The following is a 57,538-nucleotide window of genomic DNA, read 5'->3' as shown; positions in this document are numbered from 1 at the left end:
GCGGCCGCTCCGGCCCAGGCAAGGCGCAAGCTTTCGTTCAAGGAAAAGCACGCGCTCGAATCCCTGCCCAAGTCGATGGATGCGCTCCGCGCAAAGATGTCGACACTGCAGGCCAAGCTGGACGATCCAGGGTTGTATATGCGCGATCCTGACGGATTTTCGGCGGCGACACGGGAATACACTGCCGCGCAGGAGGCCCTTGCGCGCGCCGAGGACGAATGGCTCGAACTCGAGATGCTGCGCGAGGAAATCGAGGGATAACCGGTCACATCTTTGCGAGCCGCCTCAAGGTTACCCAATTTCAATCATTTAGAACAAACTATCCATATCGGGCGGCGGAATCTCCCATTCCGCGGCCATTCGCAAATCGTGGTCTTGATCAACGCTGCCGCTGCGAGCGGCAAGGGGCGTTGCCGGCGGGCAACATCCTCGCGGGGGCGAGCGATCCAGACAGGAACCATCCTTTGCGTCGTGATTTTGGAATGGGTGCGGGAAGCCGCGCCGCATTTTGTTTTGCTGCGTTTTCGAGGCTGCGTGCCATGCGTCCGGAAACGCTCCTTTTATGGCGTACCGAGGTTTGAATAAGCCGAATGTCTACAAGAACGAAAACTTCAATCGACCGCAGAACGTTTATCTCAGGCCTCGCAGGGTTTTCTGCTTTGGCACTGGCGGGCTGCACGTCGACCACGCGTACCGCTCCCCAGCCGGTGACACCGCAATACGATCCCTTCTATGTGAGCATGTACGGGCCCTTGCCCAACGAGAAATTCCCCGTTCCGGCGGTCGACCTGCGTTACCTCGATCCGCAGTACTATCGTCGGGTCGTGGACGATCCGACGGGCGAACGGCCCGGGACGCTCGTGGTGGATACCGCCTCGCGTTACCTCTACCTCGTGCGCGAGGGGAGACAGGCCATTCGCTATGGCGTCGGGATCGGGCGAGACGGATTTTCGTGGTCGGGCCGCGGCTATATCTCGTACAAGCGCGAATGGCCCACATGGACGCCGCCGGCGGCGATGATCGCGCGGGAGCCCCATCTTGAGGAATGGCGCCACGGCCAGCCCGGCGGGCTAGACAATCCCCTGGGCGCGCGAGCGCTTTATATCTTCCAGAACGGGCGGGATACGCTCTATCGCGTACATGGCTCGGGTGAGCCGTGGTCGATAGGGAGTGCAGTGTCCTCGGGCTGCGTACGGCTGCTCCATCACGACGTGATCGATCTTTACAACCGCGTTTCCTCGGGTGCCCCCATTCTCGTAGCCTAGAAGGACGTCGCTGACCCTTTGTGGTTGCCCTGCGCCCCGGCAAGTCACTGCCGGGGCGCAATGCTTTGGGCAGCCTAGCGGCCGGAAACTGGTGGGTCTAGAACCAGCACAGCGTCCGGGTCCATGCTTGTGAAATCGAGCGGCTGGGTCAGCAGGCCGAAGGACAGGACAGCGGTAAGCGTGATGGCGCACCACCCGATCACAAACCCGCGACGGTTGTAGCCCCTGATAGGGTCCGACACGGCGCTGCCACCAAGTTTAAGAGATCTGGACATCGGCGATTATCCGGTTGTTGAGCCGGAAGGACATATGGCGAGCAAATGTGCTGCCGTTGGGGCTCAATCATGCCGAAATCACGTCCTTTCCAGGGCAAGTCCCAAACACCCTAACCTCACCAAATGCGCCCGCATGCAACGCGGTTCCGCGCATGCGGGTTGCGCAAATCGGAAGCCTGTCGGCGGGAACCTTGCATGGAAGTCAGCGTTGGATTTGCACGGCGACCGGCGGACTTCCGCTGGCCGCGCGCTCAACAAGCGATTTCAGGAGAAAATTATGTATCGCAAGCTTCTTGCCACAACCGCGCTTTCGCTCGTCCTAGCGGGCGGAGCCTATGCACAGGATGCTGTGCAGCCCGCGCCCATGGAGCCGATGACCGAAGCTCCTGCTGTCGAAACGCCTGCCAATGCGCTCGTGACGCCCGCCGAACGCGGCATCAGCGCCAATGGTTGGCTCGCCAGCGAAATCATGGGCGAGAACATCTACAATTCGTCCGCCGATGACGCCGATGTGATCGGCGAAGTCAATGATTTCGTGCTCGATCAGAACGGTTCGATCGGGGCCGTGATCGTCGGCGTCGGCGGTTTCCTGGGTATCGGCCAGAAAAATGTTGCCGTGAACTGGGAAGATCTCCAGTTGGTCATCGGCCCCAATGGCGAGCAGCGCCTGGTTGCAGCCATGACCCGTGAGCAGCTTGAAGCCGCTGCCGAGTTCGAACGCTCCGAATGGCTCGCCAGCGAACGCGGTGAAGGACTTTGGGACGATCGTGCTCCTGGGGCCGAAGCGCCGATGGACCCCGCCGCTCCGGCTGCTCCCGGAGCAACAGTGGAGCCCGTGGATCCGAACGTCCCGGGTAATGAGATGAACCCCGATGCTCCTGCCGATCCTGCGGCGCCTGGCGCGGTTGTTGTTACCGATCCCGCAGCGCCGGCTGACCCTGCTGCACCGGCCGACCCGAACGCTCAACCGATGGCTGGCGATGCCGCGATCACCGATTGGAATACGTTCCAGCCTGTTGCGGTCGGGGAAATCTCGGTTGAAGAACTGACCGGCACCACGGTTTATGGTGCGGGCGACGAGAACATCGGCTCGATCGGTGACGTAATCCTCTCGGATAGCGGCGAAGTCGAAGCCGTGATCATCGACTTTGGTGGGTTCCTGGGGATCGGCACCAAGCCTGTTGCCGTGGGCTTCGACAACCTGAGCTTCATGCGCAACGAAAACGGCGATCTGGTGCTCCGTACCAATCTGTCGCGCGAGCAGCTCGACGCCGCCCCGGAATATAACGCCGATGCCTATCTGGCAGCCCCCGGCGACAATCGCCTGGTTGTCAACTAACCATCGGCAAAGCAAGTCATAAGGGCCGGTCTCTGACCGGCCCTTTTTCGTTTGCGGGAACCCGCGCCGCGCATCTCACGTTTGTCAGAGGTAACAGCGAGGATTCCGCCATGGCCGACAACAAGAATATCTCTACCTATTTCGATAGCGGTGCGGTCACGCGCAAGCCGAGCGATATCGCTGCGGATCCGATGCTCTCCAACGCGCGCAAGATCGAACTGCTGAAAAGCTACAAGGATCACCACGCCGCTCCCGAGCACAAGGGCGTGTTGCGGGATGCCGACCTCGAGCTGGAAAAACTGCTCAAGCTCAATTCCCTCGCCAACGAGAGGTGAGGCGCGAGCCTAGGCAGAGGCCGCGATCTCGAATTAGGCAATCGGGAGAATAATTCCCGGCCTTGCTCCAGCGCCTGTCCCCCCATAGAGGAAAACCGAAGTCCGCCGCGCAAGTCCCGATCAAACGGACCTTGAGCGCGGACTTCGGTATCCTTGGGAAACGATAGAGAGACGGATCAGTCGTCGTCGCGATTTTTGTGCCGGGTAAGATACCAGGCACCAAACAGGGTCGCTGCCGCTGGCCAGAACATTGGCCCTTTCATCCGGGAAACGATACGCAGCCCGACGTCGGCGAGGGTGAGGCTCGACGCGATCAGGGCGGTGTTGGCCGTGCTGACGCGGCGTTCCTGCTTGATCCGGTCCTTGCGAGCCGCGACGATGGCCCAAAGAATGGCCGCCGCGGCGAGAAACACGGCGGCCATGATCAATGAAGCGATAAGGGGATTGGTCGTGGCGGCCAGCCAGATAAAGGCTGCCGCCACGAGAAAGCCTGCACCGGTTAGTCCCAGGACGACAAGGGCCGCATAAACGGCGGCCGTTCGCCCAGCGGACCGCACGACGCGGCCTGCCTGATAGGTCAGCGTCGAAATCGGGGCGGGAAGCGCCATGAGCTAGACCCGCAGGATTTTCGAGAGCACGTAACCGACACCTGCCGCGACCAGCACCGAAGCGATCGGCTTTTCGCGGATCATCGTCTTGATCTCGTCCTCGGCGTATTCGAAATTTTGTTGGGCCGTCTCGACCGCTTCTTCGCCCTTGGCGATTACCTTGCGTCCGGCGCGTTGCATTTCGGATTTGGCTTCGCTGGTGCGGTAGCGGGCGATATCGCCGAGCGTGGCGGTGATGGCGGAGATGTCTTCCCGCAGGGCGGCAATCTCGGCATCGAGATCCTTGGCGGGGTCTTTTACGTTGCCGTTCGACGAACGGGGCGTGCTTGACGAGCTTGCGGCACGGGCCATTCCTGGTTCTCCCTGAACTTTAGGTTGTGATCTGGGGTAGAACGGCCAGAAAACGGTGAGGTTCCGGCGTGGCGTCAGAACCTCACCTTTTTTAAAGATTTCAGGCGGCACTGGGAGAATTGAGGTTCATCACGCCAACCGCGACGGCGTCGGGACCGTACTCCCCATCGCCTTCCAGCTTGAGCACCACGGCAAGCTGCGCGCGTGCGCGGGAGACGCGACTTTTGATCGTCCCGATGGCGCAGCCGCAGATTTCGGCAGCTTCCTCGTAAGAAAAGCCCGAGGCGCCCACGAGGATCAGTGCTTCGCGCTGGTCATCGGGAAGCGTGTCGATGGCGGCCTTGAAATCTTCCATGTCGAGCTTGCCCACCTGCTCGGGATGGGTGGAAAGCCGAGCCGCCATAAGCCCTTCCGGATCAGCAACTTCGCGCTTGCGCTTGCGCATCTGGCTGTAAAACTCGTTGCGAAGGATGGTGAAAAGCCAACCCTTGAGATTGGTGCCCGGTGTAAACGAATCCCGTTTGTCCCAGGCGCGAACCAGCGTTTCCTGCACGAGGTCGTCGGCCCGATCGGCCGAGCCGACGAGCGACATGGCGAAAGCGCGCAAATTGGGGATGACTGCGAGGAGTTCGGAGCGAAAGTCGTAAGACATAGTCACCCCCTCAACCGGCTTTGTCGTCTTTGGCCCCGAGCTTGTTCAGTAGCTCAAGGAGACGATCCGGCACTGGCTCCGAGACGACATTGTCGTAGAGCTCGCGAAGCTTAAGTCCAATAAAAGCTTGCGATTCGTCGCTCATGCGCGGCTCCGGCTTTGTGGGATCGCCCACTGAATCGGCCGGCGGCTTCCTGCTACTAGTCATTTGTGTCACTTATTCCCCCGTGAAGGCAGGTCATAGTCTGACGAAGCAACGCGAGCCAGAAAAAAAAGTTCCATCGGTTTTCGGAACTTTCCGATATCAAAAACGTTAATGGCTGTTCGCGCTCAGCCATGCATTGGGCGGATGGTATAAGTACGAGGGAGCATTTTCATGAATCTTGCCGAGTTGATCGCGCCGCATATTCCCTATCTGCGGCGGTTTGCGCGTTCTTTGACCGGCAGCCAATCGAGTGGCGACGCTTATGTTTCGGCCGCCCTTGAGGCCCTGATTTCGGACAGGTCCATCTTCCCCACAGAAGTTGAGGCGAAAGTTGGGCTCTATCGCGTATTCTGCCAGCTCTGGAAATCCGTCGACATCAACCTTCACGAACTGCCGCCCACCGACGACCGGTGGGAAACGCAGGCAAGGCGGAGCCTGACGGCCATCGCGCCGCTACCCCGGCAGGCTTTCCTGCTTTTGGCTGTAGAGCGCTTTTCCAGCCCCGATGCCGCATATATTCTGGGTGTATCGGATGACGAATACTCCCGGCTACTCGACGAGGCTGCACTGGAGATGGCGCGTCAGGTCGCCACGAGCGTGCTCATCATCGAGGACGAGCCGCTGATCGCGATGGACATTGAGAGCATGGTCGAGTCGCTCGGCCATACCGTGACCGGGATCGCGCGCACGCATAGCGAAGCCATCAAACTCTTCAACGAAAGACGTCCGGGACTCGTCCTCGCCGATATCCAGCTGGCAGACGGCAGCTCGGGGATCGATGCGGTCAATGACATTCTGCGTTCGGTCAGCGTGCCGGTGATCTTCATTACCGCTTTCCCCGAACGCCTGTTGACCGGAGAGCGGCCGGAACCGGCCTTCCTCGTTACCAAGCCGTTCCAGCCAGACATGGTCAAGGCTCTGGTAAGCCAGGTGCTGTTCTTTTCGGAACAAATGGAACAAGCGGCCTAGCCGGTTTGCTTCAGTTGCACCGCGCGGCGGAACTGTCGCGCGGTGTTGAACGTTTTCATGGCGAATTCCTCAAGCAATACAGGAGTACACGTCATGCTTGGATGGGCTCTGACTTTTCTGGTCATCGCGATTATTGCAGGTGTTCTGGGGTTCACCGGAATTGCAGGCGCCGCGACCTCGATCGCACAGGTTCTTTTCTTCATCTTCCTCATCGCCATGGTCATCGGGCTGATCTTCGGTCTGGGGCGGCGTGCGTAACGAAGGGAGCAGTCGGAACGGTACCACCCGGGCGCTGCGACCGATGCTGAATGCGTGTGAACACCGAAACTGATAATTTTGGCCCCAACGGCAAAAATAATCCCGGCGGGAGCGGACCGGACCGCTCGCGCCGGTTCGACTTTTTGCTCAAAGCCCTAGACCGAACCCCGATCTCAGTCTTCTACCAGACGCAGGATTTGATTTTCCGGTGGGCTGAGAACCTCCCCGACGGTATCGCGGAAGAGCAGGTGCTGGGCCGTCTGGACGGCGACTTCCTGCCTCCGCTCGCCGCCCAGCGGTTGGTCGATGCCAAGCTATCGGCCATCGAGACGGGCGTACCGCAGCGGTTCGAGGTGCCGATAACCCTCGAGGAGGAGGTGCGCTGGTTCGATACCTGGATCGATCCCGATATCAACGAAAGCAACGGTGTTCAGGGTGTGTTTACCACCATGCTCGAGGTGACCGAGCAGAAGCGCCACGAGGTGCAACTGCGCAATCTCTTGCGCGAGGTCAGTCATCGGTCCAAGAATCTCCTGGCGATCATTTTGAGCCTCGCCACGCAAACGGCGCGGAATTCGACGTCGATCGGCGGTTTCATCGGGGATTTTTCGGGTCGCCTGCAAGCCATAGCGCGAGCGCAGGACCTCGTGACCGACCGGGATTGGCAAGGTGCTTCGCTCAACGATCTGGTCATCAAGCAGGTCGCGCTGTTTCGCAGCGAGGTACCGGTCGCCGTCCGTATCTCGGGACGGGATCGCGTGATTTCGCCCTCAGCGGCCATCTATGTAGGGTTGGCCATTCATGAACTGGCCGCCCATGCGTCACGCACCGGCGCGTGGCGGAGCGGACCTATCGCGATCTCGATCGGAGAAGCCGCCAACGACGACTCCAGCGAGACTGTGATCCTCGAATGGAAGGCGAAGGCTGCCGCCCAAAACGCATCCTTCAATGGGCTTTCGAAACGCTTTCTCGAAAGCGTCGTACCGATCGCGGTAGATGGGACCGGTTCGATATATGATGGCGGCAACGATATTTCCTATCGGCTGTCGATAGGGTCTGCCCATATCGGGTGATCTCCCGGCAATAATCTCGTCGGCGCAGTGTGCGGCGTAAAAAGAAAGACCGGTTGCGTGAGCATACCGGCCTTTCTGGGTGCAAGGCGTTGGGGGAAACACCTCGCATATCCGATTTAATGCGCAGCCGGGGGATTGGTTCCGGCGGTTCGAAAAAATTTGGAGGATTGCCGGGCAGCAATCCTCCAGAGGTTAGGGCTTGGGCGTAATGAAGGTAGGGGGACCTCCATCACTGGACCCATAACGCGCAGGGCTCGCATTGGGTTCCCATTGTTCCGGACATGTAAATGCCGCTGGAATCTGCTTCGTCGCCGTGCAAGACTGGCCGCGAGTGAGGGGAGGAGAAAGACATGAAAACAAGGGTGCGCCATGCCGCAAAAGCCGATTGTCTTCGATGCCCCGATCCCCAGCCCCCGCGCCAGCGACGCTGAAAGTCTCCGCAACGAGATCCTCGAGAAACTGACCTATTCGGTCGGCAAGGATCCAATCGTCGCGCGCCGCAATGATTGGCTGACCGCCACCATTCTCGCCATCCGCGACCGCGTTATCGACCAGTGGATGGAATCCACCCGCGACACCTGGCGGACATCGAAGAAACGCGTCTATTACCTCAGCCTCGAATTCCTCATCGGGCGCCTCATGCGCGATGCGATGTCCAATCTCGGGCTGGCGGATGCGGTGCGCGAGGCGCTCGAGGGGTTCAACGTTTCGATCGACGAACTGATAGAGCGCGAGCCCGATGCGGCCTTGGGGAATGGCGGGCTGGGGCGCCTGGCGGCGTGCTTTCTGGAATCGATGTCGACGATCAAGGTTCCGGCCTATGGCTACGGCATCCGTTACGTGAATGGCATGTTCCGGCAGGAAATGAGCGAGGGCTGGCAGGTGGAGCTGCCCGAAACATGGCTTGCGCACGGCAACCCCTGGGAGTTCGAGCGGCGCGAGAGCGCGTATGAGATCGGATTCGGGGGTTATGTCGAGCCGGTGCAGCAGCCCGACGGTACGGTGCGGCAGGTCTGGCATCCGGCCGAACACCTCCTTGCGGTCGGGTTCGATACCCCGGTCGTGGGCTGGCGCGGCGCACGGATCAATACGTTGAGGCTCTGGAGCGCGCAGCCGATCGATCCCATCCTGCTCGACCGCTTCAACTCGGGGGACCATATCGGGGCCCTTGAAGAGAGCGCCAAGGCCGAAGCGATCACCCGCGTCCTTTATCCCGCGGACTCCAATCCGGCGGGGCAGGAGCTGCGCCTGCGCCAGGAGTTCTTCTTTTCATCGGCCTCGTTGCAGGACATCGTGCGGCGGCACCTCCAGCAATATGGCGATCTCGGTTCGTTGCCCGACAAGGTGGCGATCCAGCTCAACGATACCCACCCGGCGATTTCGATTGCCGAAATGATGCGCATTCTCATGGACGTGCAGGGGCTGGCATGGGACGAGGCCTGGAAGCTGACCAAGGGGACCTTCGCCTATACCAACCATACGCTTTTGCCCGAGGCGCTGGAAACCTGGCCGGTTGCGCTGCTCGAGCGCTTGTTGCCGCGTCAGATGCAGATCGCCTACGCGATCAACGCGATGGTGCTGGCCGAAGCCCGCGAGAAAGGGCTTGGCGATGGGCAGATCGCTGCGATCTCGCTGATCGATGAAAATGGAGGGCGCCGGCTGCGCATGGGGCAACTTGCCTTTGTCGGCTCGCATTCGGTCAACGGCGTCTCCGCGCTCCATACCGAATTGATGAAGCAGACGGTCTTTGCCGATCTCCACAAGCTCTATCCCGAGCGCATCAACAACAAGACCAACGGTGTCACGCCGCGGCGCTGGCTGATGCAGTGCAATCCTGGACTGACACGGCTCATCGCCGAACGGATCGGACCGGAGTTCAAGGACGATATCGAACAGCTCATCAAGCTCGACGCCCACGCCGAGGACAAGGGGTTCCAGGATCAGTTTTCCAGCGTCAAGCGCAAGAACAAGGAGGCTTTGGCGGCGCTGATCAGGGAACGGCTAGGCGTGCCGGTTTCTCCCGATGCGCTGTTCGACGTCCATATCAAGCGCATCCACGAATACAAGCGGCAGCTGCTCAACGTCATGGAGGCGGTGGCGCAGTACAACATGATCCGCGCCCATCCCGAAACCGATTGGGTGCCGCGGGTAAAGGTGTTCGCCGGAAAGGCGGCGCCCAGTTACTGGAACGCCAAGCTCGTCATCAAGCTGATCAACGACGTCGCCAAGGTGATCAACAACGATCCGGCAGTGCGCGGGCTTTTGAAAATCGTGTTCTTGCCCAATTACAACGTGTCGCTTGCTGAAACCATCATTCCGGCCGCCGACCTGTCCGAGCAGATTTCAACTGCGGGGATGGAGGCATCAGGCACGGGCAACATGAAATTTGCGCTCAACGGCGCGGTGACCATCGGCACGATGGATGGGGCCAATGTGGAAATCCGGGAGCGGGTCGGGGCGGAAAACATCGTCATTTTCGGACTCACCGCCGATGAAGTTCAGGATGTCCGCAGTCAGGGGGGGGCGCCGCGGCAGGTCATAGAGCAATCCCAGCTGCTCCGGGAGGCAATCGAGGGGATATCCAGCGGGGTGTTCTCGCCCGACGACAGAGGGCGCTACCGCCATCTGATGGATGGGCTTTACGATCACGACTGGTTCATGGTCGCCCGGGATTTCGACGATTATTACGAAGCGCAGCGGCGAGTGGATCATATCTGGGCCAATCGGAGTTATTGGAACGCGATGGCAATTCGCAACACGGCTCGCGTGGCCTGGTTTTCCTCGGATCGCACCATCCGTGAATATGCACAGGAGATCTGGAACGTCATGTAGCGTTCGCGGGCAGAGATCAGAGCCGATCGGGAGGCAGTATGCGTAAGGGGGGATTTGACGTTGGCTAAGGCGCAAACAGGCTGGGAGGCCGAAGGCGGGGACGTTGCCCGGATCGTGTCCGGGCAGCATCCGGATCCGTTTTCTGTTCTTGGCTTGCACAAGGCAGGAACCGTCTGGGCGGCGCGCGCTTTCGTTCCCCACGCCGAAACGCTGGCCGCCTATGCCCTCGATGGCACGGCATTGGGCGAAATGACGTCCCGCGGCTCCGGGTTCTTTGAAGGAAAAGTCAAGATCAAGGACCGCCAGCCGATCCGCTACCGGGCGGGCAATGCAGGCGGCGAGTGGGACGTGCACGATCCCTATTCGTTCGGTCCCGTGCTCGGGCCGCTCGATGACTATTATATCGGGGAAGGTTCGCACCTGAGGCTGTTCGACAAGCTGGGTGCGCATTTCATGGAATTCGAGGGGATCGAAGGCACCCATTTTGCGGTGTGGGCCCCCAATGCCCAGCGCGTGAGTGTCATCGGCTCGTTCAATGAATGGGACGGGCGGCGTCACCCCATGCGCAAGCGCACCGATACGGGAATCTGGGAGATTTTCCTGCCGGGCGTCCGCCCGGGGGCGCAATATAAGTACGAGATCATCGGCAAGAGCGGTAACCGCCTGCCGCTCAAAGCCGATCCATTTGCCCGCCAGTCAGAAATGCGGCCCAAGACGGCATCGGTGGTTGCCGACCCGGCGCCGTTCGAGTGGACCGATGGGGCTTACAGGGAAAGCCAGCGTGGCAAGGACATGCGCCGCGCACCAATGTCCGTTTACGAGGTGCATCTGGGCTCATGGCGCCGGCGGCCCGACGGCTCCTTTCTCTCCTATGACCAGCTGGCCGAACAGCTCGTACCTTATGCGGCGGATATGGGGTTCACCCATATCGAGCTGTTGCCTGTGACCGAGCATCCCTACGATCCGAGCTGGGGGTATCAGCCGACCGGGCTCTATGCGCCTACGGCGCGGTTCGGCGACCCGGCGGGGTTTGCGCGGTTCGTCAACGCGGCTCACGAGGCGGGGCTGGGGGTCATCATGGATTGGGTGCCCGCGCATTTCCCGACCGACGAGCACGGGTTGGCGCGGTTCGACGGCACCGCGCTTTACGAGCACGAGGATCCGCGGCAGGGCTATCACCCGGACTGGAACACCGCGATCTACAATTTCGGGCGCAAGGAGGTATCGAGCTACCTCACCAACAATGCGCTCTTCTGGCTCGAGAAGTTCCATATCGATGGGCTGCGCGTCGATGCGGTGGCCTCGATGCTCTATCTCGATTATTCCCGCCAGCCCGGCGAATGGGTGCCAAACCAGTTCGGCGGCAATCACAATATCGAGGCCGTCGCTTTCCTCCAGCGCGTCAATGCCGAGACCTACGGCCAGCATCCCGGTACGTTCACGGCTGCCGAGGAATCGACGAGCTGGAGCGGGGTGACCGCGCCGACCGATGCCAATGGGCTCGGCTTCGGGTTCAAGTGGAACATGGGGTTCATGAACGACACGCTGCGCTACATGCAGCGCGACCCCATCCACCGGCGCTATCACCACAACGACCTGACCTTTGGGCTTCTCTACGCCTTTTCGGAGAACTTCATCCTGCCCCTTAGCCACGACGAGGTGGTACATGGGAAGGGCTCGCTGCTCAGCAAGATGGCGGGCGACGACTGGCAGAAGTTCGCGAACCTTCGCGCCTACTACGCGTTCATGTGGGGGTATCCGGGGAAAAAGCTGTTGTTCATGGGACAGGAATTTGCCCAGCGCGAGGAGTGGAACGAGAGCGAGGCGCTCGACTGGTGGTTGCTCGATGCGCCGGCGCATGAAGGGGTGCGGCGGCTCGTTTCGGACCTCAACACCGTCTATCGCGAATTGCCCGCTCTCCATGCGCGCGATTGCGAGCCAGAAGGCTTCGAGTGGATCATCGCCAACGACGCCGCCAATTCGATCCTCGCCTGGGTGCGGCGCGCGCCGGACCATCCGCCGGTGGTGGTGATCACCAATTTCACGCCGATTCCGCGCGAAGGCTTCCGGCTGCCGGTGCCGGCCGCAGGGCGGTGGATCGAGCGGATCAATACCGATGCGGGCTGGTACCACGGCTCGAACATGGGGAACCAAGGCGTCGTCATTGCCACGCCGGGCAATGAATTCGGTTATCCGGCGACAGCGGAACTCATCCTGCCGCCCTTGGCGACATTGATCTTGCAGTTCGAGCCGGATTAGCGCTCGGGGCAGGGGGGATTTCGAAAAAACTGAACCACCGCGCGTATTTAGAGAAGTCGGCTGAAACACAACAAATAGGGCCCGATCACAGGGCGCAAAAAGAGGGAGAGGAACATGGTCCAACCGAAACATCCGGCGCCGCTGGCGCGCGATGCCATGGCCTATGTGCTTGCCGGGGGGCGTGGGACGCGGTTGATGGAACTGACCGACCGCCGGGCCAAGCCCGCCGTATATTTCGGCGGCAAATCGCGGATCATCGATTTCGCGCTGTCCAATGCCATCAATTCGGGCATCCGGCGCATTTCGGTGGCGACGCAATACCAGGCGCACAGCCTTATCCGGCATCTGCAGCGGGGCTGGAACTTCCTGCGGACCGAGCGAAACGAAAGCTTCGATATCCTCCCCGCCAGCCAGCGGGTGGCCGAGGACATGTGGTATGCGGGGACAGCGGACGCCGTTTACCAGAACATCGACATCATCGAGGATTATGGCGCCAAGTATATCGTCGTGCTGGCGGGCGACCATATCTACAAGATGGACTATGAGATCATGCTGCGCCAGCATGTCGACACCGGGGCCGACGTGACCGTGGGGTGCCTCGAGGTGCCGCGCATGGAGGCCACCGCTTTCGGGGTCATGCATGTCGACGGGCGCGACCGGATCATCGATTTCGTGGAAAAGCCCAAGGACCCTCCCGGCATTCCCGACAAGCCGGACCTCGCGCTTGCCTCCATGGGCATCTATGTGTTCGAGACCAAGTTCCTGATGGATCAGCTTCGCCGCGATGCGGCGACCGAGGGGTCCGCTCGCGATTTCGGCAAGGACATCATTCCCTATATCGTCAAGAACGGCTCGGCCTGGGCGCACCGGTTCGCGCGGTCCTGTGTGCGTTCTTCCAACGAAGACGTGGCCTACTGGCGCGACGTGGGTACGGTCGATGCCTATTGGGAAGCCAATGTCGATCTGACCGACATTACGCCCGAACTCGATCTTTACGACCGCGACTGGCCCATCTGGACCTATGCCGAGATTACGCCGCCCGCCAAATTCGTCCACGATATCGAGGGGCGGCGCGGGCATGCAATCTCCTCGCTCGTTTCCGGGGACTGCATCGTTTCGGGCGCACAGTTGAAGCGCACGCTGCTGTTCACCGGGGTGCGCGTCAATTCCTATTCGGAACTCAACGAGGCTGTGGTTCTGCCACGGTGCAACATCGCCCGCGGCGTCCGGCTTTCGAAGGTCGTGGTCGATGCCCGGGTGGATATTCCCGAGGGACTTGTCGTCGGCGAGGATCCCGAATTTGACGCCAAATGGTTCCGGCGAACCGAGAACGGGGTTGTGCTCATCACCCAGCCGATGATCAACAATTATCTCGCCAGTCAATGATCGACGTTCTTTCCGTCACCTCCGAGATTTACCCGCTGGTCAAGACCGGGGGACTGGCTGACGTGGCCGGGGCGCTGCCTGGCGCCCTGGCGGCGCACGATTTCGCCATGCGGTCATTGGTTCCGGGCTATCCTCAGGTGATGGCTGCGCTCAAGAAGGGGCGGGTGGTCGCAGGGTTCGACGATCTGTTCGGCGGCCCCGCACAACTGATCGCGGCGCGGGTCCAGGGGCTCGATCTGATCGTTATCGACGCCCCCCACCTCTATGACCGGGCGGGGGGGATCTATGTCGATGACACCGCGAAGGACTGGGCCGACAACTGGGCGCGATACGCGGCGTTGAGTTGGGTGGCGGCGGAACTGGCCAAGGGGCTGGTCGATGGGTACCGCCCGCGCATTATCCACGCGCACGACTGGCAGGCGGCCATGGCCGCTGCCTATGTGGCTTTTGGGGGCGATACCGAAACGAGGGTGGTCGTTACCATCCACAACATCGCGTTCCAAGGGCAATACAAGGCGGACATATTTCCGATGTTGCGGTTGCCGCCTGCCGCATTTCACATGACCGGCGTGGAATATTATGGCGGGGTCGGCTTCCTCAAGGGTGGCTTGCGATGTGCCCATGCGATTACGACGGTTAGCCCGACCTACGCTCTCGAAATCCAGACGCCGCAGTTCGGGATGGGGCTTGAGGGACTGCTCGTCGAGCGCGCGAGCGATCTGCACGGCATTCTCAATGGCATCGATGCTGAGGAATGGAACCCCCAGACCGATACTGCACTCGCGGCCAATTACGGCGCGGCCAATACGGGAAAGCGCGGGCTCAACAAGTTGGCTCTGGCTGAGCGGTTCGGGCTGGAAATTAATGGCGGACCGCTGTTCGGGCTGGTCAGCCGCCTTACCTGGCAGAAGGGCATCGATATCGTTGCCGCAAATGTGGACTGGCTGGTTTCGCTCGGCGGGCGACTTGCGGTGCTCGGCTCGGGGGATCCCATGCTCGAAGCGGCGATGGCCGAGGCGGCCGGGCGCTATCCGGGGCGGGTGGGCTTCATCCGGGCCTATGACGAAAAACTTTCCCATCTCATGCAGGGCGGCTCGGACGTCATGCTCGTGCCGTCGCGGTTCGAGCCGTGCGGGCTGACCCAGCTCTACGGGTTGCGCTACGGCGCGGTTCCGCTGGTGAGCCGGGTCGGCGGGCTGGCCGATACGGTGATCGATGCCAATGAAGCGGCGGTAGACGCCGGTGTCGCGACGGGTATCCAGTTCATACCCGTCGATGGGCCGGCCCTCGGCGAAGCGATCCGCCGGACGATCACGCTCTACGACCGACCGGACGTGTGGGCGCGCATGCAGCGCAAGGGCATGAAGACGGATGTTTCATGGGAGAAGAGTGCAGGAAGATATGCTGCGCTCTATAACACGCTGTTGGGGATCGAATGAGCGTAAAGATTATCGCCACCACGCCTTATGAAGACCAGAAGCCGGGAACGTCGGGCCTGCGCAAGCGGGTCGTGCACTTCCAGCAGCCCAACTATGTCGAGAATTTCATCCAGTCGCTGTTTGACAGCCTGCCCGAGAAACAAGGCAAGACGCTGGTGATCGGCGGGGATGGGCGGTATTTCAACGACACGGTGATCCAGATCGCCATTCGCATGGCAGCCGCCAACGGATTCGGGCGCGTCCTGGTAGGACAGGGCGGCATTCTCTCGACACCCGGCGCTTCGCACGTCATCCGCCATTATGGCGCTTTCGGGGGGATCGTGCTTTCGGCCAGCCACAATCCGGGCGGGCCGGACGGAGATTTCGGGATCAAGTACAACGCTTCGAATGGCGGGCCGGCGCCCGAGCGGATCACCGATGCGGTTTATGCGCGGTCCAGGGTCATCACCGAATACAAAAGCGCCGATACGCCCGATGTCGATCTTTCGCGCAAGGGAATCCAGCATGTCGAGGGGATGATCGTCGAGGTCATTGATCCGGTGGCCGACTATGCGGCGCTGATGGAGACGCTGTTCGACTTCGATGCCATTGCTGCGATGTTCAAGACCGGGTTCCGTATGCGGTTCGATGCCATGCACGCGGTGACCGGTCCCTACGCCAAGGCGATCATCGAGGGTCATCTCGGGGCGCCGGATGGGACGGTTATCAATGCGGTGCCGCTGCCCGATTTCGGTGGCGGGCATCCCGATCCAAACCTCGTTTATGCCAAGGACCTCTACGATCTGATGATGGGCCCGGATGCGCCCGATTTCGGCGCGGCTTCGGACGGCGACGGCGACCGCAACCTCGTTATCGGCAGGGGCCGGTTCGTGACGCCCTCGGATTCGCTGGCGATCCTTGCCGCCAATGCGCATCTGGCGCCCGGCTATGCCAAGGGCATCGCCGGGATCGCGCGTTCGATGCCAACGAGCGCGGCAGCGGACCGCGTGGCGGAAAAGCTCGGCATCGAAATGCACGAGACGCCCACGGGCTGGAAGTTCTTCGGCAATCTGCTCGATGCCGGGCGGGTGACGATCTGCGGGGAAGAGAGCGCAGGCACCGGTTCCGATCACGTGCGGGAAAAAGACGGGCTATGGGCGGTTCTGCTTTGGCTCAATATCATCGCCCGGCGCGGGGCGGGCGTGGATGAGATTGTCCGCGAGCATTGGGCGACCTACGGGCGGAACTATTATTCGCGGCACGACTATGAAGAGGTCGACAGTGAAACCGCCAACCGACTGATGGCCGATTTGCGCGCGAAGCTGCCCGCACTGCTTGCGGATGGATTTGGCGGGCGGGAGATCGTGCTGGCGGACGACTTTACCTATCACGATCCCGTCGATGGTTCGACCAGTGCTTCGCAAGGGGTGCGCATCGGGTTTGCCGATGGTTCGCGGATCGTCTTCCGCCTTTCCGGCACTGGAACGGTGGGCGCAACCTTGCGCATCTACCTTGAGCGCTACGAAGCGCCGGGCGGCGACCATGAACGGGAAACGCAGGAAGCGCTGGCCGATCTCGTTGCACTGGCCGAATCCGTTGCCGAGATCGGAGCACGGACAGGACGGGCTGCGCCGTCGGTGATCACATAGGATTTTCATGCCCGGAACAAGCAGGAACGTAAAGGGATCGCCGACCCCTCTGGGCGCGACGGTCACGGATTCGGGCGTGGGATTTTCCGTCTACAGCGAGACGGCGGAAAAGATCTGGCTCTGCCTCTTCGATGAAGCCGATGCGGAAACCGATCGGGTGGAGCTCTTACGTGGGGACGACAATCTCTGGCACGTCCACATAGACGGCCTGGGTGCGGCTGCACGCTACGGTTTGCGCGCCGATGGCCGCTACGATCCCGCCCAAGGCTATTATTTCGATCCCAACAAGCTTCTGGTCGACCCCTATGCCAAGCGCATCGACCGGGCTTTCGTCCGCAGTCCCAAGCTCCGGGCATCGCGGGAGGAAAGCGTCGATACCGCGCCGCTCGTGCCCAAGGCGATCGTGCGGGCGGGCGCCGGCGTGCCGAGCGAGGTGCACGATACGTCCCGGCCACACCTCATCTACGAGGTCAACGTCCGCGCCCACACCATGCGCCATCCGAATGTACAGGGTCCATTGCGGGGCACCGTTGCGGGACTGACGACGCGGCATGTGCTCGACCACATCCTCCATATCGGCGCAGATGTCGTGGAACTGATGCCGGTCACGGCGTGGCTTGACGACGCACATCTGCCCAAGCTCGGATTGACCAATGTCTGGGGTTACAACCCGATTGCCTTCATGGCGCCCGAACCGCGCATAACGCCGCGTGGGCCGCGGGAATTGAAGGCCGTGACGGAGATGTATCGCGAGGCCGGCGTTCGGGTGGTCCTCGACGTGGTGTTCAACCATACGGGCGAGGGTGCGGCGGACGGCCCGGTGCTCTCGATGCGCGGGCTCGATGCACGCACCTATTATCGCTATGTCGAGGAGAATGGCCAGTTGCGGCTCGTCAACGACGCCGGCACCGGCAATACCCTGCGCTGCGACCATCCGGCGGTTCAGGATCTCATTCTGGCGTCGCTCCGGTATTGGGTCACCGAGATCGGAATATCGGGCTTCCGCTTCGACCTCGCGACCATCCTCGGGCGGACGATGGAAGGGTTTTCGCCGGACGCTGTAATGATCGAGCGCATCCGCAACGATGACATCCTCAAGGACTGCCTCCTGATTGCCGAGCCCTGGGACCCGGGGCCGGGAGGGTATCATGTGGGGCGGTTCGGCGAACCGTTCCTTGAATGGAACGACCGCTATCGCGACAAGATCCGAAGGTTCTGGAAGGGCGATGACCATACGCTCAGCGGGCTGGCGACACGATTGGCGGGGTCGGCTGACCAGTTCAACCACGATGGGCGCAAGCCATCGGCGAGCGTAAACTTTCTTGCGGCGCATGATGGGTTCACGCTGGCCGATGTCGTAGCGTATGCGCACAAGCACAACGGAGCCAATGGCGAGGACAACCGTGACGGGCACGATGCCAATCATTCCTGGAACTACGGAATTGAAGGGCCGACCGAAGATCCCGCCGTTCTCAAGGCCCGCGATCGCGACATCCGAGCGATGCTGGCGACGCTGTTTGTGTCCCACGGAACGCCGATGCTGACGGCCGGGGATGAATTCGGGCGGACGCAGCGGGGCAACAATAACGCCTATGCGCAGGACAACGAGACGACATGGCTCGATTGGGAAGGCGCCGACCAGGGGCTGATCGATTTCACTGCGGAAATGAGCCGCTTCCGTCGCGATCACCCCGCGTTACGGACCGATGCATTCCTGACCGGGGAATTCTCGAACGGCTTCAAGGACGTCACCTGGCTCCACCCCGAAGGGCGGGAGATGACCGATGGCGACTGGATGCATCCGGGTTCCTCAGTGGTGGGCATGTTCCTGCATGAAGCGGGGGAGGTGATGCTCGTGTGGTTCAATCGCCTCTATCATAGCGTCGATGCCGTACTGCCAGAGGAGAAAGGGCTGGCTTTCAAGACGAGCCTCGTTTCCTGCCCGGACGCCGATGTCTCGGTGGAAGGCAACCGCATCACCCTTCCAGCGCGGAGCGTCGTGGTTCTCGCGGGAAGCTCCAACGCATTATAAGAAATGAAGTAAAAAGCCGGTAACCACGCCTTAATCGTGAATGAAACCATTACGGCTTCTCCTAATTTCAAATCGACGGTGGGGGCGCAGATCTCCGCCGATTTGGAGATATAGGAGCTTACTATGCGTAATGTTTATCGAGGGGCTGCAGGCGTCCTGCTGGCAGCAAGCCTTTTTGTCACACCGGTATCCGCAGGATCGCTTCTTGGTGGCGTCCTTGGAGGCGACGGTTCGCTGGTTACACTCAACAGCGGCAAGGCCGGCGATAGTGGTCTTGTCAACCTCGGAATTGGCGGCGGCGGTGGCAACGTTCTCGACGTGAACCTTTCGGGATCCGGTGGATCGCTGGCGTCGGCCAATGTTGGCACCGGCGGGGATAGTCTCGTAGGTGTAGGCGTTGGCCTGAACAACAACAACGTGCGGGCCGGTGTCGGCGTGGGAGGCAGCAACCTCGCAACTGTCGACCTTGGGATCGGCGGCGGCACGGGTGGACCCGGGGGACCCGGCGGTCCCGGTGGCCCGGGCGTTCCCGGTGCGCCTGGCGTCAACGGCGTCAGCACCAGCCTCGCCTCAGCCTGCGCCGGGCAGGATGCCAGCGCTGTAGCTCAGGTCATTGCACGGGCCGATTATTCGCAACAGAACCTCATCCGCTGGCAGAATGCCCGCGGCATCACTGTAGTCCCCGTCCGTTACTGCAGCGATATCATGGATCAGCTTCGCCATCTGGCCCGTGCCAGCAATCTGGGCTTTGCGCAGAACCTGGTGTCGAGCGACATCCTTTTGAGCACCGCTCTGAGCCGCAATGGCAAGCGGGTCAACGACATTCTGGCCGTCGACTATGGCAACCAGATGCTGACCGTATATGTACGGTAATACCAGCCAATCCGGCAGGCGCCCCGCGCGCCTGTCGTTTTTTCGGGTGTAAGGCCCCAATCCGCTCGGGCGGAAGATGTCCCCACAACGGTGAGACGTGACGTCCTGCTCAAACTGTGTGCAGAGTGTGCGTCCTGCACAGAATCTGTCATTTTTTACTTTACAGTCAAAATTCTGCGCGCTTGTATCGTTGATGCATTTCAAAGGGAATCCACCATCATGCTCAATCGCAGACTGTTTACGCTTGCTGCCGGATCGCTGGTCCTGGGCGCAGGCGTTGCCGCACCGGCCCTGGCGCAAAACACGCCGATCCGCTTTACCCTCGACTGGCGCATCGAGGGCCCGGCTGCAGGCTTCATGCTCGCGCAGCAAAACGGATATTTCGCCGATGAAGGCCTCGATGTGACGTTCGATGTCGGGGCGGGTTCGGTCGAGGTCATTCCGCGTGTGGCGACCGGTACGTACAATATGGGTTTTGGCGACATCAACTCGCTCATCAAGTTCCTTGACGAGGATGCGAGTCAGCCCGTCAAGGCGATCATGATGATCTATGAGACGCCGACCTTTGCCGTTGTCGGGCGCCGCTCGCTGGGGATCACCGATGATCCGAAATCGCTCGAAGGCAAGACGCTGGGCGCCCCGCCGCCAGACGGCGCTTTTGCGCAGTGGCCGGCGTTCGTCGAGGCCGCTGGCCTCGATACGTCCGACATAACGATTGAATCCATCGGGTTCCCCGTGCGTGAGCCTATGCTGGCGCAGGGTGATGTCGATGCGGTGTTCGGCTTTGCGTTCTCGGTCATCCTGAACCTCAAGGCGCAGGGCGTGCCCGACGATGACATCGTGCCAATCCTGATGGCCGAACACGGGCTCAACCTTTATGGCAACGCCATCATGGTCAACACGGACTTCGCCGAGTCCAACCCGGAGGCGGTCAAGGGCATGTTACGAGCTCTCGCCAAGGGCTTCGCAGATGCGGCAGCCGACCCGGCAGCGGGCGCTGCGGCGGTGGTCGCGGCCAACGACATTCTCGACGTGAATATCGAGATCGAACGGCTGGAAATGGCCAACGCCATGAACATCAACACTGCATATGTGCAGGAAAACGGCATCGGCGGGGTCGATATGGAGAGGCTCAATGCCGCAATTGAGCAGCTCAGGCTCTCCATCGGTATTTCATCCGATATTTCGGCCGAGGACGTATTCGATGCGAGCTACCTCCCGCCGGCTGAAGAGCGGATGATGCCGTAGGGGCAGAGCCCTTACCTTAGGGAAGGTGCATTTGCGCGTGCGGCCTTACCCCGCCCCTGACCCCTCCCCTCTAGGGGGAGGGGATTTAATCGCGGTTGGGGCAAAGGGTCTGCCAAAAGCACATAGAAGATTCCCCTTCCCCTAGAGGGGAGGGGTTAGAGGCGGGGAATTTTGGACAAAGTGGGGAACAACGAAGCGATGAGCGAACATCTGGTCACCATCGAGAACGTCGATATGCGCTATGGCGGGGTCGATGGCACGCTGGCGGTTTCAGGGCTCGATATGAAGGTCCGGCGCGGCGAGTTCGCGGCGGTGGTCGGACCTTCAGGATGCGGGAAATCGACGCTCATGAAGCTCGTTACCGGACTGCATATTCCCCAGGCGGGCGTGGTTTCGGTTGCCGGGAGCCGGGTTACCAAGCCGGTGTCGATTGTCGGGATGGCGTTCCAGAACCCCACGATGCTGCCCTGGCGCACGACGCTGGACAATATTCTGCTGCCGCTCGAGATCGTCGAAAAGCATCGGCGCCGGTTACGGGCGCACAAGAAGGAGTATATCGAAAAGGCTGAGGCGCTGCTGGCGACGGTCGGGCTGGCCGGGTTCGGCTCGAAATATCCCTGGCAGCTTTCGGGTGGGATGCAGCAGCGCGCCAACCTTTGTCGCGCGCTCATCCATGAGCCAGAGCTTTTGATGCTCGACGAGCCGTTCGGCGCGCTCGATGCGTTCACGCGCGAGGAGCTCTGGCAGGTCATCCGGGATCTCCATGCGAGCCAGGACGTGACCATCGTCCTGGTCACCCACGATCTGCGCGAGGCGGTGTTTCTTGCCGATACGGTGCACGTGATGAGCGCGCGGCCGGGCCGCATCCTCGACGTGCACGACATTCCCTTCCCGCGGCCGCGGGAGCTTGGCATCATGTATGTGCCGGAATTCAACGATCTCGTGCAAAGGCTTCGCGAAGAGATCGCGGATGCGAGGGCGGTAGCATGAGCAGCGTCACGGGGAAAAAACCGTTCAACTGGCTTCCGTGGATGCCATGGATTTATACCGTGGCCCTCTTCGCGCTTTGGGAGTTCGGCGTGAGACTGTCGGGGCTCCCCCACACCATACTGCCCGCGCCGAGCCGCATCTGGGAGGCGATCATCCAGTATTGGCCGGCCATACAGCGCCATTCGATCCAGACTCTTTATACGACGACAGTGGGCTTCCTGCTCGCTGTCATCGGTGGGCTGGCGCTCGGGTTGTTGGTGGGGTGGTCGCGGTTCATCTATGCGGGGCTCTACCCGATCATGGTGGGGTTCAATGCCATCCCCAAGGTGGCTTTGGTTCCCGTGCTGGTCATCTGGTTCGGGATCGGGACGGTGCCGGCGATCCTTACCGCGTTTCTCATCGCCTTCTTTCCGATTGTGGTGAACGTCGCCACGGGATTGGCGACCATCGAGCCAGAGACCGAGGACGTGTTGCGGGCGCTGGGGGCCAAAAAGATGGATATCATGCTCAAAGTGGGCATTCCGCGCTCGATGCCGTACTTTTTCGGCTCGCTCAAGATCGCCATTACGCTGGCGTTTGTCGGTTCGGTGATCTCGGAAACCGTAGCGGCCAATTCCGGGCTCGGCTTCATGATGAGTTCGGCCCAGAGCCAGTTCAACGTGCCGCTGGTTTTTGCGGGGCTGGTGATGCTCGCGGTCGAGGGCATCGCGATGTACGCCCTGATGGCGTGGATCGAGAAGCGTACGACGGGCTGGGCGCATCGCTCGACGATGATGGCGGTTTGAGCATTTTTAACTATCCTGCTATGTTCCCGCGCTGTTGAGCGTGAGGTTGCCTGTTGGACGCGGAGGTTAGTGGCCGCTGGGGAATGGCGGCCTGTTTGGGGGGACGCGCATGATTTTTCGGCTCTCGAGTCTTGCCAGCGGGCTGCTGGCACTCCTGGTGGGCATACCGTATGCCCATACGGCATTGGCGCAGTCGGACATGAGTTCGTTTGCGTGCGGCGGGGGCGGGGTGCATTTCGAGGTCATGATCGATCCGGCGGCTGGGATGGGACTGTTTACCGGCCCAGGCTATGGCGCCCAGCTCGTTGCCGACGAGCGCGGGGCGTGGGCGAACGCCGACTACGGCATTGGCTTTTATCCCGATGACCGTCCCCCGGCCTTGTTCCTTGGTTCCGAACAGTTCTCATGCGCCGATGCTGACGCCACCCCGAACAATAACAACGACGCTGAAGGCCGCCTAAATTCGCCAGGGCAATCTCTCGGCGGGCGGTTGCGCGCGGGACCGGGGACCGACTATGCGCCGGCGGGCAGTCTGGCCGAAGGGTCTCCCATTACACTCATCTCCAATACCGGCGTTTCGTTCAATGGCTACGACTGGTTCGAGGTCCGCACGCCGGAGGGCAGCAGGGCTTATCAATGGGGCGGCATACTGTGCTCGGAGGGTCAGCTTGTTCCCGGCGTTTTCGAAGTGTGTGGGGAGGGGCAGGCCAGCCCGCCCGCATCCGGATCGGCGGTCATGGCTTTCGCCGTGGACGCAACCGGCCGGTTCGGGCACGGGCTGGGCATGTCCCGGACCGAGGCTGAGCGTTTTGCGCTTGAATTCTGTGGCGCGGCCGGGTGCCGGATTGCCGATGTGACCACCGAACAGTGCCACGCGATGGCTGAGGTGCCTGGTGGATACTGGTTCGGCTCCGCGCCGGACGTCCGGCGCGCCGAAGCGCTGGCGCTTGGTATGTGTGTTCAATCCGGCGCGACGTCGTGCCGTGTCGCGTATAGCTTTTGCAGATAAAAAGGGGGACGGATATGCGTTTGTTTAAAGGATTTATTATCGGGCTCGCGCTGCTTGCGCTCGGCGCCTGCACGGCGACACAGCAAAGCCTTCAGGCGGCGGCGGATTCCAATATTCTCAACTACACCGTGGGCAAGCCTTATGCGCAGATCGCGGCGCAAAACACCACCTCGTTCGAGGGTATGATGGGACGTGAGAAGGCCTATGGGAACCTCATCCATCTCTCGCAACTATCCAATGGCGACCGGCTTTACCGGCACGGCCAGGCTTATGCGGCGCACTCCACGTCGACCGACTTCCTGCTGATGGGCGGGGGATCGACGCGATACGACTATCGCCTGTTCTATTTCCGCGTCGGGCAGGACGGCGTCATCAAGGACTATGCAAATGGGGTGGTTACCGCCCAGCAGGTCGAGTGCGTCAACTATGTCGGTGGCATCTTCCAGAGCTGCACCGACACGGCGATGCTCTCGAGCGATATTTCGCAGATGGACGCGCAGGTTCGCACTTCAGCCGGCATGCCGCTTTCGGCGTGGGATTAGCGGGGTTTCACGCCCCGGTTCCGGAAAGAGCCGACCGAGAAGATCACCAGCGAGACCCAGATCAGCGCAAAGCTGATGAGGCGGGGCGTTTGCAGTGGTTCGCCGAAGAGCAGGATGGCGGTCGCAAATCCCATCGAAGGGGCTATGTACTGGAACATGCCGATGGTCGAGAGGCGTAGCTGTCTGGCCGCGAACGCGAACAGCATCAGCGGAATGGCCGTGGCGGGTCCGGTGAGCGCGAGCAAGAGGAGGGTCTGCGGGTCGAGCAGGTAGCCCGGCATGGGGCCCGAAAGCGTAAAGGCGATGAAGATGAGGCTCGCGGGGAGGAGGATGACGGTTTCAACCATCAGCCCCGGCGAGGAGCCGACGTTCACGGTTTTGCGGACATAGCCGTAAAAAGCGAAGGTCAGCGCAAGGACGATCGCCACCCAGGGAACGCTGCCCAGCCCCACGGCCTGGATGCCGATGGCCAGCACGGCCAGCAAAATCGCCAGCCATTGCAGCCGCGAGAGCTTCTCGCCCAGGAGGACCAGACCGATCAGGACGCTCACCATCGGGTTTATGAAGTAGCCAAAACTCGTATCGAGGATGCGCTCATTGGTGACCGCCCATATGAAGGTGAGCCAGTTGACCGCGACCAGCAGGGCAGAGAGGGTCAATCTGACCAGCACCTGGCGGTCGCGCAGGGCGGTGAGAACCTCACCCATGCGCCCGCCCACGGCCAGAACGATGCCGACGAAAACGAGCGAAAAGACGATGCGGTAGGCAACGATCGCAAAGGGGTCGACATGCTCGATGAGCTTGAAGAAGATGGGCAGGAAGCCCCACAGCGTATAGGCCGAGAGCGCCGTGATGACGCCCATCCGGACATCCTGTTCCGGCCCCCCGGCGCGCGGGGAACCAGTCCCGGCCGCTGCGGGCGCGCCCTCGATCGATGTCATTGAAACGCCTTCGCGAAGGGAGGAATGAAAGGTGCCAGCCTACTCGCGAACGCCCTCCCGATCCACCAACAGTTTTTGATGGAATCCATCACGTTTCGTGTTCGGGCGTGCCGGTCAGCGCATCGAGGAATTCAAGGAGGAGGGGATTGAAGAGGTCGGGACGCTCGAGGCTGGGCAGGTGGGCGGTGCCTTCTATGACAACCGCGAAGGCGTTGTCCATCTCTTCCGAGAGATCGTCGTGGCGGTTGACGATATGGGGGAAATCGAGATCGCCCGCGACGAGCAGCGTAGGGGTATCGATACCACCCACGAGGTCGACCGCAGGATCGCCTGGCTCCTCGCGGGTGAGCGGGGGCTTGCGCAGGATGTCGCCGTTCATGGCGTAGAACAGTTCGCGCACCTTGCCGGTGACGCGCCCACTCGGCGACAGCGGACCGTCGAGCCAGGCATGGGCCTCGACGGCATTGATTGCCTCGATATTCCTGCTTTCGGCCACCGCCTCCATCGCGTGGACGATGCGCATGACCTCGGATGAAAAGATGGGTTTTCTGGCGCCGGTGATCCCCGTACCGATGAGCACAAGGCCAGCGGTGCGCTCGGGATTGGCCAGCGCGAAATCGATGGCCAGCGCACCCCCACGGGAGGCGCCGACAAACACCGCTGCATGGATATCGAGCGCGTCGAGTATGGCTTCGAGATCCTCAAGATGGGAGAAGGTTTCGTCGGGCGAAACCGTCCCTCCATGCCCACGCCGGTCATAGGCCACGGCCCAGAAGCCAGCTTCTGCCACGGCCTCGATCTGGCTCGCCCACATGCGGCTGTCGCATACGCCGGCATGGAGAAAGACAACCGGAATGCCCTCCCCCGCCTCGACGCCGGAGAAGCTGGCATCTTCAATTTCGAGGGTGAAGGGTTCAATCATGACGATACTCTGGACCCGAAAAAGGGACCGGGCATCGAGCCCGATCCCTGAATTATATCAGAAGCGTTACTTACCGCGTCAGCGGCTTGTAGGTTACGCGCTTGGGGTTGACCGCGTCAGGGCCGAGGCGGCGGACCTTGTCGGCTTCATAGTCCTGGAAGTTGCCTTCGAACCATTCGACGTGGCTGTCGCCTTCGAACGCCAGCATGTGGGTGGCGAGGCGATCGAGGAACATGCGGTCGTGCGAGATGATGACCGCGCAGCCGGCGAATTCTTCCAGTGCTTCTTCCAAAGCCGCGAGGGTTTCGGTGTCGAGGTCGTTGGTGGGCTCGTCGAGCAGCAAAACGTTGGCGCCGGACTTGAGCATTTTCGCCAGATGCACGCGGTTGCGCTGGCCGCCCGAGAGGGTGCCCACGGGCTGTTGCTGGTCCCCGCCCTTGAAGTTGAACGACGAGGTGTAGGCGCGGGAATTCACCTCGCGCTTGCCAAGCTTGATGATGTCATTGCCGCCCGAGATTTCCTCCCAGACGGATTTTTTTGGATCGAGCGCATCGCGGCTCTGGTCGACATAACCAAGGTGCACGGTCTCGCCGATGGTGATGGTGCCGCCATCGGGTTGCTCCTGCCCGGTGAGCATCTTGAACAGGGTCGATTTACCCGCGCCGTTCGGCCCGATGACGCCGACAATGCCGCCAGGAGGCAGCTTGAAGCTGAGGTCGTCGATCAGCAGGTGATTGCCATATCCCTTGCGCAGACCTTCGACATTGATGACGGTCTGGCCCAGCCGCTCGCCGGGCGGGATGATGATCTGCGCGGTGTTGGATTGCGTGCGGGCTTCGTTGACCTTGACGAGCTCGTCATAGGCCCGGATACGCGCCTTGGACTTGGTCTGGCGGGCCTGCGGGGACTGGCCGAGCCATTCCTTTTCGCGCTCGAGCACTTTCGCACGCGCGGCGTCCTCGGATTTCTCCTGTTTCAACCGCTTGGCCTTGGCGTCGAGATAGGCGGTGTAGTTGCCCTCATAGGGGATGCCGCGGCCCCGGTCGAGCTCGAGAATCCAGCCGGTGACATTATCGAGGAAGTAGCGGTCGTGCGTTATGATGAGCACGGCGCCGGGGAACTCGCGCAAATGCTTTTCGAGCCATGCGGTGGTTTCGGCGTCGAGGTGGTTGGTCGGCTCGTCAAGCAGGAGCAGATCGGGGGCCGAAAGCAGCAGCTGGCACAGCGCGACGCGGCGTTTTTCACCGCCCGAGAGGTTATCGACTTTCGCTTCGGGGGGCGGGCAGCGCAGGGCTTCCATCGCCATTTCGACCTTGGAATCGAGATCCCAGAGGTTATCCGCATCGATCTGGTCCTGAAGCTTTGCAGCTTCGTCTGCCGTTTCGTCGGAATAGTTCATCATCAGCTCGTTGTAGCGTTCGAGGATGGCCTGCTTTTCCTTGACGCCGATCATCACATTGCCGCGCACGTCGAGGCTGGGATCGAGCTGGGGTTCCTGCGCGAGATAGCCGACCTTGGCGCCTTCGGCGGCCCAGGCCTCGCCGGTGAACTCGGTATCGAGCCCGGCCATGATCTTCAATAGGGTGGACTTGCCCGAACCGTTGGGCCCGAGCACGCCGATCTTGGCGTCGGGGTAAAAGCTGAGATGGATATTATCGAGCACCTTCTTGCCCCCGGCATATGCCTTGGACATTCCGTGCATGTGGTAGATGAACTGACGGGCCATAGAGCGAAGAGCCTTTTGTATCGATTTGCCGCTGGAGGAATTGGCCCCGTATGTAGGACATGGGGCGGGATTTGGAAAGGCGGTTGGCTCGCGCTTTGGAGGCTGGCGCGGTGAGGCCCTTGTAAGGGGTGGAAATGTTGGGCAGGCTGGGCCCGGATTCCATCGTCCGGGAGGATCTTATGCCGCATGTCGTATCGCAGTTTTTCAGGCCGGGCGAACGCGGGCTGGCGCCCGGCCAGCGCGCCGAGCTGCGGGTGATCGGGATCGATGGGGCGGGCGAGACGACGCTGCTCGTTGCCGACCAGGTGATCGAGGCGCCGAACTGGACGCCGGACGGCGCGGCGCTGATCTTCAATGCCGGGGGTGAAATCTGGCGCATGCCGGCGGACGGTTCGGCGCTGCCCGAGGTGATCGACACCGGCGCGATCCGGAAACTCAACAACGACCATGTGCTCTCGCCCGACGGGCGGCTGATCTACCTTTCGAACGGCGACGGGCACCTTTATGTGGTCGGTATTTCGGGCGGAGAGCCCAAGCGCATCTCCAACGACCATCCCGAGCCATTCCGCTATTTCCTGCACGGGATTTCGCCCGACGGGACGACGCTGGTCTATACCGGGTTCGAGGGCACGGCGGAGAACCGGCGCATCAACCTTTTCACCATCCCCGCGAGCGGGGGGCCGGACACGCGGCTTTCCGATATCGACAAGCCCAATGACGGCCCGGAATATTCGCCGGACGGAGCGTGGATTTATTTCAATTCGGAACGCGTGACTGACCGGCCCGGCCACGCGCAAATCTTCCGGATGCAGCCGGACGGGACGGGGATCGAGCAGTTGACGTTCGATAATCGCGTCAACTGGTTCCCGCACTTCTCGCCCGATGGCGAATGGGTAGTCTATCTCAGCTACCCCGAGGATACGCTGGGCCATCCGGCGGACAAGGACGTCATCCTGCGCCGGATGCGGCCGGACGGGCGCGAGATGGGCGATGTCACCGCGTTTCTCGGCGGGCAGGGGACGATCAACGTCAATTCCTGGGCCCCGGACAGTAAGCGGTTTGCCTATGTGGCGTATCCGGCGGGGTGAGGGGTTTATTTTGTCTCATGTTTGTTCTGTCTCACGGCGCGCACCGCTCCGGGCATGACGGCCCTAAAACCGGGCCTATGCCCACCACTGCGCCTGCGACGGCGCGGCCAAAACGTTGGCCGGGGTCCTCACTGCGTTCGTCCTTCCCGTACTGCTGCATCGCATCTTTCTCCATTCGTGGCCTGAAACTCAAATCGTCACCCTCGGGCTCGACCCGAGGGCCTATGCGATACTCCATCCCGCTCCATAGCTTCGTTTGCGTTGCGAAACCTCATGGGTCCTCGGATCAAGTCCGAGGATGACGAGGGGGTGGCGGGGCCTTTCGTGTGGTCGTGCTGACGCGCCCGACGGCTTTGGGCCTCGGGGGATGCTGGCCGTCGAACAGGCATGGGGCGATGAACGCTCCGCACTCTTTTAGTCTAGTATGAAGCGATCATCGCCCCAGGCATCCGGGATTTTAGGCTTATGGCGGCTTGCTCGGGCTGGGGATTGTTGGGAGCCAATGGCTCCCGCTGCCCCTCCGGGTTTCCCCGGTGCGACGTGGGAGAGTCACACGGGACCGTTCTTCTGGCCCGCACCCCTCACATGTTATCCACATCCGGCCATCCGTCCGCTTTGGACCTCCGCTGGGACGACTCCCATCGGACCCGGACCGACGCGGTTGTCTGGGCCGGCCCAGGGGGTAATCCGCCCTGAACCCTTCCATCCAACCTCCCGCCACACGTTCGTTGCGCATGCGTTCGGCGCGGGGTCGTGAGGGCAGTATGGCGCGAGTGGAGAGGGCGGGGATAAGATTTTTCTGTCTCACGGGAAAGTTGTTCTGTCTCACGGCGCGCACCGCTCCGGGCATGACGGCCCTAAAGCCGGGCCTATGCCCTCCGCTGCGCCTCCGACGGGGCGCGCGAAACGTCGCGCGGGGTCCTCGCTGCGCTCGTCCTCCCGTACTGCCGCATTGGTTCATGTCTTTTCGGGGGGCGCTGTTCTTTCCTCTTGTCGTGGCCGGGCTTGACCCGGCCACCTCAGCGTCACGCTCTGGCGCCGCAAGAGAGACCCGCGGGTCATGCCCGCGGGCGACGAGGGGAGGGATGGGAGCAACGCGCCGGGTGAGGGGGGCGTGTTCTTGTTCCTCGCGCGTTCCGCACGCTCCGGGCGTCACCCTCGGGCTTGACCCGAGGGCCCGCAATGGTGCGGTTACTTCAGGGCGCTAATGGTGCCCCGGGGGCCTGAGCCTGCGCTGCCGTTTGTACTCCCTGACGGGTGGGATGCATCGCGGGTCCTCGGGCGAAGCCCAAGGACGACGGCTGTGGGGTGGGGGCTTGGGTGTTTCTATGGCGGAAATCATTATAGGGGAGACAGTCAACAGCTTCGCAGCGGGCAGGCAGCCTCGCCTCCGGCGCTTCAGTTCTTGCCGCGATTGCACCACCTGCTCCGCGCGTCACCCTCGTGCTCCACACGAGGGCCTATGCGGTGAGTGCTGTCCTACCGTAGCTTCGTGTGTGCTGCGAAATCTCATGGGTCCTCGGGTCAAGCCCGAGGATGACGAGGAGAGGGGATTGCTCACAATTTAACACCCCACACAGTTTAGAAGGGTATGCTGTTTCTTTCTCGCCCAACTAACTAAATACAAAGCGTTATTTTGGCCTTTTACACCCGCCAACCTCGACGGCTCGGACGAATATATCCGAGGCCACTCTTAGTATCATGCGTCTGCGGGCGGAGTCGGTAAGACAAATCGCCAAACCAGATTGGAGGCACCAAAGGTTTTTTATGCAAATGGACAAGTGCCTCGCTATGCTCGATGCTGCCAACTTCTTCTTTGCTTATTGTGCGGTATGACGTGCCAAATTCATCTTTATTGTCCAAGACGGCGTAGTTGATTGTATGCCAACTTTTTGGCCGGTACGCCTTATTAGCAGCGGCCAATTCTTGGACGTAATCATCTTTCTGTGTAGTACTGAAGTATAGATTTTGATTTGCTTTGATAACCTGCAGGCAGTTCAAAGAATCGGCTTGCATTTTTCGGCTAATCGCGAATTTCTGAGTACGTCGTCCGATTCTGTACACGAAAGGATCGTAGAACAATATTAGATATTTTGGGCTTATTGGGAGATAAATGCATTCCCCTGAGTGTATAAATCCAGATCCTCCCCATTTATCCCTTAACCGTTGTTGGTAGTATCGGTTGCAGCGAATGACGGGGTCGTCAGAAGTTATAAATTGAAAATCGGTATCGTTTTGTATTATACAAAAACCTAAATCATCTATGATATTTCCCATTTCGCCCGCGTGTGCCATTGAAATCATAAGCGCTTCTTTTTCTCCGAAATTACCGTACTTTTTCCTTTCTTCTTCATTACGAAAAACGATCGATGCCATTTCGTCTTGGGATGAAAATATTCGTTTAGCAGCAATTTCTGTTCGACAATATTGAATGGCTATAAAGTATCGAAGGAAATTGACATCTTCAGATCTTATTTCCGCACCCGAGACGATCAGGTCTCGTACCCTTGCATATTCGGCCTCGATAGGCTGAAAGGCTTTTTCCAAGGAAAGGTCTTTTCCATAGAAGTATCGTCTGGAACATTGCCCGCGTATCGAGGCGTTGGATACAATTGTATCCGTACTCAAGCGATAAAGAGATACGCTTCTTCCTTCTGCTCCGTCCGAGAAGGCTCGCAAATAGCACTGAGGTAAAAAATGTTGGTTCGCGTTGGCAGCCATGCTCTCAGGCTTTCACGAGTTTGGTAAATTCGAATAGTATGGATTAGTCGTTTCGTCTCCCGTCAACAATAGAGCGTTGTATCTAGGAGAGCGCTAACAATAATTATGTCATAACTTGTAGGGTCCGAGGACTGCTTTTGAGAATGTAGTCCCAAACAAATCGACTTATCTAAACCCCAACGCCGCCCTTAGCTCCGCATCCTGCTCCGCCTGCTGCACCACGACGCCGTACCAGCCCAGCCCGTCATATTCCTGATAGCCCAGCGTCTTTGCGAACGCGACCGTATGCCCGTTTGCGTCGGTGTAGGTGCCTTGTTGTTTGCCGTTGTCGTCGAGCCGGTAGGTGGTGAACATCAGGGCCGGGTCGGTCGAGGCGATGACGCGTTTTTGGCCGTCGAGGAGCATGACCGTGGTTTTATCCTTGACCGCCGGGGGGAGGGCGGCTTCGGTTTCTACTATCGTCGCGCCCTGTTCTTCCCAATCGAAATGGACGCCCAGCGTGCCGAGCACGCGGCCCTTGGATAGCCCGCCTTCGCGCACGGCGGTGGCGTAGGTGAGGACTTTGCGGCCGTTGTGGAGCTTGCTGATCGCGACGGGATCGACGACGTAATCATCGCCTGAACTGGTGCCGATGGCGTTGCGGAACCAGGGTTCCTGGGAGACCGATGCGCCGCGCACGGCGCTGGCGTATTCGGGGTGGGCGGAGGCGAGGATGTGGCCTTCGCGGTCGGTCAGCACCAGATCTGTATAGACGGTATAGAACCGGTGGATGACGGCGAGCCGGTCTGACGCGTGGGCGAGGGCATCGGGCTCGCGCGTATCGAGCGCCTGCCACAGCGCGCTATCGGTGGCCCACCAGCGCACATCGGCGGTGCGCTCGTAAAGATTGCGCACGATCAATTGCACGAGGGTTTGCGAGAGATCGATGAGGCGGACGCCTTCGAGCTCGTTGACGAGGTCCTGGGAGACCTCGCGGCTGATATCGATGCGGTCGAGCACATTGCTCTTGAACTGGTCGGCGACCTGGGCGGCGCGATCGGCGAGGCGCTGGACCTCCTTTGCGACCACCGCAAAGCTCTTGCCCGCATCGCCGGCGCGGGCCGCCTCGATGACGGCATTGAGCGCGAGCAGGCGCGTCTGCATCACGATCTGCTGGTTGGATTGCGTATAGGAATTGAGATCGCCGCTGATGGCGTCGATCACAACGCGCATCGCGCGCGGCGATGCCTTGACTTGGGTTGCACCAGACACAATACGTCCCCCAAAGGCGGGCAAGGCCGCCAATCGGGGGGGAGTGTGGCAGATTATGGTTTTTGGGGGGTTAATGAGGGTGGGAGCGCAAGCGCCAGCCAAAATGGCGCCGATCCAACAGAGTGGATTGGGTATCGACTATGACGCGTTCCACGCTACAGTCGAGGGCCGTCAGGCATTCCGAGTCGCCCCCCATGACATCCTCAGTGACTGCTTCCCTACCGCGTCCGTCGCCGTTCCATCTGCTGCTCGCCTTCGGCAGCGGCGGGCTCCTGACGCTGATGGTCGATTTCAACGGATTGGTGGGGCTTTACGCCACACCGTTCTATTCGTCCTGGGTGGCGCACGGGACGGGGATTGTCGCGGCGCTGGCATTTCTGGCATTGCTGCGGTTGCGGCCGGAAGCCGGGGCGGGCGGGGCAAAGCCGGCTGCGCCGCTCTGGGCGTATCTGGGCGGGGTTTCCGGAGCGTTGACGGTGATCCTCACCTCCACGGCGGTCAATTCGCCGCTGGCGCTTTCGGGCACGCTGGCGCTGGGGCTGGCGGGGCAGGTGGTCTTCAGCCTCGCGGCGGATCGCTGGGGCCTGCTCGGGATGCCGGTGCGCATACCGCTCCTGCGCGATTTTGCAGCGCTGGCGCTGATCGCGGCGGGCAGCGTCATCATCATTTTCGGGCGGGGCGCGTGATGATCGAGGCGATCCTCATAGCGACGCTGGCCGGGGTGTTGGTGAGTCTGAGCCGGCAGATCAACGGGCGGCTGGCGGTATCGACGACCCCGCTCGTCGCCTCGTTCTGGAACCATGTGGTGGGGTTCGCGGTGCTGACGGCCATCGGGCTCGTCATCGGCGCGCTCTGGCCCGCGGGCGCGTTTTCGGCGCCGTGGTACGCATATCTGGGGGGCACGATCGGGGTGATTTTCGTCGCCTCGGGGAGCTGGCTGATCGCGCGGATCGGGGCGATCAACACCGCGATGCTGGTGATCGGCGGGCAGATGGTGTTCGGGGTGGCGCTCGATCTGGTGCGCGGCGCCGAAGGGCATGTTCTGGCGAGCGCCCTCGGGGTGGCGCTGATCATCGCGGGTGCGGCATTGACGCAACGGCGGCGCTGAAAACGACCGGCGCTGCGCAGTTCAGGCCCGGTTCACCAAACTGCTGCCATGATCGGGAGTGAAAACCGCATCTTGCGGGGGATTCGTCGGCCGCGTGTGGCCAGCAATGGAATCGGAAGATGCTTTCAAAACCTATCGCGTCCGGAGTCATGCTCACCGCTCTCCTGCTTGTTGGCGGAGGCGCGCTGCTGCAATCGGACAGCCCCGACAACGAGGCGCACACGGCGACAGTGACGGTCGAACCGGAGGTCGTAGCGGCGCCCGAGCGCCCCGCCAGCGTGCCGAACCGGGTGGCGGACAGAGCCGGTTTTCCGGTTGTACCCGACGCCGACGAGGTGGCAGCCGCCACCAGTGGCCCGATCGTGACCGTCAATGGGCGTCCGCTCGACGGCGAGCGCTCGACCGGGAGTTCAACGCCCGCGCAGACGGCCACGGTTCAACCGCGCGAGGAAACCCCGGCAGCCCAAAGACCGGCCGAACAGACACAGCCTGAGCGGGTGCCACAGGCCAATGAGCCTTCAACGCAGACCGCGGGTGTGATCGAGCCGCCGCGGCCCATACCGCGCCCTGAAGGGCTGTCGGTGCCGCGCCAACAGCAGGCCGTGGATTATGAGGCCATCGCGGCAATAGCATATGGCCAGGATCGCGCAGTGCCGGATACGGGCGAGTTCATGTCGCTGGAGGAACGCAGCAGGCTCGGTGCGGTAGCGGGTGAAGATCCCTATGCGCCATACGATCCGCGCCGCGAGGGGCTGGTGGCAATCGTCGGTCCGGATGGCGAGCCGATCTGGATCTACGAAGAGCAGGTGCGCGGGAATGCCACAACGAACAGCGGTGTGACTTTTCAGCAGCGTCGGGTACAGTCGCACCCTTATGGGTTTGTATATGACGATTTCCGCTGGTAAGAGTTTCGGTCTCCGGGGGCGTTCCTCCTGACATCGACCGTTCGGGGGAACGCGATTCATGAACTGCAGCTCCTGCACATGTGCAGCGCCTGATTGTCCGCCGATCTTCCGGTGGCTGGAGCGCGCGCTCGCGGGTATTGTCCGCCGGGTTCGTTTCATTCTGTCGCGGAATAGGCATATGTCGATCTGGGAGCGGATTTCAGCCTTTCTGGGGTCGTTTTCGGAAAGGACGGGCCTGGCTGGCGGCCTCGCCAACGCGCTCGACCCGGACACCTGGCTGCCCGGCGGGCGGGATACGGCCTTTACCATGTCCATCATCGCGCTTTCGGCCAAGATGGCGATGGCCGATGGGGTGGTGAGCCTGCGGGAAGTCAAGACCTTTCACAAGCTGGTCGACATTCCCGAAGGCGCCGATCCGCATGTGGACCGCTTCTTTGCGCTCGCCCAGCAGGACACTGCCGGATTCGAAACCTATGCCCGCAAGGTGCGCAAGCTGTTTATCGACAGCCCGGCGACGCTCGAGCACGTGCTTGATGCGCTGTTCGAGATTGCGACGGCGGATGGGTTCGTCCATTCGGACGAATTGGACTACCTGCGGGCGATCAGCGACATTTTCGGGTTCGATGCCGTGCGTTTCGAGCAGATCGCGTCCCAGCACGTGCTTTTGCCCAGTGGGAACAGAGATCCCTACGCGGTGCTGGGCCTCGCGCCCGACGCGCCAGACGACGAATTGCGCCGCGCCTACAGGCGGCTGGTTGCCGAACACCATCCTGACCGGATGGTGGCCAAGGGCGTGCCGGCGGACCTTATGGGCCTGGCGACGGCGAAGCTGGCGGCAATCAACACGGCGTACGGGGACATTGCGCGGGTGCGGGGGCTGCGGCCCAATGCGCTGCCTGCGCCTGAGGGTGCTTGACCTTCCCCCCACGGGCACCCTACATCACCCACCATCACCAGTCGGCCGGGCGGCCGCTCTCCTTTTGGAGGGAGGAAAGTCCGGGCTCCACGGAAACACGGTGCCGGATAACGTCCGGCGGGGGCGACCCCAGGGAAAGTGCCACAGAAAGCAAACCGCCCCGACTCGTTCGGGGTAAGGGTGAAAGGGTGCGGTAAGAGCGCACCGGGCCGCTGGCAACAGTGGCTGCACGGTAAACCCCACCGGGAGCAAAACCGAATAGGGACGATGGGGCTTTAATGCCCGGCCATGTTTTCGCGGCTTGTCGTCCGGGTTGGTTGCACGAGGCGCGCAGCAATGCGCGTCCCAGATGAATGGCCGCCACGTTTGTGCTTTCGGGCACAGGCCTTACAGAACCCGGCTTACAGGCCGGCTGGTGATATTCCCGATAGAGCCTGCAATGCCACCGGCGGAAGCCTTGGGGGCCGCGACAAAGCGGTTCAATTGCGGATTTGACTCTATAATGAACTCGTTATATAGAATATTCATTCTATAATGAGTTCGTTTATGACAACCCTTGACCAATCTTTCGCTGCCCTCGCTGATCCCACCCGCCGTGCCCTTATTGCCCGGCTGGCGGAAGGCGAGGCGACCGTGCAGGATCTGGCGCGTCCCTTTTCAATAAGCCAGCCCGCGATCAGCCGCCATTTGAAGGTGCTGGAGGACGCAGGCCTGATCGAAACGCGTATCGAGGGCACCGCGCGTCCCCGTCGGCTCAAGCCAGAGGCCGTTGCGGAGCTTTGGGATTTTCTCGGGCAATATCGCGCGCTTTGGGACGTGCAGTTCCAGCGGCTCGATGCGGTCCTCGACGGTCTCGCCGCACACGAGCAGGGGACGCCTGAAAAGCCCAAGGGAGGACACGATGGAGAGTAACGCGGATTTGCGCCAGCTTCAGGTTACCCAGGATGGCACCACTGACATAATCGTGCGTCGCAGCTTTGCCCATCCGCCGGCGCGCGTTTGGCGGGCGATGACCGACCCGGCGCTGATCCCCATGTGGATGGCGTCTAAAGACGCCATGACCCGGTGCGAGATTGATCTGCGGCCAGGTGGCAGCTTCCGCTACGAATTTGGCAGCGCTTTTTACTTCTCGGGACCAATCCTCAGCGTCGATGCTCCCCATCACATGTCCTTCATCGAATATTTCAACGGCGATACGGTTTCAGGCACCGCCGTCACCACCGATCTGGTTGCCGCGGGAAGCGGAACCCGGATGACGATGGTGATGCGTTATGCGAGTGCCGACGCGCGGGCCGCCGCAATCGAGGTCGGCATGACCGATGGATTCGATGAGGTCTACGACAAGCTCGAGGCCGTATTGTCCGCCACCTGACGGGCGTCTTTGCCCAAATCATTTCGCCGCCGAACCACGTAGCGGGGCAGCAAAGCCGGCCGCCCGACTGGGCTCGCGCGTCAAAAAAATGCCAACCGGAAAGGAACACATGATGACAACTGGAAAGGTCGCCTACTGGCTCAGCACCGTTCTGCTGTGCCTGATCTATGCGGCAGGCGCGGCTGCCTATGTTTTCCAGCGGCCCATGGTCGAGGAAGGATTTGGCCATTTCGGATACCCCGCCTATCTGGTCACGGTGCTGATCGCCGCAAAGATTGCCGCCCCGCTGGTCATTCTGTCGCGCGTATTGGTTCGGCTCAGCGATCTCGCCTATGCCGGGATGCTGTTTCATCTGTTGCTTGCAATCTCAGCGCATCTCAATGCCGGGGACGAGGGATTCTTTGCGCCTGTTTTCGCGCTGGCCCTGCTGATCGTCTCCTTCCTCACCCAGAATTCGGCTCGCAAGACGGCTTCGCCCAATGTGCCCATTTTCGAGCTGCGCCAAACCCGCGAAAGGACCTAGAATAATGGGCAGCCCTTCCCCGATCACCATCACGCCGATCTTCGTTGCCGACCTCTCCGTCGAGGGTGAGCGGATGCCGGTATACGTGCACGTCATCGAGCACCCCGAAGCGCGCATACTGGTGGATACCGGTATGACCGAACTCCACCCGCTGGCGAGCGGTCTCAATCCCTGCCTCCATCCGTTGGATAAGCAGAATTTCGATATCGCCAGCATCGATATCGTCGTTAATACGCACCTGCACGCCGATCATTGTGGCGGCAATCACCTGTTTGCCGGAAAGCCGATCTACGTTCAGCGGCGGGAACTTGAAGACGCGCGCAGTAACGCCGAGGAATATCCCATTCGTGAGTGGATCGATGCGCCCGGTGTGCAGTATGTACCGGTCGATGGAGAATATGACCTGCTGCCCGGCCTGCGACTGGTTCCGGCTCCAGGGCACACGGCAGGAATGCAGGTTGTCGTCATCGAAACCGGTGCGGGCCCCGTCATTGTCGGTGGCGATGTGGCGGTCTGGTTCGGCGAGCTTGACGAACCGCACAGCGAGGGGCAAGTGCGGGTGCTTGCTATGAACCCTGAAAAGGTCTGGCTTGCGCATGAGCACGAGCCATGGCGGCCTCGTTGAGCAGAAGGCAAGCGATCCGGCGACAACAGGAGGATCGGAGCCATTTTGGGGAGCGCCTTCAATAATTGCCCTTTGCCGTGCTAGCGTCCGGGGGAAATGAACGCACAGGGAGGACATGGCATGGCTCCTACGCCCGATCCGCGCCCGGTTGGCGATTTGCCCGATGCAATCGGAAAGACGGCGGCGCGCGAACTCTCGCTCAATGGCATCGACAGCCTCAAGCGGGTTGCCGACCATACGGAAAAGGAATTGCTGGCCATCCACGGGGTGGGTCCCAAGGCCATCCGAATTCTTGGCGAGGCGCTGGCCGCCAAGGGACTCGGATTCAAGTCGGACTAGGTCCGTCTCAGTATTAACCGGACCGGATTTCCGTCGCGCACTGCTCGGGAATCGTATTGCAGAGAGTTGCCGCTGGTTACGAGGGGGAGATCATGCGCAAACGGACTATCGCCTTGCTGGCGTTCGCGGGTCTTGCGGTCGGGGTGGTGGGGTTTTTCTTTGTCGCGCCTGGGGTGGTGGAAGCCGGGCGGAACAAGATCGAACCGGTCGGACCCATCATCTCGGAGGCGGGGCGAGGGTTCCAGGATACGATCGATCTCCATGCCGATACGCTTTTGTGGGACCGGGACCTCTTAGGCACCGTCGCACGGGGGCATGTGGACCTGACGCGGCTGCGGCAGGGCGGGGTAGCGCTCCAGGTGTTTGCGAGCGTCACCAACTCGCCGGCCGGGATGAATGTCGAACGCAACGAGACGGCGCAGTTCGACATGATCATGCCGCTCGTGATTGCGCAGCGCCAATCGCCACGCACATGGAGTTCGACGCTCGAACGGGCCTTGTTTCATGCACAAAAACTCGAAGATGCGGCGGCGCGTTCGGATGGGCGGTTGCGCGTGCTGCGATCGCCCGAGGATATCGAGCGGCTCTTTGCGGATCGGAATGCGAACGCCCAGGCCGAATGCGGCGATCCGGGAGCCGGCGACTGCCTGCGCTGGCCGGTGGGCGGGATGCTGGCGCTCGAGGGATTGCAGGTGCTGGAAGGCGAGATCGACAATATCGATCGCCTGCATGCGGCGGGCTATATTATGGCCGGTCTTGCCCACTTCATCGACAATCCGTTCTCCGGCTCGATGCATGGCGCCTCCCGTGCAGGCCTGAGCGAGAGCGGCCGGGCGGCGGTGGCGCGAATGGAGGAACTCGGCATGATCGTCGATCTGGCGCATGCGAGCCCGCAGGCTATAGACGACGTGCTGGCCATGGCGCGCCGTCCCGTCGTTTCCAGCCATGGCGGGGTACGGGGCACATGCCCGAACAATCGCAACCTCTCGGACGAGCAGGTCAGAGGCATTGCAGCGACAGGCGGGATCGTCGGCATCGGTTATTGGCCGACGGCGGTTTGCGGCCTGACCGTGGAGGCAATCGTAAGGGCATTGCTGCATGTACGCGACGTGGCGGGCATCGATCATGTGGCGCTGGGCTCGGATTTCGACGGCGCCGTGACCGTGGGTTTCGATGCGGCGAGCGTTCAGGCCATCGCTACCGCGCTGATCGAGGCCGGGTTGTCGCCCGAGGATATTGCGAAAATCATGGGCGGGAATGCGCGGCGGGTGTTGAGCGAGGGGATTCGTCCGCTCTAGAGCGCGAGCGAGGACCGCTGGTCGGTGACTTAGAAGTTTGGATCGTAGTTGAAATACAAAGGATTGGACAAGGCGACCATGCTTCCGCTTTGTGCCATCGCGTTGGGCACCAGAGAGAAGGGAGACTGCGGGCCTTCCACTTCCACCCGATAGTAGGTTCGCGTCGCAAGGGCAGGGGTATCGGTAAACCGGGCAACCGAGATGTGGGAATCGGCGGTCAGGAAAAAGGTGTCGAACAGTTCCCGGTTCTTGACGATGTTGATCTTGTAGTGCGCGCCAGGCACGGTGCCGCCGATCAGCCTGATTTCAAACGCAACGGGTGCGCCCGTGGGGTGGACGTTGTCTCCCATCATCATATCGGGAACGCCGCTGCCGAAGGGATCGGCATAAAATTCGACGCGAGGGTTGAAGGGGTTGGCGCTGACGGAGGCGTGCCCCCGGGCCATGGCGTCGAGAACGGCCCGCCCGGTCTTTTCTCTTGCAAATACCCACGTGGTCGGCGTGCCGACATAGTTGGCCGTCGCTTCGAGCGCTTGTGGTGTCACCGGCCCGGGTCGCTCCACGGGACCATGATGAGCATCGCTGCCACCCCGTCCCCCCAGCATGCGGCCTGACAACAGCATGTCGTCCCAGATCCGGAGGCCGGGAATGTTTTTGGGCCAGACGCTGGAGTTCCAGATTTCGACGGAGTCGGCCAGATCGAACGAATACCCGTAATGGTTCTTGGTGCTCGGGTGGTTTGCCGACATGTGTATGCCCAGCTCGCGCTTGAGCGCGAGGAGGTCCCAATCGCGCCGGTCGCGCGCGTCGAAAATCCGCTGATGATCGTAAGGCCCCTCAGACAGGATATTTATATGGCCGCGGGCAGCGGTGAGTTCGGCGCCGTAAAACAGCAGGAGGCTATCGGACTTGAATTCCGGGTCGGACCAGGTGTGGTTTGCCACATCGCCGCGGACGTGCACGTCGTGGTCGGTAATCGCCAGATAGTCAAAGCCCAGCTTTTCGGCGAAGTCGATAATCCGGGCGATCGGATTGTTGGTGGAATCGGTGCTGTGGCGAGAGTGCAAATGCCAGTCGCCCTTGAGCCAGACACCCTGGCGTCCGGCTATTATTGAATTTGGGCTTTCCGCTGTTGCAGACCCAGCCTGGGGCGAAAACGTCTCCATGCTCACATTATCCCCCTGACCGGCTCCCGTTTACATGCACCCAAGCCCTTATCGGGCGAGCCAACCGCCATCGACCGGCAGGACAATTCCATGAACATAGGCGCCGGCATCGCTGGCGAGAAAGACGGCGGCGCCGCCGATGTCCTTTGGCTGCCCCCACCGGCCAGCGGGGATCCTGGCAGAAATCTCGGCGAACCTTGTCTCGTCGTTGCGGAGCTGATCGGTGTTGCTGGTTTCGATATAGCCCGGGGCAATGGCATTGACGTTTATGCCCCTGGCTGCCCATTCGCAGGCGAGGAGTCTCGTGATGCCCGCCAATCCGCTCTTGGAGGCCGTATAGGACGGGATGCGGATACCGCCCTGAAACGACAACAGCGAGGCGATATTGATGATCTTTCCCCCGCGTTCCGCGGCAAATGCGTTGCGCGCGAGCGCCTGGGACAGGAAAAACGCCGTCTTGAGGTTCAGGTCGAGTACGGCATCCCAGTCCTCCTCTGTGAAGTCGACGGCATCCCTGCGCCGGATGATGCCGGCGTTGTTCACCAGGATGTCGATAGGGCCGTGGACCTTCCACGCAGCGTCGAAGGCGGCGACGGCGGCGCCAACGTCGCCAAGATCGACCAGGACCTCCTCGCAGGATCGCCCCATCGGGCGGATCACCGCTTGCGTCTGCGCCATTGACGAGCGTCCTACGGCAATTATCTCTGCGCCCGCGGCAGCCAATGCACACGCAATGGCCTGGCCGATGCCTGTGTTGGCGCCCGTTACGAAGGCGCGCCTGCCCGAAAGATCAAAGCAGTTGGTCAACGCAGGTCCTCCATTGCAACGGGATCGACGTCCCGATAATCGATGTTCTCGCCGGCCATGGCCCAGATGAAGGTGTAGTTTGCCGTACCCGCGCCGCTATGGATTGACCAGCCCGGCGAAAGCAGGGCCTGCTCGTTCGCGACGATGAGATGACGGGTTTCGCTGGGTTCGCCCATGAGGTGGACCACGCGCGTCGTTTCGGCCATTCCAAAGTACAGATAGGCTTCCGAGCGCCGGTCATGCACATGGGCCGGCATCGTGTTCCACACAGATCCGGGAGCGAGCTTGGTCATGCCCACGACAAGCTGGCAGGACTTGACCCCCTCGGCGTGCACGAACTGGAAGATCGAGCGTTCATTGGACGTTTCCTTGGCGCCCAGATCGATGCGGGTGGCTTCCTCGATCTTGATCAACGTCGTTTCGTGGCGCTGGTGCGCCGGTGCACTGACGATGTAGAACCTGGCTCCATGACCGGAAAACGAGACCTCACCGGCCTGTTTCCCGATATAGAGCATATCGCCCTGGTCCAGAGTGTAGGTTGAATCCCCGACCCTGACCGTGCCTTGTCCGCCGATATTGGCGATAACGGCCTCGCGCCGGTCCATGAACCCTTGGGTGCCGAGCGTGCGGAAGCTTTCGAGCACAAGCGGTTCTGCGACGGGAACGGCGCCGCCGACAGCCAGCCGGTCCAGATGGCTGTAAGTCAGATTGATCCGGCCGGGTGTAAACAGGTTGTCGACAAGAAATGCCGAACGCAGGGCGGCCGTGTCCATGGCGCGAGCGGTTTTCGGGTCGACGGCCCAGCGGGTTTCAACATTCATTGCTGGTCGGTTTGACATGGCATGTTCCTCTAGATTGCCTTTTTGGCAGGCTTTTCGCTTCTCGTTGCAACAAGCTTCTCGACGATCAGCAGCATGGCAAGGGCCTGACCGTAGGGAGCTGGCGCATTGGGGATGCGTCGATAAAAATCGAGGTCATGGCCCATAGGCGTGCCGTCGGAGACCTCCGCTACTATACCGTCCGTGCCGATGCGGGCAGCCACCGCGGCAAACGCCCTGTCCGCGACAGCGCGGCAGCTGGGGGCGAGAAGACCGAGATCGATGCCCCGCAATATGCCATAGGCGAAACCGGCGGTTGCAGAGGTCTCGCACGGGGACGACTTGTCGTTCAAGAGGGTCGAGAACATGCCATTCTCGTGCTGGAATTTTTCCAACGTTGCCACCTGAGAGCGCAACAGGGCGCCCAGAAAGCGGCCCGTAGATGCCGGAAGGCTGTCGACCAGCCCGAAGAGCTCGGGAATTGCGACCGTGATCCAGGAATTGCCGCGCGCCCAGAATGCCCTGGCAAAGTTGTGCCGCCCATTGAAGGTCCAGCCGTGATACCAAAGCCCGGTCACGGGATCGGACAGATAGCGGGCATGAACCAGAAACTGATAGACCGCCTCGTCGATCCAGTCCTGCCGATTGAACCGCTGGCCTGCCCGCGCGAGGAAAAGGCAGGTCATGAAGAGCGTGTCGTCCCACAACTCGCCATCGTTGAGCCGTTCCTTGACCGTATGCTGGAAGCCCTCATCCTCGGTGCGCTCAAGGCCGTTCATCAACCATTCCGCCCAGTCTTTCACCAGCGCCTCCCAATCAGGACGCTGTACATGGTCGATGAGGACACTCAAGGCGAGCATGGGCGAGGTGGAGTTGACATGCCGCCTGGGAAGGCCACGTCCGATCTGCCAATCGTACCATGAAGCTATGGAGCCAATCAGGTGCTCATCGCGGGATAGCTCGGCGTGTCGGATAAGACCATACAATCCGACGCCGACTTCCCAGTCCCATTCGTCGAACTGAATGGTGAAAGCATCCCCCGCGAGGGGGGCCGTTTCGTTCATGCCCTTGAGGCGCGCGAGGCCCAAGGCTACGTCGGCGAGCAAGCGGGAGAGGGTTTCGGCGTCGTGCATGGTCAAAAACTTTCTCGCGCCGGGGCGCGCTACGCATCAATGCAATGGGGAAACGCCGATCTCGGTGACCAGCGGATCGAGTGTGAGTTGGGTCCAATCCTTCGACTGACCGTCCACGCTCAGGCCCTGGATATAGTCAAGAACCAGCCTGGGGCGGTCGGGGCGGGTCAATTCCGCCCGGTGTGTTTCCGGGGAGTGGGTGAGCGCGACGTTTTCCAGCATATGGAAAACCGTGTTGAGACCAGCTCGCGGGGCGAGTTCTCCCACAAGCACTGCCCAGGCGGTTCGTTTGCCGTGCGCCCGGAATTCGCACCGCGCGCCCGGCCCCTCAGTTACGGGTGTAATCGGCGCCGATGCGGTCAGAGCCGCAAAGCCGCTGCCCGAACGCAAGACAAGCCAGTTGTTCTCAAGGCGCAACTCGTCGAATGCGTCGACCGGCGTGTAGGCATGGGTGAAGTCGACGCGAGGCGAGGTCCCGAGATCGAAAAGGAGCAGGGCGGTGTCGTGGTGCTGTCCGACGCGCGGCATGACACCATTGCCAGCCCAATAGGAGGGACGCTGGTGACCCCAGGGATCGTCCTCGCCCGGGTGGTTTACCCAAGCCCGTGCGAAGGGATGGCCCGCAAACCGCACATCGACGAGATGCTGCTGGTGACCCTTTTTCCCCGCACCGCCTTCCACGGAAGCGGAGAGCTGAACCGCAGCGCTCTTGTAGAGCGCGAGCCGCGCCGCTGTCTCGTAGCCCTGCACGTAGTGGGCGAGAAACGCCTTGCCGGCCGGAGGGACAGCATGCCGGGACAACTGGGCCGGCGGTGCGTAATCGCCTGCCGCGAACATGGGCAGGGCAGCAACCCCATCATTAAGCCAGCCTTCCCCGAAGGCCACGGTGGCAAAGGGCGCGAGTTCGGTGAGCGGTCCGGCGCGCAGTTCCTTGTCATAGGCGCGCCCTTGCGTGCCGGCGGAGACGCCGCCGAGCGTGTGGAGCGCAATCATGGTGAAGAGCCGGTCGAGCAGCTTGCCGCTGCGGCTTTTTATGTTGCCCTCGGCCCATTGAAAAAGGGCGAGGAGTCCGATGAAATCGATCGGGTAATATGCTGCCGAGTTCCACTCGGCCAAGCCGTGCGACTCGACGGAGGTCAACCATTTGTCCAGTCGCGCTGCCGCCACAGCCATTTGCTCGCGACCAGTACGGCCGGATGCCGAAAAATGCGCGTCGGGCAGGAGCCGACCGGCGAGATATTGGGAGACGTGGAAGCACAGGACGTGGTTCTCGCTCCAGAACCACATGACGTCATTGCCCGGCTCGTCGACCCAGTAGCGATAGCCCAGGATCGACTTGCGAACGCGCTCGGCGAGCGATTGGGGTAGCGCGTCGCCATTGGCCCCGTAAAGCCATAGAAGCGGCACCATCACGAAGTCCGAGCAGTCGCGCCGTTCATCGATCATCGCGAGCGTATCGAGAATAATCGCCTCGATTGTTCCATCGCAGGGCTGCCCGCCAGCCAGCGCCGCCAGCGCGCGCCCGACGCGCAGTTCGCCATGGGCCGCGGCATAGGCAAGCGCTTCAGCCTTCCGTTCATCGAGCGTTTCGGGTCGGACCCGCGGCGCCAGTTCGCGCAGCAAAGCAAAGCCGATATGGCGTTCGACCCGTGCGCCGCCGATTTCGAACGTGAGATCGAGTGGATGGTAGCCGTCGGGCAAAGCATCGATGCCTTCGAGCATGACCGCGCTCTGACCGGGCAAAAGGAGGGCCTCGACCGAATAGAGCGGTGGCTTGTCGCGCATGTGGACGCTTTGCTGCACGCGGCCGACAATGCGAACATGTTTGGTAGCGGGTTCATCGAATACGAGCCGCAACGAACCTGAGGTTTGAAACTCGCGCTCCGGCCGCACGCTCGTCGCAAGTGTCATCAGCGTGGCCATATCGGCCTCGCTCGCGCCGCCTGGCACAGGGAGACCTGCGTGAACCGGGCTCAGGGCGGTGAGCTCGACATACCAATTGGTATCCCGCTCGGCGAGGTCCTCGCTCAGCATGACGATCTCGCTACCGCCCGCCCTCAGGGGCAGCACGATATCGGTCTGCTGCTCGGCATTGCGCCGGAACGGCTCAAACCGGGCGGCAAGCACGCCATCGACCCAGATGTGCACCCCGCCGCAGGTCGCCAGCCTGAAGGCATAGTCGCCGGTCTCGGGCGGCACCAGAGTGGTTCGGCACCAGCGGGCAAGCCGGGTCGGGCGATGCCAGAAACCGGAGAAATCGAGGCGGCGGTTGAAACCCGGCAGATTGAAGGACTCTACGGTCCAGTCGTTCTTCAGTTCGACCTTCCGGGTCTCGATCTCCGACCACAATGCAATGCGGCAGGGGAGGTCGCCGACGTCGACAAAGCCGTTGATGAAGCGATAATTGACGCGGTCTTCGGCCAGCGCAGGTTCGCCCGGATAGTATCGGGTGATGAGCGCGGAAAGCGCCCAGGCCGTCACGGTTGCGCCCGCACCGACGGCAAACAATGTCATTTCGTCTGCCATGGGAATACCCGTCGTTGCTCTCATGCGACGGCTTCCATCCGACCACGATCCGAAGCGCCAAGGCGCTGTTCGATCATGTCGAGCAGGGGCGGCAATTGATCGAGCGCAGTAATCGTGTGGCCGGGTGTCTCGGCAGGATTTTGCGCCAGGTGGGTGCGCCGATCGGACCATTTGAAGAAAACGCTCATGATGCCGAAATCGTTGGCACCCCTGATATCGCGCGAGAGGTTGTTGCCCACCATCACCGTTGAACCCGCGTTCGTCGGATCGATGCCCAGGCGGTCGAGGGCAGAGGAGAACATTTTTGGCGATGGCTTGAGCTCGCCGATTTCTCCAGAGATGACATGAGCCTCGAAGCGCTCCCAAAGGCCGTGCTTGCCCAGGAGATTTTCAAAGGTTTCACGCGGGCCGTCTGCGACCAACGCAAGGCGGTAGCCCCGGGCGGCAAGTGCATCGAGCACGTCCCGTGCGCCATCAATCAGATCGCCGGCAACGACGATCTCGCTGCCGGGCAGTTTGACCTCGGTTCCCTCATCGACAAGCGTATCGCCGCAATCGAGGAACACGGCGCGGATATGGGGAACAGCGTCGGGAAGCGTGGCAAGAAGGTGCCGGACGCGGGCGGGAATCCAGGCCGCGAGCTCGGGCCAGGACACGAGAGCGATATCATCGGCCGCAGGGGAAAATTCGAATGACGGCACGAAAGCGTCGCGGCGGTTCTTGAGCCGGGCCAGCCGATGGTCCGCCGGCGTTGCGGTGAATGCCCCGCTCTCGGCAAAGCGGTTCCCCAGATGTACGCCGTCACGCCCGGCCAGTTCACCGCACATGGCCCCAACCTCGGCGCCTGGGTGGTCGCGCAGTATATCGGCACTCGCCCAATGTGCGTGCTTGCCCGGTTCGCTGATAAGCATGGGACGTGTGCCCGCCATTTGCGGCAGACCGTCTCCGGCGATCATCTCAACCCGGTTTCCGTGACAGGACGCCTCGACACCGATGACCTGCCCATCTCCATCGACATGCACCCAGACATGCTCGAGATCGAAAAGGTGCTGGATATCCCAATCGTACCAGACGGCGTATTCGATGGTCATAGCACCGCGCGGACTGATCTGGAATTTGGAGGAGGGCGACTGTCCTGGCGCGCGGAAGACCGAATAGCCCATGGCGAGCGGAGGGTAGGGCTCGTTTTCATCAAGTTGCAGAATGGGCATGTAGGTGCGCGCCAGAGTGACATCCGGCGCTTCGCCGCGCTCACGCAAGCGCTCGATCAAACCCGGGTTTACACTCATGCTCCGACCCCCGTGAGGTCGAGCTCTTCGGCGTAGTGACAGCGCACGCTACGACCTGCGACCGGGCGCAGTTGTGGCGTGTCGGTGCGGCAGAGGTCCGTTGCGTAGCGGCAGCGGGGATGGAAATAGCAGCCCGAGGGCGGATTGGCCGGATCGGCAATCTCGCCCTTGAGCACCACACGCTTACCTGACGAACGGCGGCGCGGATCGGGTTGGGGCACGGCGGACAGCAGTGCCTCGGTATAGGGATGGAGCGGCTTGTTGAATATTTCGGCCGTATCGCCCACTTCGACGAGCCGCCCGACATACATGACCCCGATGCGGTCGGAGATATGCTCGACCATGCCCAGATCGTGAGTGATGAACAGATAGGTCAGCCCGAACTTTTCCTGCAGATCCTGCATGAGATTGATGTTCTGGGCCGCGACCGAAACGTCGAGGGCCGACACCGCTTCGTCGGCCGCGATGAAGCTGGGGTTGAGAGCAAGCGCGCGGGCGATGCCGATGCGCTGGCGCTGGCCGCCGGAAAAGGCGTGGGGGTAGCGCAGGACATATTCGGGACGAAGGCCAACCAGGCTCAACAGCTCAGCTACCCGGTCGCGGATTTCGCCCTGCGAGCCGACACCATGAATGACCATGGGCTCGCCAACCAGTTCGAGCAGGGTCATGCGCGGGTTGAGCGACGAATAGGGATCCTGGAAGATCATCTGCATTTCACGCCGGATCGGGCGCATCTCGCGATCGCCCAGCCGGGAGAGATCGACGACATTTCCGTCGGCCTTGCGGAAGTGCACCGAGCCGCCCGTGAGCGAATAGGCGCGCAGGATCAGGCGCGCGACGGTCGACTTGCCCGAGCCGCTCTCGCCGACAAGTCCGAAGGTTTCGCCGCGCTTGATGTCGAAGGTGATGTCATCGACGGCCCTGACCTCTCCGACCTTCCTTTGCATCCAGCCGCGGGTGACGGGGAAATATTTGCGCAGCCCGGATACCGAGATCAGCGCGTCGTCGGCCAAAACATTCCCGGCCAAAGGTTGTTCCGAAGAGTTCATGATCTGGCTCATTGTACCTCCTCGGGAAGCTGGCCGGCAAAATGACAGCGCACGGATTGTTCGCCGGGAAATGAGACGACGGAGGGTGCCTCGACATTGCATGTTCCCAAGACCGCATGGGCACAGCGCGGGTTGAATACGCACCCTTCAGGAATGTTGAATGGATCGGGTACCATGCCGGGTATGGTTCTGAGCCGGCGCATCGGCGCCTGGCCGAGTTTGGGTATCGATTGGAGCAGGGCTCTCGTATAGGGGTGGCCCGGACGATAGAAGATGTCGTCGACGGACCCGGTTTCAACGACGCGGCCGAGATACATAACGGCCACCCGGTCCGCGATGTCGGCCACCACGCCGAAATTGTGCGTAATGAAAATGATGGCCATGCCCATCTCTTCCTGGAGCGATTTCAGGAGTTCGAGAATCTGGGCCTCGGTGGTCACATCGAGCGCCGTCGTAGGCTCGTCGGCGATCAGCAGCGATGGATCGCACGAAAGCGCCAGCGCAATCATCGCCCTTTGCCGCATGCCGCCCGACAACTGGTGAGGATAGCGATCCACCATTTCCGCGGGCTTGGGCAGTTGCACGCGTTCGAGCAGCTCGATGGCGCGCTGCCGTGCCGCCTGCTTGCCAACGCCGCGATGCAGCATGACCGTGCGCATGATCTGGGTGCCGATGGAATGGACCGGCGACAGCGCGGTCATCGGCTCCTGGAAGATCATGCCGATGCTGCCGCCGCGCAGCGCCCGCATTTCCCGGCTCTGGCGTGAGAGTGCCGAAATATCGATCTCGCTCTCGGGCTTTGGCCGGAACCGGATGCGCCCTTCGGCCTCGATGGCGTTTCTGGCAAGCAGTTTCATGATCGAGCGTGCGGTGACCGATTTACCCGACCCGCTTTCCCCGACGATGCCAAGCACTTCGCCGCGGTTCACGTGGTAGGATACGCCGTTGACGGCCTTAACCAGTCCTTCGCGCATGGTGAAGTGCACATGGACGTTGTCGAGTTCGAGCAGGCGTTCGGGCGGCATGGGTTGTATGGTGGTCGTTTTCATCTCATCCTCACCGACCATAGGGATCGGCCGCGTCACGCAGGCCGTCGCCGAGGAAGTTGAAGGCCAGCACGACCAGCACAACCGCTACGCCCGGCGAGAGCAACCATGGCGCCAGTGAGATCGAACGCAGGTTCTGGGCGTCCTGAAGCAATACACCCCAGCTCACGACTGGCGGACGAAGGCCCAGTCCCAGAAAGCTCAGCGCTGTCTCGCCCAGGATCATTTCAGGCACGGCAAGCGTCATCGCCGCGATGATGTAGCTCGTCATGGCGGGCAGCATATGCTTGGTCACGATTCGATATTCCGACGCGCCGGAGAGGCGCGCGGCGAGTACATAGTCTTCGGTCTTGAGCGAGAAGAAGCGGCCGCGCACGACGCGGGCGAGATGTGTCCAGCCGATCAGCGACAGGATGATGGTGATCAGCACATAGACAAAGAGCGGGTCCCAGACGATGGGCAAGGCCGCGGCGAGGCCCATCCACAAGGGTATGGTGGGCACGGAGCGTATGAATTCCATGAGGCGCTGGATGCCCACGTCCAGCCAACCACCGTAGTAGCCGGAAATAGCACCCAGGGCGAGGCCGAGGATGAAGGAGAAGGCAACCCCGATCAGGCCGGCCGAAAGCGTGATGCGGCCGCCATAAAGGAGGCGCGTGAACATGTCGCGCCCCAGCGCATCAGTACCCAGAAGATTGATCCGCTGGCGCGGGTCGTCGACGCCGAACAGGTGCAGGTCGGTTTCAAACAGACCCAGCAAGCGGTAACGCTCTCCGCGCACCAGCAGATGGACCGCGATCGGCCTGGATGTATCCTCCTCGTAGGTCACGCGGGCAGTGTCCGCGTCGCGCGTCCGGGCGAGGGCGTAAATGAACGGCATGCGCAGCTGACCATCGTGGATTACCCGGATGGCGCGTGGGGGCGCGAAGGTATTGAGCCGGTCAATGGAGCCCGGGGTATAGGGCGAAATGAAATCGGCAAAGAGCGCAGAAAGGCAAGTCAGGACCAGGAAGATCAGCGAAGCCACGGCCAGCTTGTGCTGGCGAAAGCGCCACCAGATGAGCGTCCACGGCTTGGCTGTGTAGAGTTCTTCCTCTCTGCTCGACTTTACCGGAATGCCAATAGGATCGACTGCCATGGTCCCGTCCCTCACGAATAGCGGATGCGCGGGTCGGACCACGCGAGAAGAATGTCGGAAATCAGCGTCCCGATGACCGTGAAGACGCTGAGAATGAGAATGAAGCTGCCAGCGAGATACATATCCTGCATCTTGAGGGCCTGCAGCAGCAGGGGGCCGGTCGTGGGCAGGTTGAGCACCACGGCGGTGATGACGTCACCCGAAAAGAGCGCGGGCAGGGCCCATCCCACCGTCGAGATGAAGGGGTTGAGCGCGACGCGCACGGGATAGCCCCAGACAACCTGCCTCTCGCTGAGCCCTTGGGCATAAGCGGTTTCGACATAGGGCTTGCCGAGTTCGTCGAGCATGTTGGCGCGCATGACGCGCAGCAGGCCTGCAGCACCGCCTGTTGCCAGCACCACTACGGGAATCCATAAGTGCGAGAGCAGGTTGATGACCTTGTCGATCGTCCAGGGCGCATTCTGATAGCGCGGAGATAGCAGGCCGCCGACGTCCATGTTGAGCCAGGCAAAGGCCATCCACATCAGGATGAGCGCAAGAAGAAAGTCAGGCACGCCTTTGCCCAGAAACCCGAAAATGGTGAAGACGTAGTCGAGCACCGAGTATTGCCGGGTCGCGGCATAGACGCCCACTGGAATGGCGATAGCCCAGGTGAAAAGCATGGACAGGGTCGAGATCGCCAGGGTCAGACCAAGACGATCCCAGATGAGGGACGACACCGGGGCGTTCCATTCGAGCGAATGGCCGAAATTGCCGTACAAGACGATATTGGTGATCCAGCGCCAGTATTGGACGATCATGGGATCGTTGAGGCCCATCTGAGCCCGCAAGAGTGCCTCCTGTTCGAGGCTGATATAGTCGCCCGAGTGACGCAACTGCGCGGCGTAGGCCGTCACGTAATCGCCTGGCGGCAGCTGGATGATGACGAAGGATATGAACGACACGACGATAAGCGTCGGGATGGCCCACAATATCCGCCTGAAGATAAATCCCGCCATTCTATGTCCCATGGGTTGCCCGCGCCGCCACTAGGACGCGGTGCGGACGGCAATTGATGCGAACCTGTTAGAAAGCCTGGAGTGTCAGGCGCACCCCCGGGGAAGTCGGCCGGAACCAACTCCCCCGGGGAGGAGGTTAATTGCTCAACCACATCTGCTGGGGAACGCCGATCCCCACGCCGCGCGTCACGTCGTCTTCGACAAGGCCGTCACGGTAGTTGTGGAAATTGTTGGAGACGATTGCCGGGGCTCGCTGTTCCCCGACGATACCGATGACCCAACCCTCGGTGACGAAGGTCTCGATCATGGCGTTGACCGCGGCATCGGCCTCTTCAAGCGTATGGGCGGTGGATGCGGTATCCCAGTGTGCCCAGACATCACGGATCGGATGGTCAGCCGCGGGTTCGATACCCGAGGCGCCGCCCGTGTTGTACCAGGTGTAGTAGTGGTTCGCGTAACCGCGATCACCCATCATCTTGCGCGGCTCCGCCGGAACGAACGAGAGCTGGTCGAAGGGGTAATACTGGACCTGGAAGGCGTTGTTGTCGCGGTTCTGGTCCCATTGGGTCCGGTCGATGATGCGCGGGATGAGTTCGATGCCAACATTAGCCAGACTGTCGGCAATCAACTCCAGGGCCAACGAGTGTGCGTTGTCGTTGGCTTCGACAACCAGCGCCAGGCGTTGTCCGTCCGGGCGCAGGCGATAGCCGGAACCATCTCGCTCGGTGAGCCCGACGCCGTCGAGCAACGCGTTGGCAGCATCGGGGTCGTAGTCGGCCCAATACTGTTCGAGATCCTCGCGGAAATAGGGAGAGCCCGTGATGGGGGAGACCTGTCGCGCCTCGGCCAATCCCGAGAATGCCAGTTCGTTGATGAGTTCGCGGTCGATCGAGATGCTCAGGGCCTGCCGGAAATCCTTGTTTTCAAACAGGTCGCGCAGGATCTCGTCTTCCGTATTGTAGTTGGGCAACAGCGACCACGTGGTCGCGGAAATGCCGAAGCCGACGCGGTAGTTCCCGCGCTCCTCATTCTCGCGGTAGAAGGTGTAATCGGCAGCCTGGGCGTAGCGCATCTGCATGTCGATCTGACCCTGAACGATCATCAGGTTGAAGTTTTCCTGCTCCTGGAACAACCGGTGGGCAATGCGGTCGATATAGGGGAGCTGATTACCTTCCTGGTCGACGGCATAGTAGTACGGGTTACGGACCATCATCACCGTATCGCCCGGAGGCGGCGTTTCGATCTGCCAGGCGGTGATGACCGGAAGGTCCGGGTTGAGCCACCAAGCCGTCACCGGGCCGCTGGAACCCCAGAGGTTCTGCCATTTTTCCACGCCGTACTGCTCTGCGAAGGCTGCCAGCTCCTCCTCGGACGCGTATTTGTCATTGAACTGGCTCAGATAGTGCTTGGGGAACAGGAAGCTTGGGCGATCAAGGCTCGGCTCTCCAGTCGAATCCTTTGCCAGAATTTGCAGGAAATAGACGTAGGGATGAGCAAAGGTCACCGTGAAGGTACGATCGTTCTCGATCCTGAGGCCCATGGTCTGGCCGCCGGGCCGGAAGGTCGATGCAATGGTCGGGACGATTTCGGTGTTGAGGAACACGTCCTCGTACCAGAATTTCACGTCCTCGGTGGTCACCGGATGGCCATCGGACCATTTCAGGCCTTCGAGAAGCGTGAAGGTGAACTCGGTTGAATCCTCATTGACCGAATAGGATTCGATATAGCCCGGAACCAAGCTCAGGGAGCCGTCGTCGCCCTGACTCCACTTGAGTACGCGCTCTTCCATGAGCTTGGTGGGCCCCCAGCGGTCGCCAGGCCCCTTATAGGCGCGATGCCAGACGCCGCCGTGCTGGCCGACTTCGATGGCCTGAATCACCGTCGGATTGGTCGGCAGCCGCTCCTCGACGGGCGGCAATTGCCCGGCCTGCACAAGCTCGGCGAGCATTGGCGATTCCTGAAAGGCGTATGCAGACGAGATCAGTACTGTCGATGCGGTCAGGCCGATCGCGATGCTGTGGAGTATGCGCTTGGCACCCATGGTGATTGCCCCGTTGTCAAAGATTGAATTCTCATGCTGACGCCCCTCAGGTTGCGGGCGCCCTGCAGACTGTTCCTTACATGATGTGATGAAAATCTTTTTATCCTCCCCTTAAGCGGTTCCCGCGACTTGGCGAGATCATCTCTTGTTATGGCCAGTTGTTCTGGCTTTATGTGTGATCCACTCCAGCCACAATCGCATTTTTGGGGCTTAATGCAATAAGAAAAAATTTTCATTAGTAGATCAAGGTCATCTGCTGCCAGCGCGGTTGGCCAGCCGATTTGGAGCGGTTGTCGTGACGGGGTCGTTCAGGATCGACGTGTCTATGCGTCCGGGCTGCTGACGCTGTCGCGGATGACGAGCTTGCAGCCCAGTTCGAGCCGATGGGCGGCGCGCTCTTCGGGGCCCAGGAGCACGCGCTGCTCCAGCAGATGCAGGGCTTCGGGACCGATCTGGTCGAGCGGAACATTGACGGTGCTCAGCGCGGGGACGACCAGTTCGCCCAGCGCAATGCCATCAAAGCCCATGACGGAGACATCCTCGGGTATGGCTATTCCCGCCGCTTGCAGAGCGCGCATGGCGCCGAGCGCGAGATTGTCCGCGGCACAGAAAATCGCGGTAACGCCCCCCAATCCACCCTTTTCCTCCAGCCATCGGGCAATGGCGTCACTGCCCATCCTCGGTTCGTAGCCCTCGGCAAGCAGGATGTGCGCGTCGCTCGTGGGCAGCCGGTTTGCCTTGAATGCGTCGAGAAAGCCATCCTGGCGACGACGGATCGTAGCCCGGCCTTCCCATGTGAGATGGAGGACGGAGCGATGGCCTCGGGAGATCAGCCAGTCGGTGGCCATCTGGGCCGCGAAGCGGTTGCCAGGCGTCACGCTGTCGATCTTCATTTCCTGGTCTTCGCCATTGATCAGAACGGCGGGGATGTTCGAGGCGGCAATGCCATGGAGCAGTTCGCGCCGGTCGTCGTTGACGATGACAATGCCATCTGCAGAGGCAGCAGTCGCTGCGTCCAGGACCTTTCGCGCCGTCAATGTCCCGCTGGCGCCCAGCGGCGCAAGCTTGACCCCGCGCCGCTCGCACTCGCGGGACAGTGCACCCAATACGGTCCATGAGACGAGATTGGTTTCGTTTTCCGGCAGTGCATCCTCGGGTACGGCGAGCAGTACCGTCTTGAGCGTTGAGATCGTCGCCTTGGCCTGACGCTCGGCGAGGTATCCTATGCGGCGGGCCGCATCGAGGACCCTGGCGCGCACTTCAGCCGATATGGGTGCAGTACCGTTGAGGACGTGCGAAACCGTCGAGATGGCGACCTCCGCCTCGCGCGAGACGTCCTTTATGCCGACTTTTCTACGCATCAGCGTATACCTCCGAGCTTGAGGGTGCGGATCTCGAAGGGCTTGAATGCGAGGTCCAGCTTGCGATCCGGTGCATCCAGGGTACGCGGTTGGCGTTCAAGCAGGTCGACCTCCTCGACCGGATCGCAGCCGTCCGGCAAGGTCAGCGCAATTTGCGTCTGTTGGCCGCGGGTTTCCCAAAGCCGCACGATAACGCCATCGCCCCTCTCGGCGTTCTTGACGCTTTCGACAACAACCTCGCGCCCTTCGATGGCAAGAAGCGACAGGGACTGTTGCGCCGTCTCGGCGCCTCCCGCAAAGGTCCGTAGTGGCAGGTTGAACTTTTCAGCCGCCGCATGCACGCCTTCGCCTTCGAAGGTGCCATGGTGGACCAAAAGACCGTAGCGGAAGCGGTGCTCGCCCTGATCGGATTGCGGCCATGGATAGGTTGGGGACCGCAAAAGGGTGAGCCGCAAAGTCGTATCCTTTGCGTCGTAACCATATTTGCAATCGTTGAGCAGAGCGACGCCGAAACCGGGTTCGGATATGTCGAGCCAGCGATGCATCACGCATTCGAACCGTGCCTGATCCCAGGATGTGTTGGCGTGGGTCGGGCGGCGCACGTGCCCGAACTGGATTTCAGCTCGAATCTCGTCGGCGCGCACCGCGATGGGGAAGGCCGATTTCACCAGCGTATTACGCTCGTGCCAATCGATGAAGGTGTCGAATTCGAGCTGTGCAGCGCCGGCTTCAAGGGAGATAACCTGCACGATGCGAGACGACTCGTAAGTCCATTCAAAGCGGATGGCGGCACGATAGGGGCCGGTTTCGACGACTTCTGCGGACACCAGCTGATCGATTTCGAAGGTCTGATCCTCAAACCCCGCATCGATATCCCAGGCGTCGAAGGCGACCGGCATGTCGCGAAAGGCCTGCAGCCGATTGGCGGCTTCCCCGGGCTTGAGCACCTCGCGGCCGTTTCGCTTGTCGAGGATCGAAACGATACGCCCCGCAGCATCGAAATCGGCGCGGATGACCGCGTTTTCGATATGGCGCGCGGACAGGCCGAGGTCGCCCTTACCGTTCGCGCCAGAGCCAGCCTCCAGAGTGATGACGCGGCCGCCCAGCGCGGGGACGTCCTCAAGAGGCGCAAGCTGCGCAATTGTCCCATCGGCCCGGACAATCTTTTGCGTGTCGACCCGCAGTTCGCCATCGGCGATTGCCAGCGGCTCGTGGCCGGGCAGGGCGATCATGCCACTTCTTGGCCGACCTAACGCGTTGAACACGAAATGAGAGCCTTTGTCCGCGAGGGTTGCGGCAAGGGCGGCGGTGAGGCGTTCGCATTCGCCGAAGAACGCCGCATAATCGTTATCGCTGTCCTCATAGACACCGCCAATCGAGGACCCAGGCAGAATGTCGTGGAACTGGTTGAGCAGCACGATGCGCCAAAGTCGATGCAGCTGTTCGGCCGGATAGGTTTGCCCGGTATGCAGACTTGCCAGAATGGCAATGGTTTCGAGTTCGCGCAGGGCGATCTCTGCAAGCCGGTTGTTACGCTTGTTTTTGGCCACCGATGTCAACGTGCCGCGATGGTATTCGAGATAGAGTTCGCCGACCCATGTCGGGTAATCGGCGGGTGCCGCTTTCATGCGCGCAAGCAGACGCTCGAAAAACGGCCGCATCTTTTCATGCCGCACGGTGGGGCAACCGGGAATGCCGCGTTCCATGCGGCGAATGTTCTCGAGCATTTCGCGCGTGGGGCCGCCGCCGCCATCGCCGTGACCATAGACAAGAAACAGTTCGTCATTGAGCGCTTGCTGGCCGTGCCGCCGCCATGTGCCCATCACGTGGGTGGGCTTGAGATCGGGGTTGTAGGTCGTGCCGATGCTCCTGGAGTCGTAGGGCTGGGTCGTCAGGAAATAGGCCGGGACACGGGTGCCGTCGATGCCCTGCCAATGGAAGGTTTCAAAGGGCATGCGGTTGGTATCGTTCCACGAGAGCTTGTGGGTGACGAACACGTCGAGACCGGACAGGGTCATGAGTTGGGGAAGGGCCGCCGAATAGCCGAATGTGTCGGGAAGCCAGACCATTTGTGGCCG

53 protein-coding genes and 1 other RNA gene (2 of these 54 running past the window's edge) are annotated in these 57,538 nt (G+C 61.3%); 31 read left to right on the top strand and 23 right to left on the bottom strand.

All coding sequences use genetic code 11. The annotated features are described in order from the left end of the window. Together I2G20_RS01090 and I2G20_RS01085 are read left to right on the top strand one after the other, a co-directional pair. Positions 1–261 carry the 3' end of an ABC-F family ATP-binding cassette domain-containing protein gene (locus I2G20_RS01090; protein ID WP_196257826.1) on the top strand. Its footprint begins 1,551 nt before the window's first position, so the window shows 261 of its 1,812 coding nt (coding positions 1,552–1,812); its start codon lies beyond the left edge, outside the window; the stop codon is at positions 259–261. Between the two features lie 398 nt (positions 262–659). After that, a complete protein-coding gene (locus tag I2G20_RS01085; protein WP_246472728.1) occupies positions 660–1,265 on the top strand; it encodes a L,D-transpeptidase in 606 nt (201 codons plus the stop codon). A gap of 74 nt (positions 1,266–1,339) precedes the next feature. Here the strand turns inward: I2G20_RS01085 and I2G20_RS01080 are convergent, their stop codons facing one another. Further along, entirely contained in the window at positions 1,340–1,540 is a 201-nt protein-coding gene (locus tag I2G20_RS01080; protein ID WP_196257824.1) for a hypothetical protein, read from the bottom strand. Between the two features lie 277 nt (positions 1,541–1,817). Between I2G20_RS01080 and I2G20_RS01075 the strand changes: the two genes are divergently transcribed. Both I2G20_RS01075 and I2G20_RS01070 read left to right on the top strand, forming a co-directional pair. After that, on the top strand, positions 1,818–2,879 hold the full coding sequence (locus tag I2G20_RS01075) for a PRC-barrel domain-containing protein (protein WP_196257823.1): 1,062 nt from the start codon (positions 1,818–1,820) through the stop codon (positions 2,877–2,879). Positions 2,880–2,989: 110 nt separating this feature from the next. Next, positions 2,990–3,214: a hypothetical protein gene (locus tag I2G20_RS01070; RefSeq protein ID WP_196257822.1), complete on the top strand. Its 225-nt coding sequence runs from the start codon at positions 2,990–2,992 to the stop codon at positions 3,212–3,214. A gap of 176 nt (positions 3,215–3,390) precedes the next feature. Here the strand turns inward: I2G20_RS01070 and I2G20_RS01065 are convergent, their stop codons facing one another. From I2G20_RS01065 to I2G20_RS01050, 4 genes are all read right to left on the bottom strand, one after another. Beyond that, the gene (locus tag I2G20_RS01065) at positions 3,391–3,822 is read right to left on the bottom strand and encodes a hypothetical protein (RefSeq protein ID WP_196257821.1); all 432 of its coding nucleotides are present in this window, start codon (positions 3,820–3,822) and stop codon (positions 3,391–3,393) included. A gap of 3 nt (positions 3,823–3,825) precedes the next feature. Further along, positions 3,826–4,173 carry an ElaB/YgaM/YqjD family protein gene (locus I2G20_RS01060; RefSeq protein ID WP_196257820.1) on the bottom strand — a complete coding sequence of 116 codons (348 nt, stop codon included), beginning with the start codon at positions 4,171–4,173 and terminating at the stop codon, positions 3,826–3,828. Positions 4,174–4,273: 100 nt separating this feature from the next. After that, on the bottom strand, positions 4,274–4,825 hold the full coding sequence (locus tag I2G20_RS01055; RefSeq protein WP_196257819.1) for a sigma-70 family RNA polymerase sigma factor: 552 nt from the start codon (positions 4,823–4,825) through the stop codon (positions 4,274–4,276). Positions 4,826–4,835: 10 nt separating this feature from the next. Then, positions 4,836–4,970 (bottom strand): NepR family anti-sigma factor, encoded by a 135-nt coding sequence (locus I2G20_RS01050; RefSeq protein ID WP_246472726.1) that lies wholly within the window; start codon positions 4,968–4,970, stop codon positions 4,836–4,838. 231 nt (positions 4,971–5,201) lie between these two features. Here I2G20_RS01050 and I2G20_RS01045 point away from each other — a divergent pair, with 231 nt between their 5' ends. The 15 genes from I2G20_RS01045 to I2G20_RS00975 all read left to right on the top strand — a co-directional run bounded on the left by I2G20_RS01045 (position 5,202) and on the right by I2G20_RS00975 (position 24,353). Next, positions 5,202–5,999: a response regulator gene (locus I2G20_RS01045; protein WP_196257817.1), complete on the top strand. Its 798-nt coding sequence runs from the start codon at positions 5,202–5,204 to the stop codon at positions 5,997–5,999. A 93-nt stretch (positions 6,000–6,092) separates the two neighbouring features. After that, positions 6,093–6,257 (top strand): DUF1328 domain-containing protein, encoded by a 165-nt coding sequence (locus I2G20_RS01040; protein WP_196257816.1) that lies wholly within the window; start codon positions 6,093–6,095, stop codon positions 6,255–6,257. A gap of 50 nt (positions 6,258–6,307) precedes the next feature. Beyond that, entirely contained in the window at positions 6,308–7,330 is a 1,023-nt protein-coding gene (locus I2G20_RS01035) for a sensor histidine kinase (RefSeq protein ID WP_196257815.1), read from the top strand. 369 nt (positions 7,331–7,699) lie between these two features. Beyond that, positions 7,700–10,162, top strand: a complete 2,463-nt coding sequence (locus I2G20_RS01030) for a glycogen/starch/alpha-glucan phosphorylase (protein ID WP_196257814.1) — start codon at positions 7,700–7,702, stop codon at positions 10,160–10,162. Positions 10,163–10,222: 60 nt separating this feature from the next. Continuing rightward, positions 10,223–12,421, top strand: a complete 2,199-nt coding sequence (gene glgB, locus I2G20_RS01025) for a 1,4-alpha-glucan branching protein GlgB (RefSeq protein WP_196257813.1) — start codon at positions 10,223–10,225, stop codon at positions 12,419–12,421. A 114-nt stretch (positions 12,422–12,535) separates the two neighbouring features. Continuing rightward, the gene (gene glgC / locus I2G20_RS01020; RefSeq protein WP_196257812.1) at positions 12,536–13,807 is read left to right on the top strand and encodes a glucose-1-phosphate adenylyltransferase; all 1,272 of its coding nucleotides are present in this window, start codon (positions 12,536–12,538) and stop codon (positions 13,805–13,807) included. Then, positions 13,807–15,246 (top strand): glycogen synthase GlgA, encoded by a 1,440-nt coding sequence (gene glgA, locus I2G20_RS01015; RefSeq protein WP_196258190.1) that lies wholly within the window; start codon positions 13,807–13,809, stop codon positions 15,244–15,246. The genes glgC and glgA overlap by 1 nt, the downstream gene beginning before the upstream one ends. Next, a complete protein-coding gene (locus I2G20_RS01010; RefSeq protein WP_196257811.1) occupies positions 15,243–16,874 on the top strand; it encodes an alpha-D-glucose phosphate-specific phosphoglucomutase in 1,632 nt (543 codons plus the stop codon). The genes glgA and I2G20_RS01010 overlap by 4 nt, the downstream gene beginning before the upstream one ends. A gap of 7 nt (positions 16,875–16,881) precedes the next feature. Then, a complete protein-coding gene (gene glgX, locus I2G20_RS01005; RefSeq protein WP_196257810.1) occupies positions 16,882–18,906 on the top strand; it encodes a glycogen debranching protein GlgX in 2,025 nt (674 codons plus the stop codon). 123 nt (positions 18,907–19,029) lie between these two features. Further along, positions 19,030–19,779, top strand: a complete 750-nt coding sequence (locus tag I2G20_RS01000) for a hypothetical protein (protein WP_196257809.1) — start codon at positions 19,030–19,032, stop codon at positions 19,777–19,779. A 219-nt stretch (positions 19,780–19,998) separates the two neighbouring features. Beyond that, on the top strand, positions 19,999–21,027 hold the full coding sequence (locus I2G20_RS00995) for an ABC transporter substrate-binding protein (protein WP_196257808.1): 1,029 nt from the start codon (positions 19,999–20,001) through the stop codon (positions 21,025–21,027). Between the two features lie 198 nt (positions 21,028–21,225). Next, complete coding sequence (locus I2G20_RS00990; protein WP_246472725.1) at positions 21,226–22,017, top strand: ABC transporter ATP-binding protein; 792 nt, start codon at positions 21,226–21,228, stop codon at positions 22,015–22,017. Beyond that, complete coding sequence (locus tag I2G20_RS00985) at positions 22,014–22,802, top strand: ABC transporter permease (protein WP_196257807.1); 789 nt, start codon at positions 22,014–22,016, stop codon at positions 22,800–22,802. Before I2G20_RS00990 ends, I2G20_RS00985 begins: the two co-directional genes overlap by 4 nt. A 109-nt stretch (positions 22,803–22,911) precedes the next feature. After that, complete coding sequence (locus I2G20_RS00980; RefSeq protein WP_196257806.1) at positions 22,912–23,811, top strand: DUF4189 domain-containing protein; 900 nt, start codon at positions 22,912–22,914, stop codon at positions 23,809–23,811. Positions 23,812–23,825: 14 nt separating this feature from the next. Continuing rightward, a complete protein-coding gene (locus I2G20_RS00975; protein WP_196257805.1) occupies positions 23,826–24,353 on the top strand; it encodes a hypothetical protein in 528 nt (175 codons plus the stop codon). Here I2G20_RS00975 and rarD read toward each other — a convergent pair. The 3 genes from rarD to ettA form a co-directional block, all read right to left on the bottom strand. Further along, the gene (rarD, locus tag I2G20_RS00970; RefSeq protein WP_196257804.1) at positions 24,350–25,294 is read right to left on the bottom strand and encodes an EamA family transporter RarD; all 945 of its coding nucleotides are present in this window, start codon (positions 25,292–25,294) and stop codon (positions 24,350–24,352) included. The genes I2G20_RS00975 and rarD overlap by 4 nt on opposite strands. 88 nt (positions 25,295–25,382) lie before the next feature. After that, positions 25,383–26,216 (bottom strand): alpha/beta fold hydrolase, encoded by an 834-nt coding sequence (locus I2G20_RS00965; RefSeq protein ID WP_196257803.1) that lies wholly within the window; start codon positions 26,214–26,216, stop codon positions 25,383–25,385. A gap of 70 nt (positions 26,217–26,286) precedes the next feature. Continuing rightward, complete coding sequence (gene ettA / locus I2G20_RS00960) at positions 26,287–27,942, bottom strand: energy-dependent translational throttle protein EttA (protein ID WP_196257802.1); 1,656 nt, start codon at positions 27,940–27,942, stop codon at positions 26,287–26,289. Positions 27,943–28,076: 134 nt separating this feature from the next. Between ettA and I2G20_RS00955 the strand changes: the two genes are divergently transcribed. Beyond that, positions 28,077–29,030 carry a TolB family protein gene (locus tag I2G20_RS00955; protein ID WP_246472724.1) on the top strand — a complete coding sequence of 318 codons (954 nt, stop codon included), beginning with the start codon at positions 28,077–28,079 and terminating at the stop codon, positions 29,028–29,030. A 1,644-nt stretch (positions 29,031–30,674) separates the two neighbouring features. Here I2G20_RS00955 and I2G20_RS00950 read toward each other — a convergent pair. Both I2G20_RS00950 and I2G20_RS00945 read right to left on the bottom strand, forming a co-directional pair. Further along, positions 30,675–31,751, bottom strand: coding sequence for a DUF4238 domain-containing protein (locus tag I2G20_RS00950; protein WP_196257800.1), 1,077 nt, complete (start codon positions 31,749–31,751; stop codon positions 30,675–30,677). Positions 31,752–31,916: 165 nt separating this feature from the next. Continuing rightward, positions 31,917–32,954 carry a cache domain-containing protein gene (locus tag I2G20_RS00945; RefSeq protein ID WP_425502603.1) on the bottom strand — a complete coding sequence of 346 codons (1,038 nt, stop codon included), beginning with the start codon at positions 32,952–32,954 and terminating at the stop codon, positions 31,917–31,919. A gap of 242 nt (positions 32,955–33,196) precedes the next feature. Here I2G20_RS00945 and I2G20_RS00940 point away from each other — a divergent pair, with 242 nt between their 5' ends. From I2G20_RS00940 to I2G20_RS00890, 11 genes are all read left to right on the top strand, one after another. After that, on the top strand, positions 33,197–33,688 hold the full coding sequence (locus tag I2G20_RS00940; protein ID WP_196257798.1) for a DMT family transporter: 492 nt from the start codon (positions 33,197–33,199) through the stop codon (positions 33,686–33,688). Then, positions 33,688–34,110 (top strand): DMT family transporter, encoded by a 423-nt coding sequence (locus I2G20_RS00935; RefSeq protein WP_196257797.1) that lies wholly within the window; start codon positions 33,688–33,690, stop codon positions 34,108–34,110. The genes I2G20_RS00940 and I2G20_RS00935 overlap by 1 nt, the downstream gene beginning before the upstream one ends. Before the next feature lie 119 nt (positions 34,111–34,229). Continuing rightward, positions 34,230–35,015: a hypothetical protein gene (locus I2G20_RS00930; protein WP_196257796.1), complete on the top strand. Its 786-nt coding sequence runs from the start codon at positions 34,230–34,232 to the stop codon at positions 35,013–35,015. Positions 35,016–35,193: 178 nt separating this feature from the next. Then, positions 35,194–35,931 (top strand): J domain-containing protein, encoded by a 738-nt coding sequence (locus tag I2G20_RS00925; RefSeq protein WP_196257795.1) that lies wholly within the window; start codon positions 35,194–35,196, stop codon positions 35,929–35,931. Between the two features lie 37 nt (positions 35,932–35,968). Beyond that, positions 35,969–36,351, top strand: an RNA gene (rnpB, locus tag I2G20_RS00920) — RNase P RNA component class A. Between the two features lie 126 nt (positions 36,352–36,477). Beyond that, a complete protein-coding gene (locus I2G20_RS00915) occupies positions 36,478–36,843 on the top strand; it encodes an ArsR/SmtB family transcription factor (protein WP_196257794.1) in 366 nt (121 codons plus the stop codon). Continuing rightward, the gene (locus I2G20_RS00910; protein ID WP_196257793.1) at positions 36,833–37,303 is read left to right on the top strand and encodes an SRPBCC family protein; all 471 of its coding nucleotides are present in this window, start codon (positions 36,833–36,835) and stop codon (positions 37,301–37,303) included. Before I2G20_RS00915 ends, I2G20_RS00910 begins: the two co-directional genes overlap by 11 nt. A gap of 112 nt (positions 37,304–37,415) precedes the next feature. After that, entirely contained in the window at positions 37,416–37,826 is a 411-nt protein-coding gene (locus tag I2G20_RS00905; protein ID WP_196257792.1) for a DoxX family protein, read from the top strand. 4 nt (positions 37,827–37,830) lie between these two features. Next, entirely contained in the window at positions 37,831–38,451 is a 621-nt protein-coding gene (locus tag I2G20_RS00900) for an N-acyl homoserine lactonase family protein (RefSeq protein ID WP_196257791.1), read from the top strand. A gap of 120 nt (positions 38,452–38,571) precedes the next feature. Continuing rightward, positions 38,572–38,790, top strand: a complete 219-nt coding sequence (locus I2G20_RS00895) for a helix-hairpin-helix domain-containing protein (protein WP_196257790.1) — start codon at positions 38,572–38,574, stop codon at positions 38,788–38,790. 92 nt (positions 38,791–38,882) lie between these two features. Continuing rightward, entirely contained in the window at positions 38,883–40,088 is a 1,206-nt protein-coding gene (locus tag I2G20_RS00890) for a dipeptidase (protein WP_196257789.1), read from the top strand. Between the two features lie 29 nt (positions 40,089–40,117). Here the strand turns inward: I2G20_RS00890 and I2G20_RS00885 are convergent, their stop codons facing one another. The 13 genes from I2G20_RS00885 to I2G20_RS00825 form a co-directional block, all read right to left on the bottom strand. After that, positions 40,118–41,254: a CehA/McbA family metallohydrolase gene (locus I2G20_RS00885; protein WP_196257788.1), complete on the bottom strand. Its 1,137-nt coding sequence runs from the start codon at positions 41,252–41,254 to the stop codon at positions 40,118–40,120. 48 nt (positions 41,255–41,302) lie between these two features. Then, on the bottom strand, positions 41,303–42,061 hold the full coding sequence (gene kduD, locus I2G20_RS00880) for a 2-dehydro-3-deoxy-D-gluconate 5-dehydrogenase KduD (protein WP_196257787.1): 759 nt from the start codon (positions 42,059–42,061) through the stop codon (positions 41,303–41,305). Beyond that, positions 42,058–42,900, bottom strand: coding sequence for a 5-dehydro-4-deoxy-D-glucuronate isomerase (kduI, locus tag I2G20_RS00875; RefSeq protein ID WP_246472720.1), 843 nt, complete (start codon positions 42,898–42,900; stop codon positions 42,058–42,060). The genes kduD and kduI overlap by 4 nt, the downstream gene beginning before the upstream one ends. Positions 42,901–42,911: 11 nt before the next feature. Further along, complete coding sequence (bglB, locus tag I2G20_RS00870) at positions 42,912–44,012, bottom strand: beta-galactosidase BglB (RefSeq protein WP_196258187.1); 1,101 nt, start codon at positions 44,010–44,012, stop codon at positions 42,912–42,914. 36 nt (positions 44,013–44,048) lie between these two features. Continuing rightward, on the bottom strand, positions 44,049–46,562 hold the full coding sequence (locus I2G20_RS00865; protein ID WP_207747493.1) for a PA14 domain-containing protein: 2,514 nt from the start codon (positions 46,560–46,562) through the stop codon (positions 44,049–44,051). Beyond that, on the bottom strand, positions 46,559–47,827 hold the full coding sequence (locus I2G20_RS00860; RefSeq protein WP_196257786.1) for an HAD family hydrolase: 1,269 nt from the start codon (positions 47,825–47,827) through the stop codon (positions 46,559–46,561). Before I2G20_RS00860 ends, I2G20_RS00865 begins: the two co-directional genes overlap by 4 nt. After that, positions 47,824–48,888: an ABC transporter ATP-binding protein gene (locus I2G20_RS00855; RefSeq protein ID WP_425502597.1), complete on the bottom strand. Its 1,065-nt coding sequence runs from the start codon at positions 48,886–48,888 to the stop codon at positions 47,824–47,826. The genes I2G20_RS00860 and I2G20_RS00855 overlap by 4 nt, the downstream gene beginning before the upstream one ends. Beyond that, positions 48,885–49,925: an ABC transporter ATP-binding protein gene (locus tag I2G20_RS00850; protein ID WP_207747492.1), complete on the bottom strand. Its 1,041-nt coding sequence runs from the start codon at positions 49,923–49,925 to the stop codon at positions 48,885–48,887. The genes I2G20_RS00855 and I2G20_RS00850 overlap by 4 nt, the downstream gene beginning before the upstream one ends. 7 nt (positions 49,926–49,932) lie before the next feature. Then, on the bottom strand, positions 49,933–51,060 hold the full coding sequence (locus I2G20_RS00845; protein WP_196257785.1) for an ABC transporter permease: 1,128 nt from the start codon (positions 51,058–51,060) through the stop codon (positions 49,933–49,935). Between the two features lie 11 nt (positions 51,061–51,071). Beyond that, positions 51,072–52,058: an ABC transporter permease gene (locus I2G20_RS00840; RefSeq protein ID WP_196257784.1), complete on the bottom strand. Its 987-nt coding sequence runs from the start codon at positions 52,056–52,058 to the stop codon at positions 51,072–51,074. A gap of 136 nt (positions 52,059–52,194) precedes the next feature. Continuing rightward, positions 52,195–54,099 carry an ABC transporter substrate-binding protein gene (locus I2G20_RS00835; RefSeq protein WP_196257783.1) on the bottom strand — a complete coding sequence of 635 codons (1,905 nt, stop codon included), beginning with the start codon at positions 54,097–54,099 and terminating at the stop codon, positions 52,195–52,197. A 323-nt stretch (positions 54,100–54,422) separates the two neighbouring features. Further along, positions 54,423–55,460 (bottom strand): LacI family DNA-binding transcriptional regulator, encoded by a 1,038-nt coding sequence (locus tag I2G20_RS00830; RefSeq protein ID WP_196257782.1) that lies wholly within the window; start codon positions 55,458–55,460, stop codon positions 54,423–54,425. Next, a protein-coding gene (locus I2G20_RS00825; RefSeq protein ID WP_246472718.1) for an alpha-mannosidase crosses the window boundary here: on the bottom strand, positions 55,460–57,538 show its 3' portion. Its footprint extends 909 nt past the window's final position; the window shows 2,079 of its 2,988 coding nt (coding positions 910–2,988); its start codon lies beyond the right edge, outside the window; the stop codon is at positions 55,460–55,462. The genes I2G20_RS00830 and I2G20_RS00825 overlap by 1 nt, the downstream gene beginning before the upstream one ends.

Origin of the sequence: Pelagibacterium limicola (assembly GCF_015694405.1) — a bacterium.
Taxonomy (GTDB): Bacteria; Pseudomonadota; Alphaproteobacteria; order Rhizobiales; family Devosiaceae; genus Pelagibacterium; species Pelagibacterium limicola.
Note: the sequence above shows the minus strand (reverse complement) of the source record. Positions and strands in the feature narration are given on the sequence as shown.

Bases quoted from the DNA above. Each gene is read 5' to 3' on its own strand.
- I2G20_RS00995 (WP_196257808.1), top strand. From the start codon at position 19,999: ATGCTCAATCGCAGACTGTTTACGCTTGCTGCCGGATCGCTGGTCCTG.
- I2G20_RS01040 (WP_196257816.1), top strand. From the start codon at position 6,093: ATGCTTGGATGGGCTCTGACTTTTCTGGTCATCGCGATTATTGCAGGT.
- I2G20_RS00835 (WP_196257783.1), bottom strand. From the start codon at position 54,099: ATGGGTGCCAAGCGCATACTCCACAGCATCGCGATCGGCCTGACCGCA.
- I2G20_RS01070 (WP_196257822.1), top strand. From the start codon at position 2,990: ATGGCCGACAACAAGAATATCTCTACCTATTTCGATAGCGGTGCGGTC.
- I2G20_RS01000 (WP_196257809.1), top strand. From the start codon at position 19,030: ATGCGTAATGTTTATCGAGGGGCTGCAGGCGTCCTGCTGGCAGCAAGC.
- I2G20_RS00855 (WP_425502597.1), bottom strand. From the start codon at position 48,888: ATGAGCCAGATCATGAACTCTTCGGAACAACCTTTGGCCGGGAATGTT.
- I2G20_RS00830 (WP_196257782.1), bottom strand. From the start codon at position 55,460: ATGCGTAGAAAAGTCGGCATAAAGGACGTCTCGCGCGAGGCGGAGGTC.
- I2G20_RS01080 (WP_196257824.1), bottom strand. From the start codon at position 1,540: ATGTCCAGATCTCTTAAACTTGGTGGCAGCGCCGTGTCGGACCCTATC.
- I2G20_RS00965 (WP_196257803.1), bottom strand. From the start codon at position 26,216: ATGATTGAACCCTTCACCCTCGAAATTGAAGATGCCAGCTTCTCCGGC.
- I2G20_RS00940 (WP_196257798.1), top strand. From the start codon at position 33,197: ATGACATCCTCAGTGACTGCTTCCCTACCGCGTCCGTCGCCGTTCCAT.
- I2G20_RS00860 (WP_196257786.1), bottom strand. From the start codon at position 47,827: ATGAGTGTAAACCCGGGTTTGATCGAGCGCTTGCGTGAGCGCGGCGAA.
- I2G20_RS01010 (WP_196257811.1), top strand. From the start codon at position 15,243: ATGAGCGTAAAGATTATCGCCACCACGCCTTATGAAGACCAGAAGCCG.
- I2G20_RS01030 (WP_196257814.1), top strand. From the start codon at position 7,700: ATGCCGCAAAAGCCGATTGTCTTCGATGCCCCGATCCCCAGCCCCCGC.
- I2G20_RS00845 (WP_196257785.1), bottom strand. From the start codon at position 51,060: ATGGCAGTCGATCCTATTGGCATTCCGGTAAAGTCGAGCAGAGAGGAA.
- I2G20_RS00865 (WP_207747493.1), bottom strand. From the start codon at position 46,562: ATGAGAGCAACGACGGGTATTCCCATGGCAGACGAAATGACATTGTTT.
- I2G20_RS00985 (WP_196257807.1), top strand. From the start codon at position 22,014: ATGAGCAGCGTCACGGGGAAAAAACCGTTCAACTGGCTTCCGTGGATG.
- I2G20_RS00975 (WP_196257805.1), top strand. From the start codon at position 23,826: ATGCGTTTGTTTAAAGGATTTATTATCGGGCTCGCGCTGCTTGCGCTC.
- glgX (WP_196257810.1), top strand. From the start codon at position 16,882: ATGCCCGGAACAAGCAGGAACGTAAAGGGATCGCCGACCCCTCTGGGC.
- bglB (WP_196258187.1), bottom strand. From the start codon at position 44,012: ATGCACGACGCCGAAACCCTCTCCCGCTTGCTCGCCGACGTAGCCTTG.
- I2G20_RS00930 (WP_196257796.1), top strand. From the start codon at position 34,230: ATGCTTTCAAAACCTATCGCGTCCGGAGTCATGCTCACCGCTCTCCTG.
- glgC (WP_196257812.1), top strand. From the start codon at position 12,536: ATGGTCCAACCGAAACATCCGGCGCCGCTGGCGCGCGATGCCATGGCC.
- I2G20_RS01055 (WP_196257819.1), bottom strand. From the start codon at position 4,825: ATGTCTTACGACTTTCGCTCCGAACTCCTCGCAGTCATCCCCAATTTG.
- I2G20_RS00925 (WP_196257795.1), top strand. From the start codon at position 35,194: ATGTCGATCTGGGAGCGGATTTCAGCCTTTCTGGGGTCGTTTTCGGAA.
- I2G20_RS00850 (WP_207747492.1), bottom strand. From the start codon at position 49,925: ATGAAAACGACCACCATACAACCCATGCCGCCCGAACGCCTGCTCGAA.
- I2G20_RS00935 (WP_196257797.1), top strand. From the start codon at position 33,688: ATGATCGAGGCGATCCTCATAGCGACGCTGGCCGGGGTGTTGGTGAGT.
- I2G20_RS00950 (WP_196257800.1), bottom strand. From the start codon at position 31,751: ATGGCTGCCAACGCGAACCAACATTTTTTACCTCAGTGCTATTTGCGA.
- I2G20_RS01060 (WP_196257820.1), bottom strand. From the start codon at position 4,173: ATGGCCCGTGCCGCAAGCTCGTCAAGCACGCCCCGTTCGTCGAACGGC.
- I2G20_RS01050 (WP_246472726.1), bottom strand. From the start codon at position 4,970: ATGAGCGACGAATCGCAAGCTTTTATTGGACTTAAGCTTCGCGAGCTC.
- I2G20_RS00980 (WP_196257806.1), top strand. From the start codon at position 22,912: ATGATTTTTCGGCTCTCGAGTCTTGCCAGCGGGCTGCTGGCACTCCTG.
- I2G20_RS00890 (WP_196257789.1), top strand. From the start codon at position 38,883: ATGCGCAAACGGACTATCGCCTTGCTGGCGTTCGCGGGTCTTGCGGTC.
- kduI (WP_246472720.1), bottom strand. From the start codon at position 42,900: ATGTCAAACCGACCAGCAATGAATGTTGAAACCCGCTGGGCCGTCGAC.
- I2G20_RS00895 (WP_196257790.1), top strand. From the start codon at position 38,572: ATGGCTCCTACGCCCGATCCGCGCCCGGTTGGCGATTTGCCCGATGCA.
- I2G20_RS01065 (WP_196257821.1), bottom strand. From the start codon at position 3,822: ATGGCGCTTCCCGCCCCGATTTCGACGCTGACCTATCAGGCAGGCCGC.
- I2G20_RS00990 (WP_246472725.1), top strand. From the start codon at position 21,226: ATGAGCGAACATCTGGTCACCATCGAGAACGTCGATATGCGCTATGGC.
- ettA (WP_196257802.1), bottom strand. From the start codon at position 27,942: ATGGCCCGTCAGTTCATCTACCACATGCACGGAATGTCCAAGGCATAT.
- rarD (WP_196257804.1), bottom strand. From the start codon at position 25,294: ATGACATCGATCGAGGGCGCGCCCGCAGCGGCCGGGACTGGTTCCCCG.
- I2G20_RS01045 (WP_196257817.1), top strand. From the start codon at position 5,202: ATGAATCTTGCCGAGTTGATCGCGCCGCATATTCCCTATCTGCGGCGG.
- I2G20_RS00900 (WP_196257791.1), top strand. From the start codon at position 37,831: ATGGGCAGCCCTTCCCCGATCACCATCACGCCGATCTTCGTTGCCGAC.
- I2G20_RS00910 (WP_196257793.1), top strand. From the start codon at position 36,833: ATGGAGAGTAACGCGGATTTGCGCCAGCTTCAGGTTACCCAGGATGGC.
- I2G20_RS01075 (WP_196257823.1), top strand. From the start codon at position 1,818: ATGTATCGCAAGCTTCTTGCCACAACCGCGCTTTCGCTCGTCCTAGCG.
- I2G20_RS00840 (WP_196257784.1), bottom strand. From the start codon at position 52,058: ATGGCGGGATTTATCTTCAGGCGGATATTGTGGGCCATCCCGACGCTT.
- I2G20_RS00955 (WP_246472724.1), top strand. From the start codon at position 28,077: ATGTTGGGCAGGCTGGGCCCGGATTCCATCGTCCGGGAGGATCTTATG.
- I2G20_RS00915 (WP_196257794.1), top strand. From the start codon at position 36,478: ATGACAACCCTTGACCAATCTTTCGCTGCCCTCGCTGATCCCACCCGC.
- I2G20_RS00905 (WP_196257792.1), top strand. From the start codon at position 37,416: ATGACAACTGGAAAGGTCGCCTACTGGCTCAGCACCGTTCTGCTGTGC.
- I2G20_RS00885 (WP_196257788.1), bottom strand. From the start codon at position 41,254: ATGGAGACGTTTTCGCCCCAGGCTGGGTCTGCAACAGCGGAAAGCCCA.
- I2G20_RS01035 (WP_196257815.1), top strand. From the start codon at position 6,308: ATGCGTGTGAACACCGAAACTGATAATTTTGGCCCCAACGGCAAAAAT.